General features: G+C 70.5%; 51 protein-coding genes and 3 riboswitches (1 of these 54 cut by a window edge). Of the genes, 31 read left to right on the plus strand and 20 right to left on the minus strand.

Features of this window, described 5'->3' with window-relative positions:
• Positions 1 to 113: 113 nt before the first annotated feature.
• From asnB to ACWGKJ_RS10385, 5 genes are all read right to left on the minus strand, one after another.
• Positions 114 to 1,955 (minus strand): asparagine synthase (glutamine-hydrolyzing), encoded by a 1,842-nt coding sequence (asnB, locus tag ACWGKJ_RS10365; protein WP_385018351.1) that lies wholly within the window; start codon positions 1,953 to 1,955, stop codon positions 114 to 116.
• Between the two features lie 594 nt (positions 1,956 to 2,549).
• The gene (locus ACWGKJ_RS10370) at positions 2,550 to 4,034 is read right to left on the minus strand and encodes a hypothetical protein (RefSeq protein WP_385018353.1); all 1,485 of its coding nucleotides are present in this window, start codon (positions 4,032 to 4,034) and stop codon (positions 2,550 to 2,552) included.
• 292 nt (positions 4,035 to 4,326) lie between these two features.
• Positions 4,327 to 5,067, minus strand: a complete 741-nt coding sequence (locus ACWGKJ_RS10375; RefSeq protein ID WP_385018355.1) for a Clp protease N-terminal domain-containing protein — start codon at positions 5,065 to 5,067, stop codon at positions 4,327 to 4,329.
• 51 nt (positions 5,068 to 5,118) lie between these two features.
• On the minus strand, positions 5,119 to 6,066 hold the full coding sequence (locus ACWGKJ_RS10380; RefSeq protein WP_385018357.1) for a DUF6397 family protein: 948 nt from the start codon (positions 6,064 to 6,066) through the stop codon (positions 5,119 to 5,121).
• Positions 6,067 to 6,198: 132 nt separating this feature from the next.
• Positions 6,199 to 6,612, minus strand: coding sequence for a roadblock/LC7 domain-containing protein (locus ACWGKJ_RS10385; protein WP_385018359.1), 414 nt, complete (start codon positions 6,610 to 6,612; stop codon positions 6,199 to 6,201).
• A gap of 140 nt (positions 6,613 to 6,752) precedes the next feature.
• On the opposite strand from ACWGKJ_RS10385, the gene ACWGKJ_RS10390 reads away from it, so the two are divergent.
• Positions 6,753 to 7,181, plus strand: a complete 429-nt coding sequence (locus tag ACWGKJ_RS10390) for a PPOX class F420-dependent oxidoreductase (RefSeq protein ID WP_385018361.1) — start codon at positions 6,753 to 6,755, stop codon at positions 7,179 to 7,181.
• 62 nt (positions 7,182 to 7,243) lie between these two features.
• Here ACWGKJ_RS10390 and ACWGKJ_RS10395 read toward each other — a convergent pair whose 3' ends face one another.
• Positions 7,244 to 7,618: a zf-HC2 domain-containing protein gene (locus ACWGKJ_RS10395; RefSeq protein ID WP_385018363.1), complete on the minus strand. Its 375-nt coding sequence runs from the start codon at positions 7,616 to 7,618 to the stop codon at positions 7,244 to 7,246.
• A gap of 165 nt (positions 7,619 to 7,783) precedes the next feature.
• Here ACWGKJ_RS10395 and ACWGKJ_RS10400 point away from each other — a divergent pair, with 165 nt between their 5' ends.
• Both ACWGKJ_RS10400 and ACWGKJ_RS10405 read left to right on the plus strand, forming a co-directional pair.
• Entirely contained in the window at positions 7,784 to 9,478 is a 1,695-nt protein-coding gene (locus ACWGKJ_RS10400) for a molybdopterin-dependent oxidoreductase (RefSeq protein ID WP_385018365.1), read from the plus strand.
• Positions 9,479 to 9,545: 67 nt separating this feature from the next.
• A complete protein-coding gene (locus ACWGKJ_RS10405; protein ID WP_385018367.1) occupies positions 9,546 to 10,037 on the plus strand; it encodes a peroxiredoxin in 492 nt (163 codons plus the stop codon).
• 74 nt (positions 10,038 to 10,111) lie between these two features.
• On the opposite strand, the gene ACWGKJ_RS10410 is transcribed toward ACWGKJ_RS10405, so the two are convergent.
• Positions 10,112 to 10,645 carry a DUF4383 domain-containing protein gene (locus ACWGKJ_RS10410; RefSeq protein WP_385018369.1) on the minus strand — a complete coding sequence of 178 codons (534 nt, stop codon included), beginning with the start codon at positions 10,643 to 10,645 and terminating at the stop codon, positions 10,112 to 10,114.
• Between the two features lie 196 nt (positions 10,646 to 10,841).
• Here ACWGKJ_RS10410 and ACWGKJ_RS10415 point away from each other — a divergent pair, with 196 nt between their 5' ends.
• Entirely contained in the window at positions 10,842 to 11,441 is a 600-nt protein-coding gene (locus ACWGKJ_RS10415) for a class I SAM-dependent methyltransferase (RefSeq protein ID WP_385018371.1), read from the plus strand.
• 64 nt (positions 11,442 to 11,505) lie between these two features.
• Here ACWGKJ_RS10415 and ACWGKJ_RS10420 read toward each other — a convergent pair whose 3' ends face one another.
• The gene (locus tag ACWGKJ_RS10420; RefSeq protein WP_453315706.1) at positions 11,506 to 12,141 is read right to left on the minus strand and encodes a LysE family translocator; all 636 of its coding nucleotides are present in this window, start codon (positions 12,139 to 12,141) and stop codon (positions 11,506 to 11,508) included.
• Between the two features lie 243 nt (positions 12,142 to 12,384).
• On the opposite strand from ACWGKJ_RS10420, the gene ACWGKJ_RS10425 reads away from it, so the two are divergent.
• Complete coding sequence (locus ACWGKJ_RS10425; protein WP_385018375.1) at positions 12,385 to 13,386, plus strand: hypothetical protein; 1,002 nt, start codon at positions 12,385 to 12,387, stop codon at positions 13,384 to 13,386.
• Positions 13,387 to 13,528: 142 nt separating this feature from the next.
• Here the strand turns inward: ACWGKJ_RS10425 and ACWGKJ_RS10430 are convergent, their stop codons facing one another.
• Positions 13,529 to 13,711: a hypothetical protein gene (locus ACWGKJ_RS10430; protein WP_266861614.1), complete on the minus strand. Its 183-nt coding sequence runs from the start codon at positions 13,709 to 13,711 to the stop codon at positions 13,529 to 13,531.
• A gap of 128 nt (positions 13,712 to 13,839) precedes the next feature.
• Entirely contained in the window at positions 13,840 to 14,901 is a 1,062-nt protein-coding gene (locus ACWGKJ_RS10435; RefSeq protein WP_385018377.1) for a fatty acid desaturase family protein, read from the minus strand.
• A 187-nt stretch (positions 14,902 to 15,088) separates the two neighbouring features.
• On the opposite strand from ACWGKJ_RS10435, the gene ACWGKJ_RS10440 reads away from it, so the two are divergent.
• From ACWGKJ_RS10440 to exaC, 12 genes are all read left to right on the plus strand, one after another.
• A complete protein-coding gene (locus ACWGKJ_RS10440) occupies positions 15,089 to 18,076 on the plus strand; it encodes a DEAD/DEAH box helicase (RefSeq protein WP_385018379.1) in 2,988 nt (995 codons plus the stop codon).
• On the plus strand, positions 18,073 to 19,350 hold the full coding sequence (locus ACWGKJ_RS10445; RefSeq protein ID WP_385018381.1) for an SWIM zinc finger family protein: 1,278 nt from the start codon (positions 18,073 to 18,075) through the stop codon (positions 19,348 to 19,350). The genes ACWGKJ_RS10440 and ACWGKJ_RS10445 overlap by 4 nt, the downstream gene beginning before the upstream one ends.
• Before the next feature lie 293 nt (positions 19,351 to 19,643).
• Positions 19,644 to 19,991: an SH3 domain-containing protein gene (locus ACWGKJ_RS10450; protein WP_385018383.1), complete on the plus strand. Its 348-nt coding sequence runs from the start codon at positions 19,644 to 19,646 to the stop codon at positions 19,989 to 19,991.
• Between the two features lie 255 nt (positions 19,992 to 20,246).
• A complete protein-coding gene (xylB, locus tag ACWGKJ_RS10455; RefSeq protein ID WP_385018385.1) occupies positions 20,247 to 21,692 on the plus strand; it encodes a xylulokinase in 1,446 nt (481 codons plus the stop codon).
• Between the two features lie 134 nt (positions 21,693 to 21,826).
• Entirely contained in the window at positions 21,827 to 23,374 is a 1,548-nt protein-coding gene (locus tag ACWGKJ_RS10460; protein ID WP_385018387.1) for an APC family permease, read from the plus strand.
• Positions 23,371 to 24,387, plus strand: a complete 1,017-nt coding sequence (locus ACWGKJ_RS10465; protein ID WP_385018389.1) for an acetamidase/formamidase family protein — start codon at positions 23,371 to 23,373, stop codon at positions 24,385 to 24,387. Before ACWGKJ_RS10460 ends, ACWGKJ_RS10465 begins: the two co-directional genes overlap by 4 nt.
• Positions 24,388 to 24,445: 58 nt before the next feature.
• Positions 24,446 to 25,048, plus strand: coding sequence for an N-acetylmuramoyl-L-alanine amidase (locus ACWGKJ_RS10470; RefSeq protein ID WP_385018391.1), 603 nt, complete (start codon positions 24,446 to 24,448; stop codon positions 25,046 to 25,048).
• A gap of 87 nt (positions 25,049 to 25,135) precedes the next feature.
• Positions 25,136 to 26,389, plus strand: a complete 1,254-nt coding sequence (locus ACWGKJ_RS10475; protein WP_385018393.1) for a GAF domain-containing protein — start codon at positions 25,136 to 25,138, stop codon at positions 26,387 to 26,389.
• A 199-nt stretch (positions 26,390 to 26,588) separates the two neighbouring features.
• Positions 26,589 to 28,058 (plus strand): aldehyde dehydrogenase family protein, encoded by a 1,470-nt coding sequence (locus ACWGKJ_RS10480; RefSeq protein ID WP_385018395.1) that lies wholly within the window; start codon positions 26,589 to 26,591, stop codon positions 28,056 to 28,058.
• Entirely contained in the window at positions 28,016 to 29,638 is a 1,623-nt protein-coding gene (locus ACWGKJ_RS10485; RefSeq protein ID WP_385018397.1) for an APC family permease, read from the plus strand. The genes ACWGKJ_RS10480 and ACWGKJ_RS10485 overlap by 43 nt, the downstream gene beginning before the upstream one ends.
• Positions 29,639 to 29,731: 93 nt before the next feature.
• Positions 29,732 to 31,309, plus strand: coding sequence for a GMC family oxidoreductase (locus tag ACWGKJ_RS10490; protein WP_385018399.1), 1,578 nt, complete (start codon positions 29,732 to 29,734; stop codon positions 31,307 to 31,309).
• Positions 31,310 to 31,440: 131 nt separating this feature from the next.
• A complete protein-coding gene (gene exaC / locus ACWGKJ_RS10495) occupies positions 31,441 to 32,964 on the plus strand; it encodes an acetaldehyde dehydrogenase ExaC (RefSeq protein ID WP_385018401.1) in 1,524 nt (507 codons plus the stop codon).
• Positions 32,965 to 33,130: 166 nt separating this feature from the next.
• Here exaC and ACWGKJ_RS10500 read toward each other — a convergent pair whose 3' ends face one another.
• Positions 33,131 to 33,958: an alpha/beta fold hydrolase gene (locus tag ACWGKJ_RS10500; protein WP_385018403.1), complete on the minus strand. Its 828-nt coding sequence runs from the start codon at positions 33,956 to 33,958 to the stop codon at positions 33,131 to 33,133.
• A gap of 112 nt (positions 33,959 to 34,070) precedes the next feature.
• Here ACWGKJ_RS10500 and ACWGKJ_RS10505 point away from each other — a divergent pair, with 112 nt between their 5' ends.
• The 3 genes from ACWGKJ_RS10505 to ACWGKJ_RS10515 all read left to right on the plus strand — a co-directional run bounded on the left by ACWGKJ_RS10505 (position 34,071) and on the right by ACWGKJ_RS10515 (position 38,549).
• Positions 34,071 to 34,922 carry a helix-turn-helix domain-containing protein gene (locus ACWGKJ_RS10505; protein ID WP_385018405.1) on the plus strand — a complete coding sequence of 284 codons (852 nt, stop codon included), beginning with the start codon at positions 34,071 to 34,073 and terminating at the stop codon, positions 34,920 to 34,922.
• A 144-nt stretch (positions 34,923 to 35,066) separates the two neighbouring features.
• Positions 35,067 to 35,573, plus strand: coding sequence for a cupin domain-containing protein (locus ACWGKJ_RS10510; RefSeq protein ID WP_385018407.1), 507 nt, complete (start codon positions 35,067 to 35,069; stop codon positions 35,571 to 35,573).
• A 168-nt stretch (positions 35,574 to 35,741) separates the two neighbouring features.
• Positions 35,742 to 38,549, plus strand: coding sequence for a glycoside hydrolase family 2 protein (locus tag ACWGKJ_RS10515; protein ID WP_385018409.1), 2,808 nt, complete (start codon positions 35,742 to 35,744; stop codon positions 38,547 to 38,549).
• Between the two features lie 121 nt (positions 38,550 to 38,670).
• Here the strand turns inward: ACWGKJ_RS10515 and ACWGKJ_RS10520 are convergent, their stop codons facing one another.
• Complete coding sequence (locus ACWGKJ_RS10520; protein ID WP_385018411.1) at positions 38,671 to 39,054, minus strand: VOC family protein; 384 nt, start codon at positions 39,052 to 39,054, stop codon at positions 38,671 to 38,673.
• Positions 39,055 to 39,197: 143 nt separating this feature from the next.
• Here ACWGKJ_RS10520 and ACWGKJ_RS10525 point away from each other — a divergent pair, with 143 nt between their 5' ends.
• The 3 genes from ACWGKJ_RS10525 (at position 39,198) to ACWGKJ_RS10535 (ending at position 41,874) form a co-directional block, all read left to right on the plus strand.
• Positions 39,198 to 39,845, plus strand: a complete 648-nt coding sequence (locus tag ACWGKJ_RS10525; protein ID WP_385018413.1) for a GntR family transcriptional regulator — start codon at positions 39,198 to 39,200, stop codon at positions 39,843 to 39,845.
• 54 nt (positions 39,846 to 39,899) lie between these two features.
• Positions 39,900 to 41,216 (plus strand): MFS transporter, encoded by a 1,317-nt coding sequence (locus ACWGKJ_RS10530; protein ID WP_385018415.1) that lies wholly within the window; start codon positions 39,900 to 39,902, stop codon positions 41,214 to 41,216.
• Between the two features lie 166 nt (positions 41,217 to 41,382).
• Complete coding sequence (locus ACWGKJ_RS10535; protein ID WP_385018417.1) at positions 41,383 to 41,874, plus strand: hypothetical protein; 492 nt, start codon at positions 41,383 to 41,385, stop codon at positions 41,872 to 41,874.
• 162 nt (positions 41,875 to 42,036) lie between these two features.
• Here ACWGKJ_RS10535 and ACWGKJ_RS10540 read toward each other — a convergent pair whose 3' ends face one another.
• Positions 42,037 to 42,540 (minus strand): RICIN domain-containing protein, encoded by a 504-nt coding sequence (locus ACWGKJ_RS10540; RefSeq protein ID WP_385018419.1) that lies wholly within the window; start codon positions 42,538 to 42,540, stop codon positions 42,037 to 42,039.
• A 305-nt stretch (positions 42,541 to 42,845) separates the two neighbouring features.
• Positions 42,846 to 43,442, minus strand: coding sequence for a TetR/AcrR family transcriptional regulator (locus ACWGKJ_RS10545; RefSeq protein WP_453315707.1), 597 nt, complete (start codon positions 43,440 to 43,442; stop codon positions 42,846 to 42,848).
• Positions 43,443 to 43,647: 205 nt separating this feature from the next.
• Between ACWGKJ_RS10545 and ACWGKJ_RS10550 the strand changes: the two genes are divergently transcribed.
• Genes ACWGKJ_RS10550 through ACWGKJ_RS10565 form a run of 4 tightly spaced genes read left to right on the plus strand, consistent with a single transcriptional unit; the run spans position 43,648 to position 48,461 of the window.
• Positions 43,648 to 44,214: a (2Fe-2S)-binding protein gene (locus ACWGKJ_RS10550; RefSeq protein ID WP_385018423.1), complete on the plus strand. Its 567-nt coding sequence runs from the start codon at positions 43,648 to 43,650 to the stop codon at positions 44,212 to 44,214.
• A complete protein-coding gene (locus ACWGKJ_RS10555; protein ID WP_385018425.1) occupies positions 44,211 to 45,203 on the plus strand; it encodes an FAD binding domain-containing protein in 993 nt (330 codons plus the stop codon). Before ACWGKJ_RS10550 ends, ACWGKJ_RS10555 begins: the two co-directional genes overlap by 4 nt.
• Positions 45,200 to 47,338, plus strand: a complete 2,139-nt coding sequence (locus tag ACWGKJ_RS10560) for a xanthine dehydrogenase family protein molybdopterin-binding subunit (protein WP_385018427.1) — start codon at positions 45,200 to 45,202, stop codon at positions 47,336 to 47,338. Before ACWGKJ_RS10555 ends, ACWGKJ_RS10560 begins: the two co-directional genes overlap by 4 nt.
• On the plus strand, positions 47,331 to 48,461 hold the full coding sequence (locus ACWGKJ_RS10565; RefSeq protein WP_385018429.1) for an XdhC family protein: 1,131 nt from the start codon (positions 47,331 to 47,333) through the stop codon (positions 48,459 to 48,461). Before ACWGKJ_RS10560 ends, ACWGKJ_RS10565 begins: the two co-directional genes overlap by 8 nt.
• 214 nt (positions 48,462 to 48,675) lie before the next feature.
• Here ACWGKJ_RS10565 and ACWGKJ_RS10570 read toward each other — a convergent pair whose 3' ends face one another.
• The 6 genes from ACWGKJ_RS10570 to ACWGKJ_RS10595 form a co-directional block, all read right to left on the minus strand.
• Positions 48,676 to 49,098, minus strand: coding sequence for a hypothetical protein (locus ACWGKJ_RS10570; RefSeq protein WP_385018431.1), 423 nt, complete (start codon positions 49,096 to 49,098; stop codon positions 48,676 to 48,678).
• A 167-nt stretch (positions 49,099 to 49,265) separates the two neighbouring features.
• Positions 49,266 to 49,559 (minus strand): DUF3040 domain-containing protein, encoded by a 294-nt coding sequence (locus ACWGKJ_RS10575; RefSeq protein WP_385018433.1) that lies wholly within the window; start codon positions 49,557 to 49,559, stop codon positions 49,266 to 49,268.
• A gap of 284 nt (positions 49,560 to 49,843) precedes the next feature.
• The gene (locus ACWGKJ_RS10580) at positions 49,844 to 50,218 is read right to left on the minus strand and encodes a hypothetical protein (protein WP_385018435.1); all 375 of its coding nucleotides are present in this window, start codon (positions 50,216 to 50,218) and stop codon (positions 49,844 to 49,846) included.
• Between the two features lie 29 nt (positions 50,219 to 50,247).
• Positions 50,248 to 51,915, minus strand: coding sequence for an energy-dependent translational throttle protein EttA (gene ettA, locus ACWGKJ_RS10585; protein WP_385018438.1), 1,668 nt, complete (start codon positions 51,913 to 51,915; stop codon positions 50,248 to 50,250).
• A gap of 69 nt (positions 51,916 to 51,984) precedes the next feature.
• Complete coding sequence (locus ACWGKJ_RS10590; RefSeq protein WP_385018440.1) at positions 51,985 to 52,458, minus strand: NUDIX domain-containing protein; 474 nt, start codon at positions 52,456 to 52,458, stop codon at positions 51,985 to 51,987.
• A gap of 44 nt (positions 52,459 to 52,502) precedes the next feature.
• Positions 52,503 to 52,566: riboswitch (Fluoride riboswitch) on the minus strand.
• Between the two features lie 68 nt (positions 52,567 to 52,634).
• The gene (locus tag ACWGKJ_RS10595; protein ID WP_385018442.1) at positions 52,635 to 53,090 is read right to left on the minus strand and encodes a Crp/Fnr family transcriptional regulator; all 456 of its coding nucleotides are present in this window, start codon (positions 53,088 to 53,090) and stop codon (positions 52,635 to 52,637) included.
• 222 nt (positions 53,091 to 53,312) lie between these two features.
• Positions 53,313 to 53,374: riboswitch (Fluoride riboswitch) on the plus strand.
• Positions 53,375 to 53,407: 33 nt separating this feature from the next.
• Between ACWGKJ_RS10595 and ACWGKJ_RS10600 the strand changes: the two genes are divergently transcribed.
• The 4 genes from ACWGKJ_RS10600 to ACWGKJ_RS10615 form a co-directional block, all read left to right on the plus strand.
• Positions 53,408 to 53,899 (plus strand): inorganic diphosphatase, encoded by a 492-nt coding sequence (locus tag ACWGKJ_RS10600; protein WP_385018444.1) that lies wholly within the window; start codon positions 53,408 to 53,410, stop codon positions 53,897 to 53,899.
• A 113-nt stretch (positions 53,900 to 54,012) separates the two neighbouring features.
• Positions 54,013 to 54,077, plus strand: a riboswitch (Fluoride riboswitch).
• A gap of 39 nt (positions 54,078 to 54,116) precedes the next feature.
• Positions 54,117 to 54,320 (plus strand): hypothetical protein, encoded by a 204-nt coding sequence (locus tag ACWGKJ_RS10605; protein WP_385018446.1) that lies wholly within the window; start codon positions 54,117 to 54,119, stop codon positions 54,318 to 54,320.
• A 456-nt stretch (positions 54,321 to 54,776) separates the two neighbouring features.
• Positions 54,777 to 55,874 carry a phosphotransferase family protein gene (locus ACWGKJ_RS10610; RefSeq protein ID WP_385018448.1) on the plus strand — a complete coding sequence of 366 codons (1,098 nt, stop codon included), beginning with the start codon at positions 54,777 to 54,779 and terminating at the stop codon, positions 55,872 to 55,874.
• Positions 55,871 to 56,512, plus strand: partial view of a hypothetical protein gene (locus ACWGKJ_RS10615; protein WP_385018450.1) — the 5' portion only. It continues 54 nt past the right edge of the window; only the first 642 of its 696 coding nucleotides appear in the window; its start codon is at positions 55,871 to 55,873; its stop codon lies off the right edge, out of view. Before ACWGKJ_RS10610 ends, ACWGKJ_RS10615 begins: the two co-directional genes overlap by 4 nt.

Raw genomic sequence — 56,512 nt, forward strand, 5'->3', positions numbered from 1 at the left:
GCGCTGCGGCCGCCCGCCCGGACAGCTCAGAAACCGGTCAGAAACCGGCCAGAACCCGCACAGAGACCGCTCAGGGATCGTTCGGAAGCGACTCAGGGAAGGTCCGGGAACGGTCAGGAGAATGTCAGCTCCGGCTTGTAGAGGTCGATCCAGAGCGCGAGGTCGAGGGTGCGCTCCAGGCCACGGCGGGAGGCCTGGGTGATCTGCGGGACGTCCCGCTGTGCCGCACGGCGCACCCGGTCCGTGTCGACCAGGTCGAAGACCGGGTGGGACGGCCTGGTCAGGAGATCCTTCGCGTGTTCCTGGAGAGCGAGGGCGTACTTGGGGTCCTGGGTGGAGGGGTACGGGCTCTTCACCCGGTCGTAGACCGACTTCGGCAGCACATCCGCCGTGGCTTCCCGCAGCAGGCTCTTCTCCCTGCCGTCGAAGGACTTCAGGGACCAGGGGGTGTTGTACACGTACTCGACCAGTCGGTGATCGCAGAACGGCACCCGCACTTCCAGACCGACCGCCATGCTGGCCCGGTCCTTCCGGTCGAGCAGTACGCGCACGAACCGGGTGAGGTGCAGATAGCAGATCTTGCGCATCCGGTACTCGAAGTCGCTCTCAACGGAGAGCCGTTGGATGCCGGAGACGGCTCCCGCATAGCTGTCCCGGATGTAGCCGGGCAGGTCCAGCTTGGCGCTCAGGTCCGGGCGCAGTACGTCGGAATCGTCCCCGAAGTGCTCGGAGAAGCGCACCAGCCAGGGGAACATGTCGGCGTTCCTGGCGCCCTCGTCGAAGAACTGCAGGTATCCGCCGAAGACCTCGTCGGCCGACTCCCCCGAGAGCGCCACCGTCGACTGCTCGCGGATGGCCTTGAAGAGGAGGTACAGCGAGGCGTCCATGTCGCCGAAGCCCATGGGCATGTCGCGTGCGGTGATCATACGGGCGCGCACATCGGGGTCGGCCAGCGCGTGCGAGTCGAGCACGATGTCCCGGTGGTCCGTGCCGGATGCCTTGGCGACGTCGTGGACGAACGGGGTGTCGGGCGTGCCTCGCAGTTCGTCGGCGACGAAGTTCTCGGCCTGGCCTACGAAGTCGACGGCGAAGCTTCGGACCGTCTCGTCGGTCTCGGCGAGCTGGCGGGCGGCTATCGCGGTCATCGCGGAGGAGTCGAGTCCCCCGGAGAGGAGCGTGCAGCGGGGCACGTCGGAGACGAGCTGCCTGCGGACGATGTCGTCGAGGAGCGTCCGCACATGGGCGATGGAGGTGTCCTGGTCGTCGGTGTGCGGCCGGGTCTCCAGGGACCAGTAGACATGCCGGCGCAGCCCGCCGTGGTCGACGGTCACGACCGTACCGGGCTCGACCTCGTGCATCCCGTCCCAGAAACCGTGGCCGGGGGTCTTGACCATGGCGAAGAGTTCGCGCATCCCGCTGAGAGAGACCTTGGGCCGGGCCAGCGGATTGGCGAGGATCGCCTTGGGCTCGGACCCGAACAGCACGCCGTCCGGGGTGGGGTAGTAGTAGAAGGGCTTGATGCCCATCCGGTCACGGATCATCACGAGCTTCTGGTGGCGACTGTCCCAGACAGCGAAGGCGTACATGCCGTTGAGGCGTTCGGCCACCCCTTCGCCCCACTCCAGATAACCGTGCAGCACGACCTCGGTGTCGGACTCGGTGACGAACCGGTGCCCGCGGCCGGTCAGTTCACGGCGCAACTCGGTGAAGTTGTACGCCTCGCCCGAGTAGACGATGGCCACGTCGCCCTGGTCGGTTTCCACGGTCATCGGCTGGCGGCCGCCGGGCAGGTCGATGATGGCGAGGCGGCGGTGCCCGAGACCCGCAGAACCGTTGATCCAGGTGCCGCGGTCGTCCGGGCCACGGCAGGCCATCGTCTCGGTCATTGCATCCAATGTTTCGGACTCGGCTCGCAGATCACGGTCGAAGGAGACCCAGCCGGTGATTCCACACATGTGATTCCTCCTGCTTCCGATCACGTCCGGAGCCTCCCGCCCCCGCGTTGATCAGCGGAAATACGGGGCGAACGGGCTGCGGAACCGGATCAGTTGTAATCAGCACCTATGTGACGAGCGTGAGTCACACGACTGCATGCAGTCAACGCACGGTTAACATTGCGGCCCTCCCCGACCCAGCCATTTCAGCCGTCCAGGGCTTCCGGTCGCTGCGAGCCCTGCCGGAGGAACCCCTGTCCTGCGCACCTCGTGGCCGCACTCCCGACCAGCGGAACGATGAGATCAAGCCACAGGCAAAGACTTCCTCAATCCCGGCGACCGTCTCGTTTCAGCACCGGTCCGTGCGCCCCGACGATCCGGTCGGCGCGCCCTCTCGCAGCGGGAGACGGGTATGCCCGCAGTGCCGGGCTTGTTCTTGGAACGACGGCAACAGTGCGCAGCGCATGGCGCATTGCCGCTGATTCTCGGCACTGCTGCTGACTCCTGGGCTGCTGCTCACTTCCGGGCCACTGCTCACTTCAGGGCAACTGCCGGCTCCAGGGGCTGCTACCGGCGCTCCCCTGATCTGATCGCGTGCCGCCCGATGACAGTTCTCTACGCCTGACGCGCCGCGCCGGGGACGCGGATCTCCAGCTGTTCCAGGCGCTGTTGCAGCAACTGGAGCGCACCGCGCTGGCGTCCGGGCACCCGGCGGCGCAGCCCGGCCAGGTCCGGGGCGAGCGTGCGGATCCGGGCGGAATCCGATATCAGCCCCCACTCGTGGTGCGCCCGGTCCACGGCGGCCTCGACCTCTGCGTCGTCCTCGGCCTGGCCGCTCTGCAGACGCGCGCCGGCGGCCATCAGCCATAGTTCGCAGCTGCGTCCGGCATCCCCGGCCAGGTGGGCGAGGTCGGCCCGGACCTCCAGCCAGTGCAGTGCCTGAGCCGAACCCGGCCCGTACGCACGCAACGCCTCACTCTCCCAGGCGGCAGCCGCGGCAGCCGCTTCGGTATGACGCCCGGCCCGCGCCGCCGAGAGTATCGCGGGATGCGGATCGGGGGCGGGGTCCGGCGGCGTGGAGACCTGGACCGCGACCGCGGAGGGGACACGGACGGGCGCCGAAGCGGCCGCCCCGGCGGGGGCGGCCGTGCGGTGAGGCCGGTCCGGGGCTGAGGCCGGGCCGGCCGGGTCCGGGTTTGCATTCGGGCCGACCGGGTTCGGGGCCGAAGCAGTCTCCCGGCTGAAATGTCGCGGGGCCGGGGCGGTGTTCTGGCCCGCCGGGCCCGGGGCCGAAGCGATCTCGCGGCCGAACTGCCGCGGAGCGGAGGCAGCGTCCAGACTGGACTGCTGTGGAGACGGGGCGGTGCCCGGGCCGGACCGCTCCGGAGCCGATGCAGTGTCCCTGCTGAACTGTGTTGGCACAGCGGCCCGTTCGTGCTGCGGTACGAGGCCGGGGTCTGCGGCTGCCGGGTGGCCTTCGCCAGCACTGAACAGCAGCGCGCCATCGGATCCGCCCCGGCTCACCGCCAGTTCGTGGAGCTGGTGCATCGGCGGCCTCGCTCCGGTACGCCAGATCTCGGCTATGGCCTTCAGATAGGTGGGTCCGGGCACCGTGCGGCGTCCGGGGGGCGGCGCGACTCGCCCGTACAACCGTACGCCGGGCCCGAGGCCGAAGCCCTCGCGCGTGAGCTGTCCCCAGGCTTCCGTGTCCGCCACCAGGTCGACGACCACGGTCGCCGTACCGGGCGGCCGGACGGCGAGTTCCGTCGCGAGCCAGTGCCAGGGCAGCCCGCTGTAACGCACGGTGGCCGCCGTGGTGCGGGCCAGCGCGAGGTGCACCAGCCGCTGTTTACGGTCGAGTTGCAGCTGGCCCGCGATGTACAGATGGAGCGGACCGGGGGCGGCAGCGACGGAACGCAGCCGGGTCAGGACCGTCTGCGGATCCATGGGGTCCGCGAGTTCGACGACGGTCGCGAGGGGGGTCCCGGTCAGCGCGCTCGGGGGCACCGCCGCGAGCGACGCCAGCACGGAGGTCGCGTCGGTCAGACGGCCCCTGCCCTCCGGTGCGGCCGCGAGCAGCAGGGCGGTCCCCGGTGTCATGTCGTCCCCTTTGAACACCAGAACCGTATCCGGTAGAAGGTGTGATCAGTACCGCAGCCGGTGGCTTCGGTACACCAGTCAGGGCCACGGCCCCCTCGGCCGACCGGACTTCAGCGCGCCCGCTCCCGCACGACGGGAGCGGACCCACCGAACCTACAGCGGGTGACACCGTCATCCGCCCCGGCGGCCTCCGCCGTGCGCCACCGCCTCAGCCGGCCACGGCCGAGGACCCGGTCAGGAACCGGTCAGGAACCGCACCGAAAGCCAGGCAGCACGCCCGAGCCCGCCCGGGTCACTTCTTTTCCATACCGGCGATGATCTCGGCCAGTGCGCGCGTGACATACGTTTCACTGACCTCCTTGCTGACGCCGAGCCCGGAGAGCACTCCCGCGCCGTCCTCGAACTCAAGCAGGGCGAGCAGGATGTGCTCGGTTCCGATGTAGTTATGGCCGAGCCGCAGAGCCTCCCGGAAGGTCAGTTCCAGTACCTTGCGCACAGCGGCGTCGTACGGGATCAGCTCGGGCACCGTCTCCGCTGCGGGCGGCAGCGCGGCGGAGACGGCTTCGCGCACGGTATTCAGTGGCACCCCCTGCGAATTGAGCGCTTGCGCGGCAAGCGCTTCGGGCTCGGTCAGGAGCCCGAGCGTCAGATGACCGACTCCGATTTCGGCGTTCCCCGCCGCGCGGGCTTCGTCCTGAGCCCCCGTCACGACGCTCTTCGCGCGCGGCGTGAAGCGGTCGAATCCCTGGCTGGGGTCGAGGGTCAGGGCTTCACCTGCCCCCTTGGGGACGAAGCGCTTCTGTGCGGCCTGCCGGGTCACCCCCATGCTCTTGCCGATGTCGGTCCAGGAGGCACCCGATCGCCGCGCCTGGTCGACGAAGTGACCGATCAGATGGTCGGCCACCTCCCCCAGGTGGTCGGCGGCGATGACCGCGTCGCTGAGCTGTTCCAGAGTGTCGGAGTGGACTGCCTTGATGGCCTCGATCAGGTCGTCGAGCCGGACCGGATTCGTCATGGGCTGCGGATTCACCATGCGACAACCCTAGGTTGACAGCGTCGAGGGTGTCAACCTTTGGTTGTCAGCTCAGGGCGGGTCCATGGAGGTGACCGACCGGCTCACCGGACCCCTCAGGGACTCCGGACGGCGCCACTTCGCCGGCAACGGCCCCGCCCGGCCGCCCCCTTGCCGCCGCGACACCGTGACGGAAGCGCCGGACCGGTCGGCCTCCTCACCCGGCCGGGGGGCGCCCAGGGCCGCGCGGGCCTCCTCCAGTGCCAGGATCAGACTCGTCCTGCACCAGAGGATCTCGTCCGGATCGTCCGGCGCCAGCAGCCGCTCGACCACCTCCCGAGCCGCCGGGGAGTCCGGGCGCACCACCACCGGATCCGGCCGGAGCCTGCTCAGATACGCGCGCTCGTACGGATCGTCCACCACCTCCGCGAGCTGCACCGGATCGAGCGCACCGGCCAGCACGGCCGCGCGGGCCCAGGCACCCTCCGCGCGCCGTAGCAACAGCGCCTGCCTTCGGCCCCGCCAGTTCCGCGCACGCCAGCCCTCCCCGGCCTCCACCCTGCCGCGCAGCGCTTCCGGAGCCCGGCCGGTGAGCAGCGCGGGCTGGTTCACCGCGAACTCCTCGACCTCGGCGGCGAGATACATCCAGACCACGGCCCGGTAGCGGTTCAGCCGGAACGAAATTGGCGTGAAGCAGCCCGCACGGGCCAGCCGGGTGAACCTGGCCCGGCTGACACCGATGAGCCCGGCCGCCTCGGCGGTCCCGACCGTTCGCACCCGCTCCCGCAGTGCGTCCGGGAACCCGTCCATGGCCCTGAGCCGGTCGATCTCCTCCATGGCGACCCGGCGCCGCGCGCCACCCGTGTCCGTCGTGACCCTGATATGGCCGAGCTGGACCGCAAGCTCGAACCGGTCCCGCTCCAGGCCCAGTTCTTCAGCGGCCCTACCGAAGGCCAGCCCCTTCCCCGCGCCCCCTGCCGCCGCGTTCACCTTGCCGCGGCCCGCTTCGGTTACAGCCATGACGCACTCCCCCGTAAACGAACGAATACTCTCTGTGATCAGAGTAGCCGGGGGAGCCCCACGCCCGGCCGGCCTGTGGAAAACTCCCGAGGCCAGAGCGGAAAGCGCAGGTCAGCGCGGCATTACCAGGAATTACCAGGTCGCGGACGAAGCGTCGTCGGGCTGTCTGGCGGCGACGGCGAGATGCTCGCCGACCCGGTTGACGAGCAGGGTCATCTCGTACGCGATCTGCCCGATGTCGGCCTCGGCCGTACTCAGGACCGCGAGGCAGCTGCCCTCCCCCGCCGCGGTGACGAAGAGGATCCCCTCGTCGAACTCGACCATCGTCTGGCGGACGCCGCCCGCGCGGAAGTGCCGCCCCGAGCCCTTGGCGAGACTGTGCAGACCGGATGCGACGGCGGCCAGATGCTCCGCGTCCTCCCGCGCCAGTTCTTTGCTCACCCCGGTGACCAGGCCGTCGTTGGACAGCACCAGCGCATATCTGACGTGCTCGACCCGGCTCGTCAGGTCGTCCAGCAGCCAGTCGAGTCCCTTGCTCAGTGCCATGTCCCGGCCCTCCCCGTTGATTCCGTTCCCCGGTCCCCCGAACTCCCGCCAGCCTTCACCACAGCCGCGCTTCGGGCAAGGAGACGCGTTCGGGGCGATTTCGGTTCGCGACCCGGCCGTACACGACCGATGATGTGGTCATGGCACAGCAGATGACCGAAGACCAGTGGCGGGCCTTTGTCTCGCACTCCACCCGCACCGGCAAGCTCTCGACCGTTCGCGCCGACGGGAGCCCGCACATCGCCCCGATCTGGTTCGTCCTGGACGGCCAGGACCTGGTGTTCAACACGGGCAAGGACACCGTCAAAGGGCGAAATCTGGCCCGCGACGGACGCGTTGCCCTGTGCGTGGACGACGACCGCCCGCCGTTCTCCTTCGTCGTTCTCCAGGGCCGCGCGACACTGAGCGAGGATCTGGCCGATGTGGGGCACTGGGCGGGCAGGATCGGAGCCCGGTACATGGGCGAGGACCGCGCGGCGGAGTTCGCCGAACGCAACGGCGTGGCAGGCGAACTCCTCGTCCGGGTGCGGATCGAGAAGGTTGTCGCCCTGGCCGACATGGCGGAATAGGCCCCCTCGCGCACCAGGGCATCCGGCGCCCTCGGCCCCGGCGTACCGAAAACGGCCGTGGTTCAGTACACGCCTGCCCTGCGGACCAGCGCGCGCCACCACGCGGAACGTGCCGGGCAGTGTCCGGGCGCGCGGCGCCGCGAGGGGCCGCCCATGAACCGTCCGAGCCCGCGACACCACCCGGGACCGGCCCTGAACCGTCCGGGCGGATCCTGCCGTACGCCCTGGATATCGTTGAGAAGCCGTTCCTTCAGCCCGGCGGGAACCCCCGTCCGCAGCGCGATCCCGAGCCTCGCCGCCGTGGCGGACAGCTCGTCCGCCTCCTGTGAGCACGGCGGGCACTCGGCGCAGTGCGCCCGGAACCTCGCCCGCTCGTCATCGGCGAGCGCGTGCAGCGCATATGCACCGATCGCCGTATGCGCGTCATCGACCGCCACCACACCTCCCGGACGTCCGACCGGCCGAAGTACCGGTATCCGTTTCACCTCGTGTTCGGTGGTGGGAGAGCCGGGGATTGGTCGCGGACGCCACAGGGTGGCCCCGGGCCGGTTGGCAGAGGGGCACAACCAATCCGCCGGACGGTCGGTGCCGAAGAAGACACCGTGACGAAATCTCCCAGCACATGGATCCGCGTCCCACTGGCAGCGCTGTGCGGTCTGCTCTCGGGCTATGCGGCGCTCGCCGTGGCCGAACTGGTATCGGCCGCCGTCCGTCCCGAGTCGGGGCCGGTCGTGGCAGTGGGCTCCGCCGCCATCGACCGCACTCCTCCGGCGCTCAAGGACTGGGCGATCCGGCACTTCGGCACCAACGACAAACTGGTTCTGCAGCTCGGCATCCTCGCGGTCCTCATCCTTCTGGCCGCCGCGCTCGGGATACTGGCGCTACGCCACCGCCCGGTCGGCGCCGCAGGTGTGCTGGTCTTCGGTGTCATCGGCAGCGTGGCGGCGACGAGCCGGCCCGACTCGACCGGTTTCTCGGACGCGCTGCCATCGGTGGTCGGCGCGGTCGTGGCGGCGGGCCTGCTGTACTGGCTGGCCGGCCGGCTCACCCAGGGCGCAGCGGATCCGGGCCCGGCCGCCACAGCCGATCCGGCTCCGGCCGCCTCCGGCCAGGGCGACCGCGACGCTCCGGAAGGGGACCGGGACACCCCGGACGAGGACCGCGACGCTCCGGAGAAGGCGGGGCACGAGGAGGAGCGGGGCTGGGACCGCCGTGGTTTCGTCATCGCCGCCACCGCGGCCGCCGCGGTGTCCACCGGGGCCGGAGTGCTGGGCAGGTCGCTCAACAACGCCAGCGGCGGCGACGCGGTGGCATCCCGGAACGCGGTCACGCTCCCCCGCCCCGCCTCCCCCGCCGCTCCCGTGCCCAAGGGCGCCCAGCTGCGGGTCCCGGGAATCAGCCCCTTCATCACGCCCAACGACGACTTCTACCGGGTGGACACCGCCCTGGTCGTCCCCAAGGTCGATGCCGGCAGCTGGAAGCTGCGCATCCACGGCAAGGGCGTCACCCGGCCCCTCACGGTCGACTTCATGAACCTGCTGCACCGGGACCTGATCGAGCGCACCATCACTCTGACCTGCGTGTCCAACGAGGTGGGCGGGGCGTACGTCGGCACCGCCCGCTGGATCGGGGTACGCCTCACAGATCTGCTCAAGGAAGCGGGGGTGAGGCCGCCGTCCAAGGGCGGCCCGGCCGATCAGCTGGTGGCGCGCTCGGTGGACGGGATGACGATCGGGAGTCCCGTCGAGGACGTCATGGACGGCCGCGACGCGATGCTCGTGGTGGGCATGAACGGCCAACCACTGCCGTTCGAGCACGGATTCCCGGTACGGATGCTCGTCCCGGGCCTGTACGGATACGTCTCGGCCTGCAAGTGGATCAAGGACATCGAACTCACGACGTTCGACGACTACGATCCGTACTGGGTGAAGCGGGACTGGTCGAAACGCGCGCCCATCAAGACCGAGTCGCGCATCGACACGCCCAAGCCGTTCGCCCGCCCCAAGACCGGCGAGACCGTGATGATCGCCGGGGTCGCCTGGGCCCAGCACCGCGGGATCGAGCGCGTCGACGTCCGTGTCGACGACGGTCCGTGGAGCCAGGCCCACCTCGCGTCGCAGGACACGACCGACACCTGGCGCCAGTGGTCCTTCCCCTGGAAGCCCACGTCGTCGGGCAGCCACACCCTGACCGTGCGGGCGACCGACCGCACCGGAGAAACGCAGACGTCCAAACGCACCAACACGATTCCGAACGGCGCGAGCGGCTGGCACTCGGTCGTGGTCACCGCGGAGTGACCCCCGTGGCCCCGGCACCGGCCGGATCGGCATACTCGGCGGTACCCGAACCTCTCTGGAGCGACTGATGGCATCAACACCCGCGCCCGGCCAGGCCATTGCGGATTTCACCCTCCCCGGCGGTGTCCTCAGGGACGACGTCTTCGAGCGGCGGGACTTCGTACTGAGCGAGCAGCGCGGGCATCCGCTGGTCCTGGCGTTCTACCCCGGCGACGACACCAGCGTCTGCACCAAGCAGCTGTGCGCGTACTCCAGCGGCCTCGAAACCTTCACGGACTGCGGCGCCGAGGTCTGGGCCATCAGCCCGCAGAGCGTGGACAGCCATGAGGAGTTCGCCCGGAAGTACGGTCTCCGGATGCCGCTGCTCGCCGACACCGACCGGTCCGTGGCGCGGGCCCTCGGCATCGCGGCTCCGGGCATCGGCCTGCGCCGTGCCGTGTTCCTCGTCGCCCCGGACGGCACGCTCCACTGGAAGCATGTGGCGCTGCTGGGTGCCACGTTCCAGTCGACGGAGACGCTGGCCCGGCAGCTCGCCGGTCTCGGTGCGGCCGGGAGCTGACCCGGAACAGCGACGGGCAGACCGGGGCCCCGACGTAACCGGTGGCTGACCCGGTACGGCCACGGGCAGGCGCGTCAGCGAGTGGCAGCCTGCCGTTCGCGCCGCTCGTGCCTCTCGTGCCGGGCGCGCCAGTACGGATTGTCGTGCGGGAGGCCGCCGGACACCCGGCCGTACATCCCGAAGGTCATCAGCAGGAGTCCGACCACAAAGCTGAACAGGACGTTCTGCATGTGGAACGCCAGGAAGTTGGCGCTGGTGCCGATCAGTGCCAGGTTGACGAACCCGCTGATGATGAAGAGGACGCCGATGACCATGTTGAGCATCGACGAGATGTTTCCGCCGATGACAGAGCCCGCGAGCAGGATCAGGCCGATCACGATCGACAGGACGCTCAGCGCTCCGTTGGTGTTCAGTCCGGCGACCATGTCCCCGCCGGTGCTGAAGAACCCGATCTTGTCGATCATCCCGAGTATGCCGAAGACCAGCAGGGCGAGCCCCATGAGACCGGCCCCGAAGCGGTAGACCCGGCTCAGCTTGTGGTCGACCGGCAGATGCTCGTCCAGGACGAAACGGTTTCGGGGAGCGTGCGCGGTATGGCTCGTAGCCATCTCTGATCCTCCTCCGTTGCCGGCGGCACCCCACCCCGGTCGGCCGCTCAGGAGGGACCGACGGGCCGGTATGCCCCTTTTGCTGCTTTTCATGGTATTCGATGCGGTGCGACATGGAGATGGGAGCGGCCGGACGGGAGCGGCCGCATACCCGGCGCTCAGCCGTCCCGGGTCCTGGCCGGGGGATCATCTCCCCATGACCGATGACCACACACACGTCCAGGAGTTCTTCGGCGCCCGCGCCGCCGACTGGGACAGCCGGTTCCCGGACGACGGGCCCGCCTACGCGGCCGCCGTCGCGGACATGGGGCTGCGCCCCGGTGACGCCGTTCTCGACGCGGGCTGCGGTACCGGGCGGGCGCTGCCCGCGCTGCGCGAGGCGGTCGGGGCGGCGGGGGTCGTCATCGGGGCCGACCTGACGCCCGGGATGCTGGAGGCGGCGGTAAAAGCGGGGCGGCATCGCGACGCCCAGCTGCTGCTCACGGATGCCGCCCGGCTGCCCGTGCTCACGGAATCGCTGGACGCCGTGTTCGCCTCGGGGCTGATCGCGCATCTGCCCCACCCCGAGGACGGGGCACGGGAGCTGGCCCGCACCGTCAAACCGGGCGGCCGGCTTGCGCTGTTCCATCCGATCGGCCGGGCGGCACTGGCGGCCCGGCAGAAGCGCCGGCTCTCCGAGGACGACCTGCGCGGTGAGAGGCGACTGCGGGCGCTGCTCGCCGCCTCGGGGTGGCGGATGACCTCGTACACCGACGAGCCGGACCGCTTTCTCGCACTGGCGGTGCGCCAGGGCTAGCAGTCTCTGTTCGGACCGGGCAGGGCGCCCGGAGCCGGGTCCTGCGGGGCGTTCGCGGACAGCCCTATACCGCCTCGACCGCGGTACCGATGCCCAGTGCCACCAGGACCACGGCAGCCGCCCGTTCCAGGACGGTATTGACGCGCGGGCGGCGCAGCCAGGACAGCATGCGAGTCGCGAACGCCGCGACGAGGCTCAGCCAGAGGGCCGCGATCACGGCGTCGATGACACCGAAGACCAGGGTCATCGAGAGGGGTGCGTGGCCGTCGGGGAGGAATTGCGGGACCACGGCCACGAAGAAGATGCCCACCTTGGGATTGAGCACACAGCTCAACAGCCCCTGCCGGAAGGCCCGTCCATGGGTGGGGGCGAAACCGGCCGGCTCCCGTACGCCCTCCAGTTGGTCCACGGCGCCGCGGCGCGAGGCCCACAGGCTCTGCGCACCCAGGAAGACGAGATACGCCGCACCGGCCAGCCGCACACCAACGAGCGCCGCGTCCCACCGCTGCAGTGCCGCCGCCAGTCCGACGGCGGCGGCCACCGCCCAGGCGAGCGAGCCCGACGCCGCTCCCAGCGCGGTGGCGATCCCCGAGAAGCGGCCGACCCGCATGCAGTTGCGCAGGACGAGGAGAGTGTCGGGGCCGGGTGCCACCGTGACCAGCAGGGCGAAGAGAGCGAAGCTGACGAAGGCGGTCGTCACGGCAGGCCCCTGTCCTGGCGGGGAGAAACGGAAACGGAGCCGCACACCCCGCTCCGGTCATCCTAATCGGCACAGGACCGCCGGACAGGCCCCGGGGCGGCGCTGCGGACGCGGCGGCCGGCGGCCCGGCACCGATGCATCACCGAGGCTTCACAAGCGGAGAACTTTCCTCCGATTCACCACTCGACGGTGGCGTTACTGACTGGTTAGGGTGCGCCGACGACTGATCAACAGGAGGCTCCAGTGACGGGGACGGCCGATACCGGCGACGACGCACTCTATGTCCTGACTGCGGTTCTGCTGACCCCAGCACAGTTCCCGAGCGTGCTCGGCGACGACTTCCCCTCGGCCTGCCGCTCGCTCGGGCTGGAGACCCGTACCGACGGTTACGGGATGGTCCTGGGGCAGGACGGCACGGGCGCGCGGTGGACCGTGGTCATCGACGATGTGTCGCTGGTCGCCGTGGCCATCGCGTCCTGGGACTGCGGCATGGAATACGACCTGTCGCCGGACGACCGCTCGATCGTCGCCTCGCTCCCGGGATGGCCGCTCGATGTCGCTGTCGCCGCCCCGGGAGTACCCGCGCCGCACGACCCCTTCGATCTGCCCGAGGGCGTCCCCGCTCCGCTCTCGCCGCCCTCGTCGGACGTCTGGGGCCCGGCGCAGCGCCGACTCGGCGCCGACGAGATCGCGCTGCAGTGGACACAGTGGCGGGACCAGATCGGCGAGGACGAGATCTTCGTCCCCGTCGCTCCCGCAGAATCGCCCGCCCCGGAGGCGGCAGGGGCCCAGGAGCAGCGGCTGGGGCAGCGGGAGGAGCAGGGCGAACGCCAGGAGCCCGCGAGGGGCCAGGAGCCCGCGAGGGGCCAGGAAACCGGCTCTTCCGGGGCTTCGGCGGAACCGGGAGAGCGCACGCATTCCACGGGCCCCGCAGCCGACTCCGGTGCCGAAGCCGACTCCGGTGCCGGAGAGCGGAAGCCGGGCCCTGTCCGCCACGTCATCGACGAGCTGCGGGCCTATCTGGACACACCGCCACCCCTCGGGCGCATCAGGTCGGCCTTCGCGCCGGGCGGTGCCCGCACGCTGCGCGCGGACGGCCCCGGCTGGTCACTGGTGGCCAGGACCGACGACATGGCCTTCGTGCTCCTCGACGACCAGCCGGGCGATGTGGTGCCGATCGGCAGGGGCCCTGCTCTGCCGTCGCTCCTTGAGGCCCTGGAGAAGCTGGCGGTGCGCCCCGCCTGACCGGGACAACGGCGGGCTCCCCCCGCTGGATCCGGGCAGCACTCCGTACAGCTCCGGCGGATATGCGGTGCACGGCCCCAATGGCCCTGCGCACCCCGGCCGGGGCCGCATCCGCCGGGGCCGCATCCGACGGGGCCGTGGATCAGCGGCCTATCTCCTTGCGGGTGATCCTGCGCAGCCTCCTGCGCTGGCTGGGGTCGAGCAGCAGATAGGCGACCACAGGCACTCCGACCAGGACCAGCAGCCCCGGAAGGAATCCGATGAGCATCATCAGGATGATGCCGGCGACCACGCCGCCGACGGCGATCATTGCGGGCTTGGACATCAACGCCTCCTCAGCGGCTGATGCCGCTCTCTCTATTCAGTAAAACGCACGGGTGTGCCCAGCGGTTCCGGCCCGGGTTTGGGCCGGGGTCTGGGCCCGGTTACGGCCCGGGTTCCTGCCCGGCGCCGCTAGGACGCGCGCAGCGGCTCTCCGACCTCGTGCATATGGGCCAGCGCCTGCCGGTAGGAGTCGATCAGGGAGGTCTGCGCGTACGGCATCCCCAGCGACCGGCAGTGCGCGCTCACCAGCGACTGGGCGAGCCGCAGATGGGGCCTGGGCATGCTCGGGAAGAGATGGTGCTCGATCTGGTAGTTGAGCCCACCGAGGAACCAGTCGGTGAGCGGCCCGCCCCGTACGTTGCGAGAGGTCAGCACCTGGCGCTGCAGATGCCCCCAGCGCTCGCCGTCCGGGTCAGGCATCTCCATACCCTTGTGGTTCGGGGCGAAGGTCATCCCGAGGTGCAGCCCGAACAGGGCGTGGTGGACCAGCGCGAAGACCACGGCCTTGCCGGGGGACATGGCTGTCAGCAGGAGTGCGGCGTATCCGGCGATGTGCGCCAGGAGCAGCAGGCCCTCGACGGCCTGTTCGCCGTCCGGCCTGCGGCGCCCGTCCCGCTTCTGCCAGGTCAGCACCGTCCGGAATCCGGAGACCTTCAGGGCGATGCCTTCGAGCAGCAGCAGGGGGAAGAAGAGCCGCGCCTGGTTACGGGTGAGCCAGCGGGAGAGGCCCTCGCGCTCAGCCGCCTGCCGCTGTGTCCAGACCATGACACCGACACCTACATCGGGGTCCTTGTCGACATGGTTGGGATTGGCGTGGTGACGGTTGTGCTTGTCGTTCCACCAGCCGTAGCTCATACCGAGCAGCAGATCGCTGTGGAGGAATCCGACAGCCCGGCTCACCCTGCGGTCGCCGGATATCTGCGCGTGTCCCGCGTCGTGGCCGATGAAGGCGGTGCGCGACCAGAGGACGGCCAGCGGGAGCGCCAGCAGGAGGGTCCACCAGGAGTCACCGGCCAGGATCACGGCGGCGGCCGTCGCGGCGAGGGCCAGCAGGTTGGTGCTCATGCTGAGGAGATACCAGCCGGTGCGCCGCTCCAGGAGCCCCTGCGCCTTCACCGCTCTCAGGAGGGGGGCGAAGTCGCTGCCCGTCCTCTGCTCGGGTTCCGCGAGCAGTGCGGCGGTCTGTGACATGTCGGTCTCCGGTCTGTTGGCCCCTGCGCTGACCTCATAAAACGTAGAGTTCAGGGGTGTCGCGGACCATGGCGCCACCACCCGGCCGTGTGAGGGGGCCAGCCCCCGGCGGAAGAGGGGGTGCTACCCCCACCCTGTGCGGAACCGGTTCTGCCGCATCCGCGGAACGTCCCCGCCGGCCTCTGCGATGAGGTACTCTCAGCGATCCCGAACCGCAGTAGTCAAATTTGAGGAATGCGCTATCGCTGTGCAAGGACTCTCCACGGCAACGCTCTCCACAACGCTCTCCGAGATCTCCCCGCTCTCCCGCTGCTCCGCGGCCTTCCTGCCTGCCGACCCGGCGCGTACCGGTCGAATCGCCTTCTGGTGCCCCGACGGGAGCGAGCCGCCGACGGGGCCTGGCCCCACCGAGGAACTGCTGGTCACCGATGGCGGAGCGCATCCGTACCCGGTGCGTGCGACGGTGCTGACCGTACGGGAGGCCCTGCCCGTGCTCACCCGTGGCCGGGCCGGGCCGCAGGCGTCCGCGGCCGTTGCGTTCTGGGGGTCTTCCGCGCTGCTCGCGCTGCAGCTCGCCGCCCGCGGGCGGCTGCTGCCGGGGCTCAGCGCCGGTGGCTACGAGACCTGGCGGGCAGGACCGCTCGACGCGGCGGATCTGGTCCGTGTAAGGGAACTCGCCGCGGCCATGCCGCCCACCGCACGCGCGGTAGTGCCCGACCCGGCGTCCGGCCCCGTACTCCTGCCCGCGTCGGAGCCGTTGGTGCGCGCTTTCCTGGACGCCGTGGCGGACGGTCTGCCGCGGACGCCCGCCGCGTCCCTGGCGGCGGGAAGCCCCGCCTTCACAGCCGACGGACCGATGAAGCTGCCGGAGCAGCAGGCCTGGGCCGCCGATGTCGCAGCCGGGCAGGACGCCGGTGTCCGGATCTCCCTGCGGGTGGAGGTGACCGGGCTGTCCACCGCGGACGCGGAGAGCGGCGAAGGGCCGGCCTTCCGGGCGGTGCTGCAGATGCACGGCGTCGGCGATCCCTCCCGCACGGCGGACGCCTCGGCCGTCTGGGCGGGATCGGCACCCGGCTTCGGCCCGCGGGCCCGGATGGACGCCCTGCTCGCCCTGCGCCGGGCGGCCCGCGCCTGGGCGCCGCTCACACCTCTGCTCTCGGCCGCCGTGCCCGACGCGGTCGAGCTGGCCGACGAGGAGGTCGCCGAGCTGCTCGGCGAGGCCGCGCGGGCGCTCTCCGCCGGAGGGGTACGGGTCCACTGGCCGAAGGAGTTCTCCCGGACGCTCACCGCGCGGGCCGTTATCGGCGCCGCGGACGACAGCCCCGGTCCGGCCACCGATGCCGGTACCGGTAGCGCACGCGTGACCGCTACCGATACCGCACGCGCGGCCGGGAACCACGCAACGGACCTGCCGTCCATGCTCTCCGCCGGCTCCCTGTTCGCCTTCGACTGGCGCTTCACCCTGGGTGATCAGCAGCTGAGCCGCGCCGAACTCGACCAGCTCGCCGAGGCGAGCAGGCCGGCCGTGCGGCTGCGCGACCGCTGGGTGCTGATCGACCCGGAGGAGATGCGCCGCGCCCGCGACAGCAAGAGCCGCGCCGTCGCCCCCATCGAGGCGCTGGGGGCCGCATTGGCCGGCTCGGCCGATATGGACGGGCAGCAGGTGGAAGTCACGGCGACCGGCCCGCTGGCACGGTTGCGCGACCGCCTCACCGACCCGGAGGGCACCGGACAGCAGACCGTCGGACAGCCGGCGGCGCTCCAGGCCGCCCTGCGTGACTACCAGTTGCGCGGACTGAACTGGCTGCACCGGATGACCTCGCTCGGTCTCGGCGGCTGCCTCGCCGACGACATGGGGCTCGGCAAGACCATCACCCTGATCGCCCTGCATCTGCACCGGCAGGGCGACCCGGAATCGGCGGGCCCCACCCTGGTGGTCTGTCCAGCCTCCCTGATGGGCAACTGGCAGCGGGAGATCGAGAAGTTCGCGCCGGGCACTCCCGTACGCCGCTTCCACGGCGCGGCACGGAGCCTGGAGCACCTGGCCGACGGGGAGTTCGTCCTCACCACCTACGGCACCATGCGGCTGGACGCCGAACGGCTCGCCGGTGCCCCGTGGGGTCTGGTCGTCGCCGACGAGGCACAGCATGTGAAGAATCCGTACTCCGCAACGGCCCGGCAGCTGCGGACCATCGCCACCCGGGCCCGGGTGGCTCTCACCGGCACCCCGGTGGAGAACAACCTCTCCGAGCTGTGGGCGATCCTCGACTGGACCACACCCGGTCTGCTGGGGAGGCTGGGCGCGTTCCGTACGCGCTACGCCCAGGCCGTCGAGGGCGGGAACGACCCGGCGGCCACGGAACGGCTCGCCCGGCTGGTCGCGCCGTTCCTGCTGCGCCGGCGCAAGTCCGATCCGGGAATCGCGCCCGAGCTGCCGCCGAAGACGGAGACCGACCGCGCGGTGGCACTCACCAGGGAGCAGACCGGTCTGTACGAGGCGGTGGTACGGGAGACCCTCGCGGAGATCTCCGCGGCCGACGGTTTCGCCCGCCGCGGTCTCGTGGTGAAACTGCTGACGGCGCTGAAGCAGATCTGCAACCACCCCGCCCAGTACCTCAAGGAGGAGCAGCCTCTCGTCCAGGGCCGCTCGGGCAAGATCGAGCTGCTGGACGAACTGCTCGACACGATCCTCGCCGAGGGCGCGGGGGTGCTCGTCTTCACCCAGTACGTGCGGATGGCGCGGCTCATCGAGCAGCATCTGACGGCCCGTGGGGTGCCCACCCTGCTGTTGCACGGCGGGACGCCGATCGCCCGGCGCCAGAACCTGGTGGACCGCTTCCAGGCCGGCGAAGTGCCGGTGTTCCTGCTGTCGTTGAAGGCCGCGGGCACCGGGCTCAACCTGACCCGGGCCGAGCATGTGGTGCACTTCGACCGCTGGTGGAACCCGGCCGTCGAGGCCCAGGCCACCGACCGTGCCTACCGCATCGGACAGAACCGGCCCGTGCAGGTCCACCGGCTGATCGCCGAGGGGACCATCGAGGACCGGATCGCCGGCATGCTCGACCGCAAGCGCGAACTGGCCGATGCGGTGCTCGGCGGCGGTGAGGCCGCGCTGACCGGGCTGACCGACGCCGAACTGGCCGATCTGGTGGAGCTGCGAGGGAGTGGACGATGAGTGGTACGGACGCACCGGAGCGCACTTTCGCCGCCCTGGCACCGCGTGAGGGCCGTGCTTTCGCCGGAACCTGGTGGGGCCGGGCCTGGCTGAAAGCCCTGGAGGACACGGCTCTCGACGGCGGGCAGCTGAAGAAGGGCCGCGGATACGCCCGCCGGGGCGCCGTCGGAGCGATGACCGTGCGGCCGGGGCGGATCACCGCTGTCGTACGGGACCCGGACTCGGCGCGCTACCGCAGTGATGTGCTGCTGCAGCAGCTGAGCGACCAGGAGTGGGACCGGTTCCTCGGGATGGCGGTGGAGAGCGCGGGGCACATCGCGGCGCTCCTCGACCGTGAGATGCCGCCGCACCTGGTGGAGGACGCAGCAGCGGCCGGGGTGGAACTGCTGCCGGGGCCCGGTGATCTGGAGCCGGAGTGTTCCTGCGACGCGTGGGACCACTGCCCGCACACGGCCGCGCTCGGCTATCAGGTGGCGCGTCTCCTCGACGAGGATCCCTTCGTACTGCTCCTGATACGCGGACGGGGTGAGCGGGAGCTCCTTGACGAGTTGCAGAGGCGCAGCGCGGGCCAGGCGGCCGGCCAGGCGAGCGCCGGGGCGTGCGGGGAGGACGACGAGCCGGGGGGCGTGCGGGCCGACGAGGTGTTCGCGGCCCTGGCCACATTGCCGCCGCTGCCCGCGCCGCCGCCGGTCCCGGACGCACCGGGCCGGCCTCCTTCGCTGGAAACGGAGAGCGGCCCCGGGCCGGGTCTGGACCCCGGAGCGCTGGAGTTCCTCGCAGCCGACGCGGCCCGTAGAGCAGCGGTCCTGCTGACCGAAGCGCTCTCCCCGGGCCATGAACACCACCCGCTGACAACGGAGTTGACGCCGCAGCAGGATGCCGTACGGCTGGCCGTCGCGGCCCCGGACGCGCGGCTGGTGGAACGTCTCGCCGCAGGCTCGGGCCGGAGCCGCGCCGGGCTGGACATGGCCGTCCGGGCGTGGCGCTGCGGCGGCCCGGCCGCGCTCTCCGTACTGGAGGAACGGTGGACCCCGGACCCCGAGGGACTGGCGCGGGCACGCGCCCAGCTCGACGGGGCGTGGGAACAGGGGGCCTGTCCGCGGTTCGAACGGGAGGACAACCGCTGGACCGTGGTGGGCGCCGGTGCACAGCTGCGCTACGCACCGGACGGGCGCTGGTGGCCCTATCGCGAGGAGCGGGGCGGCTGGGTCCCTGCCGGGCCCGCCGATCCGGACCCGGCGACGGCGCTGGCCCTCACGGCCGAGGACGGGTGACACCGGCGGCGGGTACCGGAGCGGTCGTCACCCCCGAACAGCGGGTAGTGGGGCGCCCCTTGCCGCCGAAGGACGGGAGGGAGCGGCCCCCGGTCACCGGCGCACACGGCCATGATCCCTGCGCGCCGGGAACACCGGTCCGCGCACCCGCCCTCCCGGGCGATTGAACGGCCTGTCTGACCTGCGGCAACGTAGTCCGGGCCGGTTCAGGGGAGCGGAGAGCGGCTGCGCTCCCCTGAACCGGGTCCAGCGATTCCGTCATCCGGACCGCAGTTCATGAACGGGAGAGAGACATGATCCGCAACGGTACGAAGCGCGCACTGGCCATCGGCGGTGTGAGCGCCGCCCTGCTCGGTGCCACGGTGCTGGGCGCGGCGCCCGCACTGGCCGACACCTCGGTCACCGCGTGGACGCACGGCAGCGTCCACGCCGGGCCGGCCTCAGGTGAGCGCGTGGTGAGCTACGTGAACGCCAACTACAGCTACAACGCGGCCTGCTGGCTCGAAGGCGATCTGGTCCGCGACAAGGGGATCAGCAACCGCAACTGGGTGCGGCTCAAGCTCAACAGCGGCGGCGTCGGGTACGTCAGCGCGATCTACCTCAAGGGCAACGACAAGGGCAATGTGCCCAACCACTGCTGATGCGGGGTGATCCGGGCTGACCGGGCCGATCCGGGCCCGTCGCCCTCGCCCGGCGATGACGACGGCGCCCTCCGACACGGCGGAGGGCGCCGTCCCGCTCCGGCCCCGCCGCCGACGCCGCGCCGCAGCCGTCAACCGCTCCGCCGTCAGCACCGCTCCGCCGCCCGCCTGTTTCGTCATGGCGCTGAACAATTTAGTATCCAGGGCGCCGCCGGAAAGCGACCCGGCGCCCGGCACTCAGAGCGGAGCAGACCGATGACAGCACCTGAAGGCCCCCTGGTCATCGGAGTGGACTCCTCCACCCAGTCGACCAAGGTGCTGGTCGTCGACGCCGCGACCGGCGAGGTCGTCGCGCGCGGGCAGGCCGCGCACACCGTCACGGGCAGCGGCGGCGCCCGCGAGAGCGATCCGGAGCAGTGGTGGGGGGCGCTCACCGACGCGCTCCAGCAGTGCGGACCCGCCGCGGGCCGGGCCGCCGCGATCTCGGTCGGCGGTCAGCAGCACGGGCTCGTGACGCTGGACTCGGCGGGACGGCCGGTACGTCCGGCGATGCTCTGGAACGACGTCCGCTCCGCGCCGCAGAGCGAGCGCCTCATCGGGCAGTTGGGCGCGGACACCTGGGCCGGGCGCACCGGAAGCCTGCCGGGCCCCGCCATGACCGTCACCAAATGGGCCTGGCTGCTGGAGAACGAGCCGGACGCCGCCCGCGCCACCGCCGCGGTCCGGCTCCCGCACGACTACCTCACCGAACGGCTCACCGGCCGGGGCACCACCGACCGCGGCGACGCGTCGGGCACGTCCTGGTGGGCCACCAGCACACAGGCGTACGACGAGGAGATCCTGCAGCTCGCCGGGGTCTCCCCCGAACTGCTGCCCGATGTGGTGGGGCCGTCGGAAGCGGCGGGCACGGTACGCGGACTGCCCGGCCTGCCGCTCGCCGCCGGAACCCTGGTGGCGCCGGGCACCGGTGACAACGCCGCAGCCGCTCTCGGCCTCGGGCTGCGTCCCGGCCGGCCCGTCCTCAGCCTCGGCACATCGGGCACGGTGTACGCGGTGTCGAGGCGGCGGCCCGTCGATCCCTCGGGCACGGTCTCCGGTTTCGCCGACGCGCGGGGCGACTGGCTGCCGCTCGCCTGCACCCTCAACTGCACCCTGGCCGTGGACCGGATCGCCGCACTGCTCCAGCTGGACCGGGAGGCCGTCGAGCCCGGCGACGGCCCGGTGGTCCTGCCCTTTCTCGGCGGTGAGCGCACACCTCATCTGCCGCAGGCGGCGGGGCTGATGTACGGGCTGCGCCACGACACGACGGGCGGCCAGCTCCTCCAGGCCGCCTACGACGGCGCGGTCCACGCGCTGCTCGCCGCCCTGGACCGGGTCCTGGACGAGGAGGCCGACCCCGGCGCTCCGCTGCTGCTGATCGGCGGCGGGGCCCAGGGCACCGCCTGGCGGGAGACCGTACGGCGGCTGTCGGGGCGGCCGGTCCAGGTGCCCGAGGCGAAGGAGCTGGTGGCACTCGGCGCGGCGGCGCAGGCCGCTGGGCTGCTGCTCGGCGAGGACGCGGCCGAGGTCGCACGCCGCTGGGACACCACGCGGGGCCCCCGGTACGAGCCGCTCGCCGTGGACGAACCGGCTCTGCACCGGATCGGTGCCGTCCTCGCGGACGCGGATCCGCTGCTGCGCGGGGGCGAGCACCGGGGCTGACCGAACCGGCACCGGCCGCACCGGGCAACTCCCCCCGCTCCGCGAGCACATCGGCCTCTTCCGTCCCTCCCGTCCCTGCCCGTACGGTTGGCGGGCGGGACTCGTGCCGGTCGACGGACACAGGGAGTCGGAGAATGCCGGGGGAATCGGACCCAGGACTGCGGCGCGACGCCATCGGGCTGCGCGAGGTCCTCTTCCAGAGCATCACGGCCATGGCGCCCGCGGCGGCCGTCGCCGCGTCGATCCCGTCGGGCGCCGCCTTCGCGGGCGGCAGTCTGCCGCTCTCGGTGCTGGTGGCACTGGTGGCCTGTCTGTTCACCGCGTCGTGCGTGGCCGAGCTGGCACGGCAACTGCCCGCCGCCGGCTCGGTGGCGACGTACTCCGCACGCGGACTGCACCCGGCGGTCGGGTTCCTGGTCGGCTGGGGCTATGTCTTCGTCGAGGCGCTGGTGCCCGCGCTGCTCCTGCTCCAGCTGGGCTTCACCACGGGGGGCACCCTGCACCAGGAGTGGGCCTCGTACCCGGCGGATCTGTGGTGGCCGTGGTCCCTGGCGGGCGCGGTGGTCATCGCCCTGGCCGGTTTCTACGGCGTCCGGGCCTCGGCCCGCTTCGGCACCCTACTCGGCGTCTTCGAAGTGCTCGTCCTGCTGGTCTTCGCCGTCCTGCTGATCGTGAAGGCCGGGGACGCCAACACCCTCTCGGTGTTCGGCACTTCGCACACCGCCCATGGATACACGGGGGCCGGCGGGGTCTTCGCCGGATCCGTCTACACAGTGCTTGCCTTCGCCGGGTTCGAGGCGGCCGCACCGCTCGCCGAGGAGGCACGCGACCCGCGGCGCACCATGCGGCGGGCGGTGCTCGGGGCGGCCCTGGCGATCGGCCTGTTCTACGTCCTGACCACCTACGCCATGTCGGTGTACTTCGGCCCGGACCGGTTCGCCGGGTTCGGGGTCGCGGGGGCCGCGTCCTGGGAGGGGGTGGCGCGCGCCTCGTTCGGGTTCTTCTGGGTGCTGCTCTTCCTCGCCGTCGTCAACTCGACCATTGCCAACGCCAACGCGTGCGCGAACGTGTCGACGCGTACCGCTTTCGCGCTCGGGCGGATCGGGGTGTTCCCGCGCCCGTTCGCCCGGGTCCATCCCCGCCACCGCTCCCCCGTCACGGGGGTCGCGGCCCAGTTCGCCGTGGCAGTGGCCGCCGTGCTGGGGCTCGGTCTCGCGTACGGCCCGGAGACCGCCTTCGCGCTGCTCGCCACGGTGATCGTGACGGTGGTCATCGGCGTGTACATCGTCGTCAACCTGGCGTGTGCCGGGTACTTCCTGCGGCGCAGGCGCGATCTGTTCCGCCCGGTGCCGCATCTGCTCTTCCCGGTGCTGGGCATCGCCGCCTTCGTCCCGGCGCTCCTGACGGCGGCCGGGATCCCGGCCTTCGACTTCGTCTCCCCGCTGAAGCCGCCCGTCTCGTACGCGGGACCGGTGGTCGGCGGCTGGATGCTGGCCGGTGTGGTGGTGCTGGCCGTGCTGGTGCGCAGACACCCCGCGCGGCTCGCCGAGACGGGCCGGGTGCATCTGGACGGGCCGCCGGTCCCGGCCGGGGTCCGGAACCAGGAGGGTCGCAGCGGCGTTACCGGGGAAGACGACCCGACGCACCACACGACCGACGAGACAGGAGAGTTGCCCGCATGAGTGATCCGCGCATCCTGACAGTGCGGCCCAACGAGGGTGAGTACGCCTGGACGTTCGGCGGGGCGGCCCCGGTGGCCCGCATCGCCCCCGGCACCGTCCTCGATCTGTTCACCGAGGACTGCTTCGCGGGACGGGTGCGCTCCGAGAAGGACCTGGTCTCCGAGGTCTGCGAGTTCCCCTTCCTCAACCCGCAGACCGGCCCCTTCCACATCGAGGGCGCCGAGCCCGGCGACACGGTGGCCGTGCACTTTGTGTCGGTCGAACCGGCCCGGGACTGGGCCGCGTCGACGACCGTCCCGCTCTTCGGCGCGCTGACCTCCACCCACACGACGGCCACCCTGCAGCCCCCGCTGCCCGAGGTCGTATGGATGTGGGAGCTGGACCGCGAGCGGCGCACCTGTCTCTTCCGGGCGCGGGACAGCGACATCGAGGTCGCCCTGCCGATGGACCCGATGCACGGGACGGTGGGGGTGGCCCCGGCCAATCTGGAGGTGCGCTCCGCGCTGGTGCCCGACGCGCACGGCGGGAACATGGACACACCCGAGATGCGGGCGGGTGTCACCTGCTATCTGGGGGTGAACGTCGAAGGCGCCCTGCTCAGCCTCGGCGACGGGCACGCCCGGCAGGGCGAGGGCGAGACCTGCGGGGTGGCCGTGGAGTGCGCCATGAACACCGTCGTCGTGGTCGAGCTGCTGAAGGGCGTGGCGACACCCTGGCCCCGTCTGGAGTCGGACACCCATCTGATGTCGACCGGATCGGCCCGCCCGCTGGAGGACGCCTTCCGGATCTCCCAGCTCGACCTGGTCCAGTGGATGGCGCGCGACTACGGTCTGTCCGAACTGGACGCGTACCAGCTGCTCTCCCAGGCGGGCGAGGCCCCGCTCGGCAATGTCTGCGACACCAACTACACCTGTGTCGCGAAGATCCGCAAGGAATGGCTGCCCGCGGGAGAACCGCACCGCGGTCTGCACCGTCATCTCAGGGAGACCGCGGCGACACTCCCCCGGCTCTGAGGCCGCACCGGGCCGCTTCGCCGGCAGACAGACGTTCCCCCCACCCCAGGAGAGACAGATGGCCCCCAACGCACCGGGTCCCAGCCGCAGACGGCTGCTGCAGAGCGCGGCGTTCGTGGCCGCCGCGAGCGCCCTGCTGCCCGCGACCGACGCGGACGCGGACAGCGCGACGGACACCGACTACCCGACCGCCCACTGGCACCCCGCGTCGACCGCCAACTACACCGCCTCCACCCGCCCTTCGGCCTATCTGGTGGACCGGGTGGTCATCCACGTCACCCAGGAGACCTTCGCCGACACCCTGGCCATCTTCCAGGACCCGGCGAAAGCGGTCACCGCCCACTACGTGGTGCGCTCCGACGACGGGTACATCGCGCAGTGCGTCCGGGAGCACGACATCGCCTGGCACGCGGGGAACTGGGGCTACAACACCCGCAGCATCGGTATCGAGCACGAGGGCTGGGTCGACAAGCCCGAGTACTTCACCGACGCCCTGTACGAGAAGTCCGCGGCGCTCACGGCGTCCGTCTGCGACCGGTACGCGATTCCCAAGGACCGCACGCACATCATCGGGCACGTCGAAGTCCCGGGCACCGACCACACCGACCCCGGCCCCCACTGGGACTGGGTGCGCTATCTGCGGCTGGTCAACTCCGCCTGACGGGACGCTTGCCCGCTCCCGCCGCCGGGGCGACGATGGCGGGGCGACGATGGCCCTGGCCGGTGCACCGGGGCCGGGGAGGCCGAGTTGACCGACACATGGGTGGCTCTGGAGGCGGGAGCCGATCCCGCGCGGCGCCGCAGGGCGCTGCGCGGGGCGTACGAGTCGTTCGCCGCAGCGGGGCGCGTCGAGCGGCCGGTGCGCGCCGGGGTCGCGGAGTCCTGGCGGCGCTCGGCCCGCGCACGGGTCAGCCGCGAGGGGACGGCGCATGTCGAGATGGACGACGACGGGCTCGCGGCATACCGGGACGGCCATCCGCTGGCCCGGGTGATGCCGCTGTTCCGCGAGCTGATGGGCGCCTACGCGATGGACGGCGAACATCTGCTGGCGGTGTGCGACGCCCATGGGCGGCTGCTCTGGGTGGAGGGGCACGCGACGCCCCGCAGACAGGCCGGCCTGATGAACTTCGTCCCGGGGGCGCGCTGGGCGGAGGCGGCGACCGGGACCAACGCGCCCGGCACCGCCATCGCCGTCGACCGCCCCGTCCAGGTCTTCGCGGCCGAACACTTCCAGCGGCCCGCCCACCCGTGGACGTGCGCCGCGGCGCCGGTCCACGATCCGGGCACCGGACGGGTGCTGGGCGCCGTGGACATCACCGGCGGCGACCGGCTGGCCCACCCGCACAGCCTGGCCTTCGTCGGCGCGGTCGCACGGGCCGCCGAGTCACAGCTCGCGCTGCTCGCGCCGCCGCCCGCACCCGGCTCCGTACAGCTGTCGGTGCTGGGGCGGGACGCCGCGCTCCTGGTGGCGGACGGCCGCACGTACGGGCTCAGCCGGCGGCACAGCGAGATCCTCACGGTGCTCGCCCAGCGCCCGGAGGGTGTCACCGGGGACGAGTTGCTGGTCGAGCTGTACGAGGACGAGTCGGTCACCCCGGTCACCCTGCGCGCGGAACTGTTCCGGCTGCGCGGGCTGCTCGGCCCGGACCTGCTGCGGTCGCGTCCCTACCGGCTGGCCGGGCCGGTCGGCACCGACTTCGCCCGGGTGGCACGCCTGCTGGCGTCCGGGGCGGTGACCTCGGCGATGAACGCGTACGCCGGGCCGCCGCTGCCCGGATCGCGGGCGCCCGCCGTGGTCCGGCTGCGCAGGCGCCTCGCCGACCAGCTGCGGGAGGCGCTGATCGCACGCGGGGATCCGGGGCTGCTCGCGGACTGGGCGTACAGCCCGTGGGGCGAGGACGACCTCCCCGTCTGGCAGGCGCTGGCCACGGCGCTGCCCGCCCGGCAGCGGTCGTCCGCCGTGTCACGGGTGCGTGAGCTCGACGCCTGGCAGCGTTCCTGAGCACGGCCGTCTTCCCCCGACTGCCTCTCCCGTACTGCGCGGTCGCCCGGTGCTCCTTACTGTCGGCTGATAGAGCACGTGCCCGGCGGTGCGGCACGGCCGGCCGGCAGCCACCGCGGACCGGTGCGGCGCCGCCGCCGGGGCGCGACCGCATGGAGTGTCCACGCGTCAGCCGGACGCCCGAACCGGAGGAGTCCCCATGCCTGAGCTGTTCATCGGCGGCATCTGGCAGGCCGCCGCTGACGGGGGGCTCCGCGAAATCCGCTGCCCCGCCGACGGCACCCTGGTCGCGACGGTCGACGAGGGCGGGACGCGGGACGCGTCGGCCGCGGTCGCCGCGGCGCGTGAGGCGTTCGACCGCGGCCCGTGGCCTGCCACCCCCGCCGCCGAGCGGGGCGCGCTGCTGCTGCGGGTCGCCGCCCTGATCGAACGCGACCAGGACGCGCTCGCCCGCGCCGAGTCCCTGGACACCGGGAAGCGGCTCGTGGAGAGCGAGTACGACATGGCGGACATCGCCAACTGCTTCCGCTACTTCGGCAATCTGGTGGCGTCCGGTGGCACCGACCGCATCGTCGACACCGGGGACCCCGGCATCGACAGCCGGGTCGTGCATGAACCGGTCGGGGTGTGCGCGCTCATCACGCCCTGGAACTATCCGCTGCTGCAGACCGCCTGGAAGGTCGCCCCCGCGCTCGGGGCGGGCAACACGTTCGTACTGAAGCCGAGCGAACTGACCCCGCACACCGCCGTCTTCCTGATGCGGCTGCTGGCCGAGGCCGGGCTGCCCGACGGAGCGGCGAACCTGGTGCTCGGCACCGGGCCGGACGTCGGCGCCCCCCTCAGTGAGGATCCGCGGGTCGACATGGTGTCGTTCACCGGCGGACTGGTCACCGGGCGCCGCATCATGGCCGCCGCGGCCCCCACGGTGAAGAAGGTCGCCCTGGAACTCGGCGGCAAGAACCCCAACATCGTCTTCGCGGACGCGGAGTACGAGAGCGCGGTCGACTACGCCCTGACCGCCGTGTTCCTCCACTCCGGCCAGGTCTGCTCGGCCGGGGCGCGGCTCCTCGTCCAGGACGAGCTGCACGACCGGTTCGTCGAGGACGTGGTGGCCGGGGCGCGGGCCATCCGGCTGGGCGGCCCCTTCGACGAGAACGCCCGTACCGGTCCGCTGATCTCGGCGGCACACCGCGAGAAGGTGGAGGCCTATGTGGCGGCGGGGGTGGCCGAGGGCGCGGTGCTCCGGTGCGGGGGCGCGCGGCCGGACGACCCGGCGCTCGACGACGGCTTCTACTACCTGCCGACGGTGCTGGACGAGTGCACCCGGGAGATGTCCGTGGTGCGCGACGAGTCGTTCGGGCCGGTCCTGACCGTCGAGCGGTTCCGCGACGAGGACGAGGCGGTCGCCCTCGCCAACGACACGGTCTACGGGCTGTCCGGCGGGGTCTGGTCCCAGGACGTGGGCCGGGCCCACCGGGTGGCGTCCCGGATGCGGGCGGGCACCGTATGGATCAACGACTTCCAGCCGTATGTGCCGCAGGCGGAGTGGGGCGGGATGAAACAGTCGGGCTTCGGGCGCGAGCTGGGCCCCGCGGGTCTCGCGGAGTACCAGGAGGCCAAACATGTGTGGCGCAATCTGTCGCCGCGTCCGCTGCGGTGGTTCGAGTGAACCGGGACGGCGCCGGGACGGACGGCGCCGCACCGGAGCCCGCGGACGCCGCCCGTACCCAGAACCAGCACGACGACGACTCGCTCTCGGCCTTCGGCTACAAACCCGAACTCAAGCGCACCCTCGGCAACTTCCACACCTTCGCCGCCGGGATCAGCTACATCTCGATCCTGACCGGCACCTTCCAGCTCTTCTACTTCGGGGTCAGCTTCGGCGGGCCCGCCTACTGGTGGTCCTGGCCGATGGTCTTCGTCGGCCAGCTGATGGTGGCCCTCTGCTTCTGCGAGCTGGCCGCCCGGTATCCGGTGGCCGGCTCGGTCTACAACTGGGCGAAGAAGCTCGGCGGCCCGCACATCGGCTGGCTGGGCGGCTGGATGATGATGACCGCCACGATGGTCTCGCTGGCCGCCGTGGCGCTCGCGTACCAGATCACGCTGCCGCAGATCTCATCGACGTTCCAGTTCATCGGCAACGGCAGCGGCAAGACGGACGCCGCGGAGAACGCCGTCCTGCTGGGCAGCGTACTGATCCTCTTCACCACCCTGGTCAACGCCTTCGGGGTCAAGCTGATGGCCAGGATCAACTCCGCGGGAGTCATGGTCGAGCTGATCGCGGCCGTCGTACTGATCATCCTGCTGGCCGCGCACATCACCAGGGGCCCCGCCGCGATCACCCAGACCCATGGCATCGGCGCCGGGCAGACCCTGGGCTACCTCCGCGCGTTCCTGACCGCGTCGCTCGCCTCCGCGTATGTGATGTACGGCTTCGACACGGCGTCCTCGCTCGGGGAGGAGAGCGTCGATCCCAGCCGGAACGCCCCGCGGGCGATCCTTCGGGCCCTGTTCTTCTCGTTCCTGCTCGGCGGGCTCATCCTGCTCTTCGCGCTGCTGGCCGTCCCCGATCTGACGTCGAAGAAGCTGTCCGCGGACGGTCTGCAGTACGTGGTGCTCTCCACGCTCGGTTCGACGGTCGGCCAGATCGTGCTGTGGTGCGTGGTCATCGCCATCACGGTCTGCGAACTCGCGGTACACGCGGCGGGCATCCGGCTGGCGTTCGCGATGGCCCGCGACAACTGTCTGCCGGCTTCGTCGCTGCTCGCCCGGGTCAGCCCGCGGTTCAAGACACCGGTCCTGCCCGCGATCATCATCGGGGTCGTCGGCATCGTCATCCTGGTGATCAACATCAATCAGCCGCAGATCTTCTCGGTGATCACGAGCATCGCGATCATCATGATCTACGTGGCGTATCTGATGGTCACCACGCCGATGCTGATCCGGCGGCTGCGCGGCACCTGGGAGCCGGTCGAGGGCCGCTTCTCGCTCGGCCGCTTCGGACTTCCCGTCAACATCCTCGCGGTGCTGTGGGGCTTCGCCATGTCGCTCAATCTGGCCTGGCCTCGCAGCCAGGTCTACAACGCGACGGGCCCGCACCACTGGTACCTGCAGTGGGGCGCGTTCGTCTTCATCGGGATCGTGGGCGGCGGGGGGTTCGCGTACTACTGGTTCGTCCAGCGCAAGAAGGCCGGCGTACTGGACGCGCACCGCGCCGTCCTGAAGGAACCGCCGCCGCCCACCGCGTGAACCGGTCCGCCCCGGGGCCACCGGCCGTCCGCCCCGCCCCTCCACTCCCTCCCGCCTCTCCCTCCCCGTCGAATCCCCTGATCTGGAGCAGCGATGTCCGAGGAAACACCCGAACGCGCCGACGAGCGCGGTGCGTACGACTACGTGGTGGTGGGCGGCGGGACCGCGGGCGCGGTCATCGCGGCCCGGCTGAGCGAGGACCCCTCGGTCACCGTCTGTGTGCTGGAGGCGGGGCCTTCGGACGCCGGCGACGACAATGTGCTGCAACTCGACCGATGGATGGAGCTCCTTGAGTCCGGCTACGACTGGGACTACCCGGTGGAGCCGCAGGAGAACGGCAACAGCTTCATGCGGCACGCCCGCGCCAAGGTGCTGGGCGGCTGCTCGTCGCACAACTCCTGCATCGCCTTCTGGGCCCCGGCCGAGGACCTCGACGAGTGGGGCGCGCTGGGCTGTACGGGATGGAGCGCGGCGGACTGCTTCCCGCTCTACCGGCGGCTGGAGAGCAACGACGCTCCCGGTGACCACCACGGCCGCTCCGGCCCTGTCACCATTCGTACCGTCCCGCCGGCCGACCCGTGCGGTGTGGCGCTGCTCGACGCCTGCTCGGAAGCGGGGATCCCCCGTACACCGTTCAACACGGGGCGGACCGTGGTGCGCGGGGCCGACTGGTTCCAGATCAACGCCCGTACGGACGGCACGCGTTCGTCGGCATCGGTCTCGTATCTGCACCCGGTGCTCGCGGAGCGGCCGAACCTGGAGATCCGGACCGGCCTCCAGGCCAGGCGGCTGCTCTTCGACGCGCACGAACGCTGCACGGGTGTCGAGTATCTGGAGCCCGACACCATCCACAGCGGCTCGGTGACCGCACGGCGTGAGGTGATCGTCAGCTGCGGGGCCATCGATTCACCGAAGCTGCTGATGCTCTCCGGCATCGGACCTGCTGGGCATCTGCGGGAGAACGGGATCGGCGTACGGGTGGACTCCCCCGGGGTGGGGTCGCATCTCCAGGACCACCCGGAGGGCGTGATCATGTGGGAGGCGAAGCAGCCCATGGTCACCTCGTCCACCCAGTGGTGGGAGATCGGGATCTTCTCCGACACCGAACCGGACCTGGACCGGCCCGACCTGATGTTCCACTACGGCTCGGTGCCCTTCGACATGAACACCTACCGGCGCGGCTATCCGACGACGGACAACGCGTTCTGCCTCACGCCGAACGTCACCCGGGCCCGCTCGATGGGCACGGTACGGCTGCGCACCCGCGACTTCCGCGACAAGCCCCGGGTCGATCCGCGTTACTTCACCGACGACCACGACATCCGGGTGATGACCTACGGGCTGCGGCTCGCGCGGAAGATCGTCTCCCAGGCGCCGATGGCCGACTGGGCGGGCCCCGAGCTGGCGCCGGGGCCGGCCGTGCGCTCCGACGACGAGCTGTTCTCGTACATCCGGGAGACCCACAACACCGTGTACCACCCGGCCGGGACGGTCCGGATGGGCGCGCCGGGGGACCCGGAATCGCCGCTCGATCCGCAGCTGCGCGTGAAGGGCGTCACCGGGCTGCGGGTCGCCGACGCCTCGGTCATGCCGTTCCTGCCGACCGTGAATCCCTGCATCACCACCATGATGATCGGCGAGAAGTGCGCCGACATGATCAAGGAGGGCTGACCGGAGAACTGAGGGCTGAGGGCTGAAACAGGAAGTCCGCCGTCGCAACGTGGTCGCAACGTCGCGCTCCCTACCCTCGGCTCCGAGCGCCGTCCGACGGCGGGCGGCGCGGATTCCGGGAGGCCACTGACATGACCCGTTACGCAGCGCCGGGTACCGAGGGCGCGATCGTCTCGTACGAGTCGCGCTACGACCACTGGATCGGCGGGGAGTTCGTCCCGCCCGCACGCGGGCAGTACTTCGAGAACCCGAGCCCGGTCAACGGCAGGCCGTTCACGGAGATCGCCCGCGGCACCGCCGAGGACGTCGAACGCGCCCTGGACGCGGCGCATGCGGCGGCCCCCGGCTGGGGGCGCACCCCGGCGGGTGACAGGGCCACCGTCCTCAACCGGATCGCCGACCGGATGGAGGCGCATCTGGAGGAGCTGGCGGTCGCCGAGAGCTGGGAGAACGGCAAGCCCGTCCGCGAGACGCTGGCTGCCGACATCCCGCTCGCCATCGACCACTTCCGCTATTTCGCGGGCGCGCTGCGGGCCCAGGAGGGGACGCTCAGCGAGATCGACGACGACACCGTCGCGTACCACTTCCACGAGCCGCTCGGTGTGGTCGGCCAGATCATCCCGTGGAACTTCCCGATCCTGATGGCGACCTGGAAGCTCGCACCGGCGCTGGCCGCGGGGAACGCGGTGGTGCTCAAGCCCGCCGAACAGACCCCGGCCTCCATCCACTTCCTGATGGGCCTGATCGCCGATCTGCTGCCGGCCGGTGTGGTCAACATCGTCAACGGCTTCGGCGCCGAGGCGGGCAAGCCGCTGGCGTCGAGCCCGCGGGTGGCGAAGATCGCGTTCACCGGCGAGACCACCACCGGGCGGCTGATCATGCAGTACGCCTCCGAGAACATCAAACCGGTCACACTCGAACTCGGCGGCAAGTCACCGAACATCTTCTTCGACGACGTGTGGTCGGCGGACGACGACTTCCGCGACAAGGCACTTGAGGGCTTCACGATGTTCGCGCTCAACCAGGGCGAGGTGTGCACCTGCCCTTCGCGCGCGCTGATCCAGAGCGGTCACTACAGCGAGTTCCTGGAAGCGGGCATCGCACGCACCGAGCAGATCCAGCCGGGCCACCCCCTGGACACCGACACCATGATCGGCGCGCAGGCCTCCAACGACCAGCTGCAGAAGATCCTTTCGTATCTGGACATCGGCCGGCAGGAGGGCGCGAAGGTCCTCACCGGAGGCCGGCGCGTCGAGTACGACGGCGAACTGGCCGGCGGATACTACGTCCAGCCGACGGTCTTCGAGGGCGACAACCGGATGCGGGTCTTCCAGGAGGAGATCTTCGGCCCGGTGGTCGCCGTCACGTCCTTCTCCGACTTCGACGACGCGATCAGCACGGCCAACGACACGCTGTACGGGCTCGGCGCCGGCGTATGGACCAGGGACATGAACACGGCCTACCGTGCCGGCCGCGCCATCCAGGCGGGCCGCGTCTGGACGAACTGCTACCACGCCTACCCCGCGCACGCGGCCTTCGGCGGCTACAAGCAGTCGGGGATCGGGCGGGAGAACCACCGGATGATGCTCGACCACTACCAGCAGACGAAGAACCTGCTGGTGTCCTACTCGCCGAAGAAGCTGGGGTTCTTCTGACACGGCTGTCCCGTAATCCCTGGCGGGCGCACGGAAAGCAGGCCAGGGCGGCCCCGGGCCACCGGGCCCTCGCGGGTGTTCGCAGGGGCCGGGACCGGGACTTCCCCACGATCGCCGGTTCGGCCGACCGGCGATCGTGGCCTGTGCCCGCGGGCCCGCGCGGCGTCTACTCCCGGGACGCGTCCACCTCCCAAGGATCATCCTGGCCGACCCGCGGCACGGCCCTCAGTACGAAGGAGGTGATCGCCTCGGCGAGGTCGGCCGGAGCTTCCAGCGGGATCAGGTGACCCGTGTGAGGGATCACCACGAAGTCGGCTCCGGAAAGATAAGGCAGCAGGTGCTCGATGAGCACGCCGACCGGCTCGACACGGTCGTTCTCTCCGGCGACGACCAGCGCGGGCACCCTGATCAGGCGGGTGTGCCCGGTGATGTCCTCTGCGATGCCGTGCAGCGGCCACTCCGTACGGGCGGCGCCGGCGCCGGCACGTGAATCGGCCGCGATCCGTTGCTTGACCGATTCGGGCAGCTCGGTCGCGGTGAGAATGTTGTCCCGCACTCCGGCGACGGACTCGTCGGAGTCGTAGGCATGGGAGAGGTCTTCCTGGTACTGGGGGGTGATCTCCGCGGCGGGCTTCGCCGGGCCGGAGCCGACGAGGACGATCCCCCGGAGGCCGGTGGGCCGGGCCGCCGCGACCAGTTGGGCGACCTTGCCGCCCATGGAATGTCCGACGAGGAGGTAATCGGTGACACCCGCGTCGGCGATCACGGCGAGCGTGTCGTCCGCGAGCCGGCGCAGCGTGCAGGGGCCGGGCAGACCGCTTGAGCGGCTCCACCCACGGAAGTCCGGGGTGAGTACGTCATGTCCCGGAAGGCGATCGACGACGAGGTCCCAGGTGCGGGCGGATCCACCCCAGTAGTGCAGGAACACCAGAGTCGGTCCGGTCCCCGGCCGGTGGTCGTAAGCGGGCAGCAGGGACTGTGGTGCCGTGTTCATCGCGATTCCCTCGATCGGTGTGCCGTGGCGGATCTTCCGCGTATCCATTGAATGTCCGCGGGACGTCCCGGGCATCGGCGTGACTGGTCGCCCCATGGTGGAAACTGGACACATGACCGCGATCCGGCAGATGACCTACCAGCCCGTCGGGCGTGACGCCGCCGCTGTCGAGACGATGACGTTCGACCGGCTTCGCGAGCTCAACGACGGCGGCACACAACGTGCCGACTTCCATGTACTCGCCGTCGTCGACGCCGGACAGGGATCCGTCATGGTCGACTTCCTCCGGCACCCGCTCGGGAAGCGGTCCGCGGTATGGCTCCCTCCTGGCACGGTGCACCGGTGGGACGAAATCGCGGGCGTGGCAGGGCACATCGTGCTGTTCGTCCCCACCGCACCGGTCACCCACACCACCCGCGAACTCGTCGCAACCCCGGACACGGACGCGCGGTGGACCGTCCCCGACGCCGAATGGCCGTACGTCGACGCCGCGCGGAACCATCTCCTCCTCGAAGCATCCGCCCCGCCCGGAGACGTATCGGCGGAGCTGCCACGGATCCTGCTCTCCGCGCTCATCGCCCGGCTCCGGCCGCCGCACTCCGAAGCACGGCCGGCGAATCCGGTGTTCAGTCTGTTCCGGTCCAGTGTCGAAGCGCACTTCCGGGAGCACCACGACGCCGGGTACTACGCCCGGTCCCTGGGGTACGCGCCCCGCACCCTCTCCAGAGCGGCGCAGCAGGCCACCGGCCGCACGGCGAAGGCGTACATCGCCGATCGGATCGTCCTGGAAGCCAAACGGCTCCTCGCTCACGACCGCCTCACCGCGGCCGGCTGCGCCGGCGCGCTCGGCTTCCCCGACGCGTCCAACTTCTCGGTGTTCTTCCGGAGGGCGACAGGTGTCCGCCCGGGCGCCTGGCGGACCACGGAGATCACACAGCCGCGCACGGGCCTCACCTCGGTCTGATTCCGCCGCCGCGGGACCCCGAGAGCCTGCGCTGCCGCAGGTGAAATGCCGGGTGAAACACCAACGGAAGTAGCAGGTGCGCGACCGGACGCCGTACGGAGGGCGCCGCTTGACGTCCTTCTGGGCGGGCCCTAGCGTGCGGCCATGAGCGAGCCGTTGACCAGCCCCGGCGAGGGTTTCCACCCACACCTGCACGATTCACCTGACCACGCGGCGGCACCGCTGCGCACCCGGTTGCACCACATCCGGGCGGGCTCCCTGGACGGCGGCACGGCACAGACCGACGGGATGCGCCGGTTCGCGGCCATCAGCGGGACGACGACCGGTTCCGAGAAACTCTGGATGGGCGAGACCCGCGTCGCGGCCGCGACCTCATCGTCCGACCACCACCACGGCGAGTCCGAGACCGCCATCTATGTGGTGAGCGGTCACCCCGAGTTCGTCTTCCTGGATGATTCGGGCCAGGGGCCGGAGGAGGTACGGCTGCGTACCGGGCCCGGTGACTATGTCTTCGTCCCGCCGTTCGTACCGCACCGGGAGGAGAACCCCGACCCCGACGACGAGGCCGTTGTCGTCATCGCCCGCAGCACTCAGGAGGCGATCGTGGTGAACCTCGCCGGGTTGTACGCGCTGCCGACCGCGCAGACCTGACCCACCCGCCCGGTCCCCGGCGGCCCTTCTCGCGGGCAGCGTCCTGACCGGGCCGGCGGGTGACCGACGACCGGGTCCTCCCCCTGGGCAGACCTCTTGACAAAGAGAGTGCGGCCTATCGATCATAGAACTCACGTCTGACAACGTTGTCATCACCTCGGGAGCGACGTGACCCAGTTGAATCGCAGGCACTTCCTGTCCAGTGGGATCGCCGTCGCAGGCGGTGGAGTCCTCGGTGCGTTCGGGCTCTCCGACGTCGCGGCCGCCGCCCAGGGCGGCCCGGCAGGCACCGGCCCCCTCCGCAGCCACGGCCACGAGATCACCAGCGGCTGGACCTTCGCGGCCGCCGACGGCGCCGGCCTGCACGGTGAGGGGCTGGCCGGCGCCGGGCACATCGCCGGGATGAAGCCGGCCGTCGTGCCGGGGACACCGCTCACCAGCATGATCGCCAACGGCGAGTACCCCGATCCCCTCTACGGCCACATCGTGACCGATACGGTCCCGGACACCCTCAAGGACACCGGCTACTGGTACCGGGTCGCCTTCCCCGTACCGCGGCTGATCCCGGGCCAGCGGTTCTGGCTGCAGTTCGAGGGCATCAACTACCTGGGAACCATCTGGCTCAACGGCACCGAAGTGGGCACCATCGAGGGGGCGTACAGGCGCGGTGTCTTCGATGTCACGGACATCGTCGCGAAGGCGCACGGTACGGCCCATCTCGCGGTGCTGGTCGGCAAGCTGGAGTACACCGACCCCCCGTCGCTGCCGAGCTACGCCAGCGGCGTCACCCGCGGCGGCCACAACGGCGGCAAGACCGGGATCACCCTGAAGAACGGGCCGACAGCCTTCTGTACGGCGGGCTGGGACTGGCTGCCCACCATCCCCGACCGGGACCTCGGTATCTGGCAGCCGGTCACCTGGTCCACCACCGGGCCGGTCCGGCTGACCGACGTCCGCGTCGACCCCACGCTCTCCGCCGATCTCCGTACGGCCGACATCGCGATCGACCTCGCCCTCGACAGCGCCTTCGACAAGGCCAGGGCCGTGGTGGTGAAGGGGTCCATCGACGGTCACGCATTCGAACGGACCGTCACCGTGCCGGCCGGCTCGTCCTCGGTCACCCTGACGTCGAAGGACATCACCTGCCTGCGGCTGGATCGCCCGAAGCTGTGGTGGCCCAACGGCTACGGTGACCCCTACCGCTACCGGCTGGCGATCGGCGTCGAGTCCGGTGGCCAGGTCCACGACGAACGTACGGTGGACTTCGGCGTCCGGCGGATCGAGTACACCAAGCCGATCCAGTCACCGTCGGGCTCCCCGGCCGACTGCCTGGCGATCACCGTCAACAACCAGCCGATCCTGGTGATGGGCGGCAACTGGGGCCTGGACGAGGCACTCAGGCGTATTCCGCGGGAACGGCTGCGGGAGCAGGTGAGGCTGCACCGCGACGCCAACCTCAACCTGATCCGGAACTGGAACGGCCAGAGCAGCACCGAGGACTTCTTCGATGCCTGCGACGCGTACGGCATCCTCGTCTGGCAGGACTTCTTCTGCTCGACCGAGGGCCCCCCGCCGGGGAACGTCGCCCGTGACCTGGACAACATCCGCGACTGCATCGTGCGGTTCCGCAACCACCCCTCGGTCCTGCTCTGGTGCGGCGGCAACGAGGGCCCGCCGCCGCAGCAGCTCATCGACGGCCTGGACTCGCTGGTCGCCGAACTCGACCCCAAGCGCGCCGTGCTGACGAGTTCGGCCGGGGACACCGGCAAGGACCCGATCGGCGGGTACAGCTCGGGCGGGCCGTACCACTGGGTCACTCCGAGCACCCACTTCTCCCTCAACGACGGCACGCACTGGCCCCCGTTCCACAACGAGGTCGGCTCGTACTCGATACCCACGCTGGAGTTCATCAGGAAGATGCTCCCGGAGGCGTCGTGGGAGCACCCGGACGACTTCTGGGCCGACCGGGACGTCAACGGCAACGGGGGCAACGGCGGCGGCGCCGGCTATCTGCGGCTCACCGCGGAGCGCTACGGCGAAGTGCTCAACCTGCCGGACTTCGCCCGCAAGTCCCAGCTGATGAACTACGAGTGCACCAAGGCGATCTACGAGGCGCACGCCGCGAACATGGAGAGCGCCGCCGAGAACAAGCCGTATCCGCGCACCGGTGTCATCATGTGGATGACCAACCCCGCGCAGCCCAGCTTCGTCTGGCAGATGTACAGCCACGACCTGGAGGCGCATGCGACGTTCTACGCGGTCCAGCACGCGTGCCGGCGGGTGAACGTGATCCTCAACAGCCAGACCCTTGATGTGGTGGTGGCCAACCACACCCGCTCGGTGGTGCGGGGCACCGTCGCCGTCACGCTCCACGACCTGAACGGGGCCGCTTTCGCCCACACTTCCCTGCGCGTCGGTGGAGCGGATGCGTCCGACCACACCGTGATCGGCTCCATCGCCTCACAGCTCAAGGACGCACCGTCCGAAGTCGCTTTCGTCCGGCTCGTGTTCAGCGACGCGCACGGCAAGGAACTGGTCCGTAACTTCTACTGGGCCGAGAATCCGGCCCGCGCCGCGGGATTCGAGAGCCTGGACGAGGCACCTGCGGCCGCCGTCTCCGTCGTGGCCGGCACGGAGCACGGACGGGACGGACTCGGCCTGTCGGTGGAGGTCGAGAACACCGGCCGGGCCGTGGCGCTGATGCTGCATCTTCAGGTGTACGACACCAGGACCGGTGAACGCGTCCTGCCCGCCACGTTCAGCGACAACTACCTCAACCTGGTGGGCGGCGAATCCCGCACGGTCCGGGTACAGCTCGACGACGACCAGATCCGGCACCACCGGGACGTCGGTGTACGGATCGACGGCTGGAAGATCGACCAGCGGGCCTCCCGGCTGCGGGGGCACGGGGTCGCCGTGACCTTCAACCAGGCGGCACTCGCGACCCACCCGTCCAAGAAGACCTTCGGCGGGTAACCGGGACGCGTGGGTGGGCCGGTCCCGTCCGGCCCGCCCACGGTTCTGGCTCTGCCTGTGCTCTCGCAGCGGCTGCGCCGGTCTGTCGTACGGAACCGTCCAGGGGCGCGGCACGCGAGCGTCAGGAAAGCATGGCCGCCCGGTCGGCCTCACTGCGCAGAACGCAGAACTCATTGCCTTCGGGATCGGCGAGGACCGCCCAGCCCGAACCGTCGGGATTCCGGCGATCCGCGACAAAGGTGGCTCCGAGGCCCAGCAGCCGGTCCACCTCCTGATCGCGTGAGGTCTCGGGGCGCAGACACAGATGGAGCCGGTTCTTGACCGTCTTGGCGTCCGGCACCTGGTTGAAGTACAGCACCGGGCCCTCCGCAAGCAGCACCTGGGTCTCCAGGTCACCCGGCCTGTCCTCGGGGTGCTGCGGGCGGCCGGTCACCCGGCTCCAGAACCGGGCCAGCCCGTAGGCGTCCGCACAGTCGATCGCGACGTTCTGCAGTACCGAGACCATGCACGCGAGCCTTCCTGATCGCCGCGTCCGACGCCACCGGATTGCAGCCATCACCGGCCTGTACGGACCGGAGAGGCACCCGGCGGAGCAAACATGCTATCTGCATGTATCCATGCATGCATCTATTGAGTTAGAGTGACGCCATGGCCACCCGAGACACCACAGCGCGACCTTCCGCGTCCCACGCCGCTTACGCGCTCACGAAGGAACTCATCCTGAGCGGCCGGCTGCCCGGCGGCAGTCTGATCAGCGAGGGAGAGATCGCGGAGCGGGCGAGCCTGAGCCGTACACCGGTGCGTGAGGCTTTCCTCCGGCTGGCCGGTGAGGATCTGCTTGAGCTCCACCCCAAGCGCGGCGCTGTGGTGGTGCCGGTCTCGCCGGGTGAGGCACAGGACGTCCTGGAGCTGCGGCAGGCGCTCGAACAGGCGGCCGCGGAACGGATCGCCGAGCAGGGCCTGGAGGACGAGGACACGGCACGGCTGCGCGCCGTGATCGATCTCCAGCACGAGCGGGCGGAGGCCGGGGACGTCGAGGGGTTCGCCGAGGCCGACGAGATGTTCCACCGCGGCGTCGTGGACGCGGCGGGCAACACGCTGTCGAGCAAGTTCTACCGGACACTGACGGACCGGCAGCGGCGGATGAGCGTCTACGCACTGCACCTGCGTCCGGAGCGCCTGGCCCAACTTGCCGGGGAGCACACCGCTCTGCTGGAGCTGCTGCTGTCGGGGGACAGCGCACGGTTCGCCACGACGCTGAGATCACATCTGCGCGACACACACCGGCAGACCTGAGCCGTACGGCACCAGGCACACGCACACAGCCAGCTCCAGGAGACCGCGAGTCGTATGTCCGCCGCTCAACCGACCCTCACCACCACTCCCAGCGCTCCCACCACTCCCCCGGCGTGGCCCAGGATCGCGGCCTCCGCGATGTTCGCCTGTGGCTGGGGCGGAAACCAGTTCACCCCCCTGCTCATCATGTATCGCCGGGTCGGCGGCTATTCGGTGCTGAGTGTCGACATGTTTCTCGGCGCCTACGTGGTGGGGCTGATTCCCGGCCTGTTGTGCGCGGGCCCGCTGTCCGACCGGCACGGCCGACGTCGCGTCATGTTCGCGGGGACGGTCCTGTCGGTGATCGCGAGCGCGGTTCTCGCTTTCGGCGCGGAGGGCCCGTGGCCGATCTACGCAGGCCGGCTGCTCACCGGTATCGCGGTCGGGGTCGCCATGTCCGTCGGCAGCAGCTGGGTGAAGGAGCTGTCCACGGCGTCCGCAGACGCGACCCTCGGCGCCCGGCGGGCGTCGCTGTGGCTCACGTCCGGTTTCGGCCTCGGGGCGGGACTCGCAGGTCTGCTGGCCCAGTGGGGGCCGTGGCCGATGGTGCTGCCGTACGTGGTGCACATCGCGCTCACTCTCCCGGTCCTGGCGCTTCTGCCCGGTGTGCCGGAGACGCGCGCCGCCTCCCCGGGCACGGTCCGCGGACTGCTGAGCGATCTGCGTGTCCCTCCGCGCGGGCGCCGCCGGTTCCGGTTGCTGGTGCTGCCGATGGCGCCCTGGGTGTTCGGGGCGGCCGGGCTGGCCTACGCGGTGATGCCGCAACTGGTCGACGACCGTCTCGGGGACTGGGGCCTGGTCTACGCGACTGCCCTCACCGTCCTCTATCTGGGTGCCGGCGTCGCTGTCCAACCGCTGGCCAAGCGGCTCGACCGGGCGCGGAGCGCACCGAATCCCGGTGTCATCGCGATGACGGTGATGGTGGCCGGCACGGCGGTGTGCGCCGTCGACGCGGTGCTCCGCTCCCCCTGGCTGGCGCTGGCCGCGGCGCTGGTGCTGGGCGCGGGGTACGGAATCGCGGTGGTGACCGGGCTCCTTGAGGTGCAGCGCATCGCCGGTGCGGATGATCTGGCGGGGCTGACCGGTGTGTACTACGCACTCGCCTATGCGGGGTTTCTGCTGCCCACCCTCCTCGCGCTGATGTCCGTCCGGGTGCCGTATCCGGTGCTCCTGACCGGTGTGGCGACAGTGGCGGCCGGGTGCCTGGCCGTCGTGGTCCACGGAGTGCGGCGGCCGGAGGGGCGAGAGGTCCAAGAACCTTTGCGGGGGCCGGAGATGAGAGCGGACGTGGTGGAGCGGGAGAGCCGGTTCCGGGCGGCTCGGGAAGAGTAGCGCCCCACGGCGGCCGGGGCTGGGCAGCGGTGCCCGGAAGAGCGGTCGGGCGGGCCTGCCGCTCGGCAACGGGACGCGGGACCCATGTTGTTGATCATGGATTGCGGTGGTCGGGGCAGACGTCGTTCGAAGGGGTTCATGACGATGTGAAGGAGGCCCGGTGCCGATGCGGGAGACCAGGACTGACACCAAACGTCCCGGAGCAACGGAGGCGCTGTCCCCCACCGTCGTTCTCCTCGCGCTGGTGGGAGCCGTGCTCTGCGCCGCCGTGCTGCTCTTCGTACGTTTCGCGCACTGGGCCGGGGCGCATCCGGTCGCCGCCACCGTTCTCGCACTGCTCGCGGTTCCCGTGCTCTCCACCTTGTTCCGGGCGATGCCCGGGGCCCGCGAGCTGCGCCGCGCCGCCCGTGCGGGGATGGCCCGGGCCGACCGCGGACTCACCGGGACAGCCCCGGCCGTCGAGGCCGCCACCCCCTGCCCCGCTCCCCGGGCTTCCGGGACGACCGGGTTCTCTCCCCTCGGGGCACGGGACGGACTCACCGCCGTCATGCCCGAGCCCGCCCCCGAACTCACCGGGGCGGCTCCCGCGGCCTCCGACGATGTGGCGGTACCTGCCGGTCGGCGTAGCAAGTGCGGCTCGCAGTGGGACGGATCCTGACGGTGCTCGGGTACGGAACCGCCCCGGCAGGTCGCGGAAGACCTACCGGGGCAGCGGACAGGGGTGGTTGGGCCAACGACGGCACGCCGGAACCCGCCCTCACCGCCGAGGAGGGCGCAAGCGCCGCAGCCAGGGCGGGGCCCCGGCCTGCCCGAGGGGCACCTACCAGCTCTGCCCGGGGTCCTCGTGGTGCCAGAGGCGGTCGGCGCTGTTCGTGGCCCGGTACAGGCTGACCGTCGAGTACGCGCCGCCGACGGTGTCCACCGCCGCGGCCAGCCTGGTGTTCCCGGCCGGCCGCAGGCTCCACCACCCGGTCGCCCCCTCCGCACCGGTGTTGGTCGACTCGGGGACGATTTTCCAGCTCTGCGCCGCGCTTCCGTCGCAGTTCTCCATGGACACCGCCACTCCGACCGCCGCAGTGGATGTCGGCTGGAGACAGAGCCCGGCCTCCTCACTGCGGATCACCCAGGTGCTGTCGCTCCGCCTCTCCAACTCCCAGCCGACCACCACCCGCTTGTCGAAGACCGCGGCACGGATCGTGGCCAGCGCGGTGCCCGCGGCCTTGGAGTCGTTGAAGGACTCCATCCGGGAGCCATCGGCCCGGTTGACGATCTCCTGATGCCGGACACTGCTTACACCGGGCGCCGCTGATGCCTGCCCAGGCATGACGGCACCACAGAGGCTGACCGCGGCGACAGCGGCAGCGCAGAGACCAGGCCCCGGTGGGAACGAAGCGGCTTTCGGACGAGCATGGATGGAACCCCTTCCACGAGGAGGCGGCCTCGAACCGGCCGCGCACCTGCCACGGATGTACGGGGGCGAGCCTCCCCATCGGCCGTACGGAGGTATGCCGGAGAAGGAGTGATTAACCCGTCTTGATGACATAAAGCAGCTCATACCGTTAACGGACAACTCACTTGAACGCGGGCGGCCGGCGCGGTCAGCGGTTCGGCACCGAGATCCCTGAGTGCTCAGAACGCTCGCGGCGACGTCTCCGGCGCCCCCGACCTCAGCCCGTCCATCACCAGATCCAGCAGCCGGCCGGCGCGCGTCTGCCAGTCGCTCTGCGGATCTATCATCCACAGACCCGCGATCGCCAGCATGAAGTCGTCCGAGGTCACTCCGGGACGGATCGTGCCCGCCTTCTCATTCGCCGCGAGCAGCAGCGCGACAGCCTCCGTCAGCGGACCGTGCGCGAGACTCTTCATGGTGCCGCGGGCGGCCGTCGCTTCGCGCAGCGCCTCGGCGAGGCCCGCCTTGGCCATCGCGTACTGCGCGAGCCGGTCCATCCACTCGCGCAGTGCCACGCGGGGCGGCCGCGTGCACAGCAACTGCTCGGCGGCCTGCGCGACATGCTCCACCTCGTACCGGTACACCTCCAGGACCAGCGCCTCCCGGCTGGGGAAGTTCCGGTAGAACGTGCCCTGCCCGACGCCCGCCTTACGCGCGATGGCACTCAGAGGCGTGTCCGCCGAGCGCGTCAGTTCGGCGAGGGCCACCTCAAGGATGCTGTCACGGTTGCGCTGCGCGTCCGAGCGCAGCGCAGGCTGCCTCTTGGGGTGTCGCACACGTCCTCCTCCGGTGTGGCGCGGAATCATCCTTGCTGGGCGGACAGTTGTCCACTACGGTCGGGAACTCTGAACGGACAGCTGTCCGTTTAGCCTTCATCACCGTAGCGGCGGACCAGGCCCGGCACCGTGCCGACCCCCGTCGCCCCTCCCGACTCACAGCGCTGATTCTCCTCGCAACAGGAACGCGAAAGAAGGCCCCCTCATGGCCCCAGCGGGCACCCCGACCTCCAGCGCCGTCACGCTGCACATCAACGGAGACAAGTACACCCTGCCCGTCGACCACCGCACCACACTGCTCGACGCCCTGCGCGAGCGGCTCGATCTGACCGGTACGAAGAAGGGCTGCGACCAGGGGCAGTGCGGCGCCTGCACCGTGCTGGTCGACGGGCGCAGGACCGTTTCCTGTCTGCAGTTCGCGGTCGCCGCCGAGGGCCGCGAGATCACCACCATCGAGGGCGTCGCAGACGATGACGGGCTGCACCCCGTCCAGCAGGCCTTCGTCGAACTGGACGGGTACCAGTGCGGCTACTGCACCCCAGGGCAGATCTGCTCGGCCCTCGCGGTCCTGGAGGAGCACGCGGCCGGCTGGCCGAGCGCCGCGACCGAGGACGTGCGGCCCGAGGCCGGCCCTCAGCCACTGACACCGGAGGAGATCAGGGAGCGGATGAGCGGAAATCTGTGCCGGTGCGGCGCCTATGTGTCGATCGTGCGGGCCGTGGCCCAGGCGGCCGCACAGTCGGCCGAGAGCGTGAAGGAGCAGGCGGCGTGAGGGAGTTCGTATATGAGCGGGCGCATGATGTGCCGGGCGCCGTGGCGGTGCTCGGCGCCGATCCGGAGGCGCGGTTCCTCGGCGGCGGCACGAACCTCGTCGATCTGATGAAGGCCGGCGTCGAGCGCCCCGCACGCCTCGTCGACGTACGGGCACTGCCCCTCGACCGCGTCGAGCGCACCAGCGCCGGCGGCCTGCGGATCGGGGCGACCGTCACCAACAGCGATCTCGCCGCGGACCCCGAGGTGCGCCGCCGCTACCCGGCGCTGGCCCAGGCCGTGCTGGCCGGGGCTTCCGGCCAGCTGCGCAACATGGCGACCGTCGGCGGGAATCTGCTGCAGCGCACCCGCTGCGGCTACTTCACCGATGTGAGCAAGCCGTGCAACAGGCGGGTACCGGGCAGCGGCTGCCCCGCCGTCCGGGGCGAGCACCACAACGCGGCGATCCTCGGAGCGAGCGAGCACTGCGTAGCCGTGCACCCGTCCGACATGGGTGTCGCGCTCACCGCCTTCGACGCCGTGGTGGAGTACGAGACCGCGGACGGCACCGGGGAGATGGCGCTCGGCGACTTCTACCGCCCGGTCGGTGACACCCCGCACCTGGAGACCGCGCTGCCCGCGGGCGCGCTCATCACCGCAGTCACCCTGCCGCCCGCTCCGGTCGCTGCCCGCTCCCGCTACCGCAAGGTCCGCGAGCGGGCCTCGTACGCCTTCGCCATCGGATCGGTGGCCGCCGCGCTCGATGTACGCGACGGGGCTGTGCGGGACGTACGGATCGCCTTCGGGGCGGTCGCGTCGCGGCCCTGGCGGGCCCGGACCGCCGAACGGGAACTGCTGGGCAGGACCGCGGACGGCGCCTCGTTCGCCGCGGCGGCCGATGCCGAGCTGGCAGAGGCATCGCCACTGCCGCACAACGCGTACAAGGTGCCACTGATGCGCAATCTCGTCGTGGCACTGCTCACGGAACTGGAGCAGGAGGCGACCCGATGAGCACAGCTCCCACAGCGCCCACCATGGCGAAGCCCGAAGCGGTGGGCGTCGCCCACACCCGGATCGAGGGGTTCGAAAAGGTCACCGGCGCCGCCCGTTACGCCGGCGAGGTTCCCTTCGCCGAACTCACCCACGGCTGGCTGGTGTTGTCGACGGTCGCCCGCGGCCGTATCCGCGCGATCGACGAAGACGCGGCGCGCGCCCTGCCCGGGGTGCTCGCCGTCCTGCACCACCGCAACGCGCCACGGGTGAACGACGACGTCGTCGGGGTGCTCGGCCGCCCCGACCCGATCGTCGAGGTCTTCCAGCACGACCGGATCCCGCATGCCGGGTGGCCCGTCGCGCTGGTCGTCGCCGAGACACCCGAGCAGGCGCGCGAGGCCGCCGAGGCGCTCTCCGTCGAGTACGACGAGGAGCCGCATGACGTCTCCTTCCACCCGGACAAGGAGGGTGTCTACACGCCGGAGGACGCGGAGAGCACCAAGGGCGACCTGGAGGCCGAACTCGCCGCTTCCGCCGTGGTCCTGGACGCCAGGTACACGACGCCCGAGCAGCATCACAGCGCCATGGAGCCGCATGCTGTGACGGTGCGCTGGGACGGCGGGCGGCTGGAGGTCCACGACTCCAACCAGGGCAGCAAGTGGATCGCCGACGACCTCGCCCGTCTGTTCTCGCTCGATCTGTCCGCCGTGCACGTACGCTCCGAGCACGTCGGCGGCGCCTTCGGCTCCAAGGGACTCCGCTCGCACCATGTGGCCGCCGTGATGGCCGCGACCGAGCTGCACCGTCCGGTCCGTATCGCCCTGACACGACGCCAGGTGTTCGCGATCACCGGGTACCGCAGCCCCACCACCCAGCGGGTGCGGCTCGGAGCCGATGCGGACGGGCGGCTGCGCGCCTTCGCCCATGAGAACCATTCGCTCACCTCGAATCTGCGTGAGTTCGTCGAGAGCAGCGCTTCGTACGGACGCACCATGTACGACGCCGTCGCGCACCACACCGTCAACCGCGTCGTGCCGATCGACGTCCCCACCCCCACCTGGATGCGGGCTCCCGGCGAGGCACCTGGCTCCTTCGCTGTGGAGTCGGCGCTCGACGAGCTCGCCGAGCGGCTCGGCATGGATCCGATCGCGCTGCGCGTCCGCAACGAACCCTCGGTCGGCCCGGTCTCCGGGCTGCCGTTCAGCAGCCGCAACCTGCTCTCCTGCTACGACGAGGGGGCGCGGCGGTTCGGCTGGGCCGGGCGCGACCCCCGTCCGCGCGTGCGCCGCGAGGGCCGCTGGCTGCTGGGGACCGGCGTCGCCGCCTCCACGTTCCAGGCGGGCGCGGCCCCGTCGACGGCCTCGGTCACAGCGGAGCCCGGTGGCACCTTCACCGTCCGGATCACCGCGTCCGACGTCGGGACGGGCGCACGGACCGCCCTCACCCTCATCGCCGCCGACGCCCTCGACGTGGCTCCCGGGCAGGTCCATGTCCGCATCGCCGACAGCGACTTCGGGTCCGCCTGGGTCGCCGGCGGCTCGATGGGCACCCGGTCCTGGGGCTGGGCCGTCATGTCCGCGGCGCGTGAGCTGCGTGAGCGCCTCGTCCTGTCCGGCGGGGAGATCCCGGACGAAGGTCTCACGGCCCGCACCGACACCGCAGCGCTCATCGCGGCGCTCGCCGAGAAGGAGCGGTACGCGTACGGGGCGCAGTTCGCGGAGGCCGCCGTCGACGTGACCACCGGGGAGGTGCGGGTACGGCGGCTGCTCGGTGTCTTCGCGGCCGGCCGGATCATCAACCCCCTCACCGCACGCAGCCAGTTGGTGGGTGGCATGACGTGGGGGCTGTCCATGGCGCTGCACGAGGAGGCGGTACGTGACGAGGCGTCCGGCGGGCACGTCGGTGCGGACTTCGCGGGCTACCACTTCGCCGCGAACGCCGATGTACCGGTCATCGAGGCCGACTGGGTCGACGACCCGGACCCGGACGACCCCGTCGGCATCAAGGGCGTAGGCGAGATCGGAATCGTCGGCACGGCCGCGGCGATCGCCAACGCCGTGTGGCACGCCACCGGTGTGCGCCACCGCGATCTCCCCATCCGGCCCGACCGGGTGATCCTCGCCGAGGCGCACCGGGATGAGCGGCATGCTTGATCTCGCAGCCGGTCTGCACCAGTGGGCTCTGCAGGGGCGGGAGTTCGCCGTGGCCACCGTCGTCTCGGTGACCGGCAGCGCGCCCCGCCCACCCGGCTCGGCGCTCGCCGTCGACGCCGGCGGGCAGGTCATCGGTTCGGTCTCGGGCGGCTGTGTCGAGGGCGCCGTGTACGAGCTGTGCGTCGAGGCGCTGCGCGACGGCAGGGTGCGCCGCGAGCGGTTCGGGTACAGCGACGACGACGCGTTCGCCGTCGGGCTCACCTGCGGCGGCGCAGTGGAAGTGCATGTCGTTCCGGTGGGTACGGACGCCCCGTCCCGTCCGACGGTGGAGGCGGCGCTTGCGGCCGCGGCGAGCGGCGAGGCGGTGGCCCTGGCCCGGATCCTTGATGGGCCCGGCCATCTCGCCCACAGCGGCGGGGTGTTGCTGGTACGTCCCGATGGGTCGGCCGAGGGTGCGCTCGGCTCGTCGGACGACTCGGGGCTCGCCGCACAGGCGCGGGCGCTGCTCGGCATCGGGAGGACCGGGGAGTGTGCGGTGCCGGAGAGTTCGGCCCGGTGCGGCAGTGATGTCACCCTGTTCGTGGAGTCGAGCGTGCCGCCCGCCCGGATGATCGTGTTCGGGGCGGTGGACTTCGCGGGGGCGCTGGTGCGGGTGGGGAAGCTGCTCGGCTTCCATGTGACCCTCTGCGACGCACGCGGTGTCTTCGCGACGCGGGACCGGTTTCCCGAGGCGGACGAGGTGGTGGTGGAGTGGCCGGACCGCTATCTGCGCGGCACCGTCACCGACGAGCGGACGGTGCTGTGTGTGCTCACGCACGACTCCAAGTTCGATGTGCCGCTGCTGGAGGTCGCCCTGCGGCTGCCGGTCGCGTACGTCGGCGCGATGGGCTCGCGCCGCACCCATGAGGACCGGCTCCGCAAGCTGCGGGAGGCCGGGGTGGACGAGAAGGGCCTTGCGGGGCTGCGCTCCCCCATCGGCTTGGACACCGGCGGCCGTACGCCGGAGGAGACAGCCGTCTCCATCGGCGCGGAGATCATCACCGTCCTCCGGGGCGGCAGCGGGGCTCCGCTGAGTGGTGGCGGGGGGCCGATCCACCGTCCGGACCGTGTACGTGCCCGTTAGGCGCTGGGCCTCGGGCGCTTGACGTCGAGCGCATGAGCGGACCGGTACACGGCCGGAAGGGCAGCGGACCTGCTGCGGCTGCTGCAGCTGTCCGGTGGAGAGAGCGACGATCGGAGTCCGTTGGAGCCCGGAGGGCGGCATCACCGGACAGATGCCGCAGTACCACGCGGCCGTGGACAGTGGTCATGTCGACTGTCCACGGCCGCGCCGCTGCTCAGCGGACGTTCACCGTCACCACGTCAGAGGCGTGCAGGCGTACCGGCTTCTTGGCGTGCTTGCTGGTCAGGCCGTACAGCACCGCACGGAATTTCAGGTTGCCCCGGCGGGCGGATGTGCCATGAGCGGTGACCCGCGCATCGCCCTTGACCGCAGCACTGCAGTTCTCCTGGTGCCATCCCTCGCCGAAGCCGTTCTCCTCCAGGCACAGCTGATGCAGATAGCCGGCGCTGTCGTCGTCGCCGTGCGCCTTGACCGTGATGGTCTTGCCGACCTTGGCCGTGTGCGGCGCCGTGATCTCCACAGAGCCCTTGGCGAACGCCGGAGCTGCGGCCAGAGTCACTGCGGCCAGACCCAGCGCACCGAGCACGGCCACCCGGCCACCACGCGCCTTCATCCCGGTCTTCTTCGTCCTGGTCATGGACTTCCCTTCCATGGGCCTCCCCCGCAGGGTGAGACTCAACCCCTTCGCGAAGGCGCCCGGTGCGCCTTGCTGACTACCCAGATGAGGCGACCGCCCAGCCCGTTGCGCCGCGTTCGCTCCGTTACAGATCCACGACATATCGCTTCAAGGGGACGTGCTGCTGCTCACCGACCGCCTCTGAAGAAGTGGTTGCTGAAAACCAGAAACGTCCCGCAGAAGACGGCAGCCGCGCCCGTGGAGATCAACATGGCATTGGAGACGATGGCCCCCATGATCACGAAAACGACACCGATAATGCCGGCGATGATCGGCCCGACCGACAGAAACACGGGGACGGTCACGCGCGCGTGCAGCTGGGACTGGAGTGCGAACATCCTCTTGACGAGCTCTGGATCCTGCGCTGTCAGCCGGGCTTCCAACGCGTCGAGCTCCCGGCGCTCCTGCTCGGAGAGACCCATGTCAGAACCGCCGCCGCGACTGGCACGCCGTGCCGGTCGGCACAGGCATGGAACTCGGCACAGGCGATGAAGCGGACTGATGTGGCGGCGCGACGAGCATGGCAAACCCCTACCTGTGGTGAAGGTAGGGACCGTTGGCGGCTGCTGGCCGCGGATGTTGGCGAGCCCCTCCGCCATCCTGCGCACACTGATTATCGCAGAATACCCCTCCTGCCTCCCACAAGTCCCAGCCCGAGCCAACGAGTCAGTGCGTCAGCGCGTCAAGGCGTCAACGCGTCAACGCGTCAGCGGGGAGAACCAGCCCCCGGCAGACACGTCACCCGCAGCCGGCTGTGTCGGCCGCAGGTCCGGTTGAGCGCACGGGCGGCGCCCCGCAGGGTGTGGCACACGCCGACCTGTTGTCCGGTGTCCGCGGCCGTGGCGATCCACCGGGTCGCCTTCCCCGTACGACTGAGACGGGCCCGGCCCAGCAACCGCCCTTCGACGGCGATGACTTGAATGACCGGGTGTTCCGGAAACAGAGGCGCACAGGCCAGGCCCGGACAGGTGGCAAGGCGTCGGAGCGCCTCTTCCTCACAGAGGCGCCACTTGGCGTTGATCGTCACTGACTGCGCCACGCGCACCGCTGCCTTCACTGCGTCGGACTCGGCCGTCGTCATGGCGTACTCCTCGGGTCGGGGGGCGGCTGTCAGCCTCTGGTCAGCTGTCGGTGGGTGACGCGGTGCGGACGGGCCGCCTCCTGACCGAGGCGTACGGCCTTGTTGGCTTCGTAGTCGGCGAAGTTGCCCTCGAACCAGAACCAGGTGGCTCCGCCCTCCCACGCGAGGATGTGTGTGGCGGTGCGGTCGAGGAACCACCGGTCGTGCGCCGTGATCACCGCACAGCCAGGGAACTGGAGCAGGGCGCTCTCCAGCGAGGCGAGGGTCTCCACGTCGAGATCGTTGGTGGGTTCGTCCAGCAGCAGCAGATTGCCGCCCTGCTTGAGGGTGAGTGCGAGGTTGAGCCGGTTGCGTTCGCCGCCGGACAGTACGCCGACCGGCTTCTGCTGGTCGTGGCCCTTGAAGCCGAATGTGGCCACATAGGCGCGCGACGGCATCTCCACTGGACCGAGGCGGACATGGTCCTGCCCGTCGGACACCACCTGCCACACGGTGCGTTCCGCGTCCAGGCCCGCACGGGTCTGGTCCACATAGGAGACTCTGACGGTCTCCCCCAGCCTGAGGCGCCCGGAGTCGGGCTGCTCACCACCGGTGATCATCTGGAAGAGGGTGGTCTTCCCGACGCCGTTCGGACCAAGGACACCGACGATGCCTCCCCGGGGAAGCGAGAACGACACATCGCTCCACAGCAGGCGCCCGCCGTATCCCTTGGTCAGGTGGTCCGCCTCCAGGACCAGGCTGCCGAGACGGGGGCCCGGCGGGATCTGAATCTCCTCGAAATCCAGCTTCCGTGCCCTGGACGCCTCGTCCGCCAGTTCCTCATAGCGTTGCAGCCGCGATCGGGAGGTCGCCTGACGCCCCTTGGTGCCGGAGCGGACCCACTGGAGCTCTTCGTTCAGCCGCTTCTCCCGTTTGGCGCCCTTACGGCCCTCTACCCTGAGCCGGGCGGCCTTGGCCTCCAGGTACGTCGTGTAGTTCCCCTCGTACGGGTACACATGGCCCCGATCGAGTTCCAGGATCCACCGGGCAACGTGATCCAGAAAGTACCGGTCGTGGGTGACGGCGACCACGGTGCCCGGATAGCCCGCCAGGTGTTCTTCGAGCCAGGCCACCGATTCCGCGTCCAGGTGGTTGGTCGGCTCGTCCAGCAGCAGTAGATCGGGCTGGGACATCAGCAGCCGGCACAGGGCGACTCTGCGCCGCTCACCACCGGAGAGTGTCCGTACGGGCGCATCGGACGGAGGGCAGCGCAGAGCGTCCATGGCCTGTTCCAGCCGGGAGTCGAGGTCCCAGGCCCCGGCGTGGTCGAGGGATTCCTGCAGGATGCCCAGCTCGTCGAGGAGCTGCCGCGTCTCCTCTCCGCCGGCCCCGGCCAGCTGCGCCGTCACCTCCTCGTAGCGGCTCAGTCCAGCTCTGGTATCCGCTACCGCGTGCTCGGCATTGCCGCGCACTGTGGCGTCCTCGTCGAGAGCCGGTTCCTGTTCCAGGATCCCAACGCTGGTACCGGGGGCCGCGAACGCCTCACCGTCCGTGGGCCTGTCCAGCCCCGCCATGATGCGCAGCACGCTCGACTTGCCCGCGCCGTTCGGCCCCACCACCCCGACCTTCGCCCCCGGCAGAAAGGACAGGGTCACGTCGTCGAGAATGACCTTTTCGCCGTGCGCCATCCGGGCATCCCGCATGGTGTAGACATACATTTCGCCACACCCCTCGTCCTTCGGGTCAGCACATCATGACCACGGCTCATCACGCTTCCGAGCGCTTGCTCAGCGCACCACTCCTTGGACTGTCGGTCCAGCCGGAGGCGGTTCTTCGGTCTCCCCCCTGTGCAGGTCGTGGAGGGCGTAGAGGTAATCGTTCTCCGTCGGCCGGAGCACCAGTTGCGGCAGCTCGTTCATCGGTACGAAACGCGGCGTTCGCCCTGCCTCACACTCTCGGGGCTCGCCGGTGACCGGCTCCGAGGGAACCAGAATGATCTCAATCATGTAGCGCCCGGTGTCCTTGTCGTGCACATCCAGAACGAAGGCGCAATGCAGCGTTCCCGCGGTGAGACCGGACTCCTCACGCAGCTCCCGCCGCGCGCAAGCGATCAAGCCCTCGTCGGCGTGAAGGTGCCCACCCGGCAGTTTCCACACCTCCAGGCCGTCCTCTTCGCTCCCCACCAACAGGAGCGAATCGCCTCGGAACACGGCTACGGAGCAGCGTGTCTCAGTGAGGTCCGAAGGGCCGAACGGCGGCATAGGAACACCTCTGCAGTCCAGCGCGCCCCCGAGGGCAGCGCTACGAATCCACAGAGGCCATCAGCGGAGGGGTCCGCGGTTGTGGCGAGCCTCATCGCCGTCTGCCCTCCATCGTTGCGCCGCACCCGTCGAAGCGCAAGACGGTGCCGCATCCCTGCGGTACGGGGCTGGGGGCCTCAGAAGTCCGGGGCGCCGTGCTCCTCGTACTGCTCCAGCAGCTTGGTGCGCGCCACCTCAAGGCGATGGGCGAGGATCTGCGCGATGGAGTGGGTCAGCGCGAGCCCGAAACCAGGATCCTCCTGGCACAGGGCCAGCACCGCGGCGGCCTCGAACTCATGAGCCCGCACCGGGCTGAACGCCTCGGCCCCGAAATGCCAGACCTTGGGCGAGAAGAGCCAGGACCAGCCGAGCAGATCACCTGTTCCGAGTGTCTCGACCCTGGTCCTGCGGGATCCGGGCACCGCCAGATCGAGCGCGACAGTGCCGGAGTGGATGACCCAGAACTTGTCCGCGGGCTGCCCTTCTTCGAAGATCCGGAAGTCTTCCGGGAAAGAGATGTCCCTGGCCAGCCCGTTGAGGCGTTCTCCGTGCTCGTGCGAGAGGGTCGCGAACAGACGTGTCACAGGGGTCATGACCGGCAAGCTCCTTGCCTTGAGCACCTCGCAGGGCGCGCGGGGATGTCGTACCAATTTCCCCACGCGACGCTCTCTTTGGCATCCTGAATGCCGTACGGCTCTTGGCACGAACACCTTGCGGTGCCACGGACAGGAATTATCACCTGCCGTATGAAAAAAGCAACTGCCTTACACGGAAAGGCTGCTGGACTTGCCAGGCAGGACCACCGGCGGAACAATGGCGATAACGGTGATGAGGCTCACCTCAACCGCACTCCTGTGCTGATGGCCTCTATGCGGCGACGCGACGAGAGACCGCACACAGGAGGATCACCATGGATACCGTCACGGTCACAGTCGAGGCGACCTCGGGTTCCCTCTTCACCACGGAGACTCCGCCCGCCCCGGCGCGGGCCGACGTCTACTCGCCCTTGCTGTACGGCTGCGCTGTCGGGGAGGGGTGGCTCGAAGGCAGCCTGGACGAGGACGGCGAACCGGCGGATGCCCTGGTACTGCTCGACGAGCCTGCCCTGCCAGGACTGACCGTCCCGGCCCGCCCAATTGCGCTCGCCCATTTGACCGTTGACGGTACTCCGAACGACACACTGCTCTGCGTGGCCGCGGACCAAGCGAGATTCGACGAGATCACCGACATACGGACTCTTGAATCCTGGCACGCCAACGAGACAACGCTCGCGGACGTACTTCAACGATTCGGCCCGACCCACGACTGGCAGGTGCGCGGTATCGACGGCCCCCTGGCAGCCGAAGAATTCGTCAGCACCGCACGGCATAATTTCGAGCGCCTGACCGGGTCTCTGGGATGACGTGACGGTGGAGCAGAACGACGGCGGATCAACACCTCTGAGCGATTCCCCTTGGATTCCGCCCAGGCTGATCATCGCCCGGTTGATTGACACGAATTGAAATCCTGGTCATTCTGACCACAGGCGATGAGGCTCGCCTCATAACCGCGGATGCGCCGCTGATGGCCTCTACCGAAATCCGCGCCCGACGGCGCCGTGCCCGGTGAAGGAAAAAGGTATGACCATTGGCCTCGCGACCCACCTGTTCCTCATGCTGATCGTCTGTGTACTGGGCGGAGCAGCCCTGGCCGGCATCGCGAGCCTGCTCTGGCCGATGCCGTTCGGCGCATTCGCCATGATCGCAGTTTTCGTCGGCATCACCTCATGGATCCCGGCGCTCGCACATATCGCCCGGAAGCGTACGGGTGCCGACGAGCTCTAGTCACAATGGCCCCGGCCCCATCGCAACACCGCGATGAGGATGCGGCCGGGTGCTCCTTCGGTGGAGAGCCGAGACACCGGGGACGGCGCCGGTCGCCATGACCGCACTCCGATGACTCGCAAACGGTCTCCGTACCGCTGTCCAGGGCGGCACAAGGAGCAGCGACTCGGCGTGTACGCCACGAGGTTCCGGACCAGGGAGCCGCCTGGGGCTACTGTCCGTGCCAGACGCCCGCGAAGCGTCGACGGCGGTGGGGCTCGCCGGTTACGAACCGTGGCACCGATCGCCACCAACGGTCCCTGCATGTGCTGACGCGTGCCCGTCTCCAGGGCGCTCTCACCAAGCAGGAGCAAGCATGTGGGCCCTCACAACCGGTCGGGTATCTGCCCGGCCTCGCACCGATCAGCGCGACCCCGTCGGCAGGCGGCGGAGCGTGGCGATCCCCGTGGCACGCCGATGACGGACAAGCTGCCCCGTCCGCGGGCAACCGGCCCGTCCATCGACGGAGAGCCGTTGGTACGGGCACCGGAGACATCGGCGGACCGTCGCTGCGCCGATGTCATCGCCAGGACCATCCCGGAGATTGTGCTGGGGCTGTGGACCCTGGTCGGGGTCGAAGTGATCAGTGACCGGAACCACGGCAGGACACGGATCACCGAGGTTCGCGCCGAGATCACCAACCATATGACCGACTCCACCAGGACACTGGCGCTGGTCCTCAAACACCACCCGCCCGAAGGAGGCTGGGCCGCTGACCACGCTGCCCGGCGCTTGCGCGCCGCCGGTCTGGCCGGTCCGCCCTTCACAGTGGTCCGCACGCTGGGCACTGCCCCGGACGGCACCCTTGTCGCCGAGACCGCCGCCGGACAGCCATGGGCCGAGTCCCTCGTCGGGGAATCTGCTGCCGCCCGCGGGGCCGAGGCGGTGGCCCACTTCCTGTGTGCCCTCCAGGAAACCCGCGCAGTCCTGCCACCGGTTCCCGAGGTGCAACGGCACACGGACTCTGAACTGCGGGGGCTGCTCGATCTGGCCGCGCACCGCCTGCCCGGGGCCACCCGGCATCTTGAGGCACTGGCAGAACACCTGGACTCCGCTCTGACCACAGCAGCCGGCGCCGGTCCCGTGCCGAGCCATGGTGACCTGCATCCCCGCAATGTGTTCCTCGACCCGGCGCAGGAGCAATTCCGCTACCCCGCTGTCACCGTCATCGACCTCGACCACGCAGGACTGCGCGAACCGGCCGCCGACCTCGGCTACGCGCTCTGCCAGGTCCTGGTGACGGCAGGCCATCTCGGCCTCGTCCTTGAACAGTCCGCCCGGACCGCTCACGAACTGTGGTGCGCCTACCGAAGGGCCGGCGGGCCTGCCTCCGACGAACGGATCGCCGTCCAGACCGCCCGTGCCTTCGTCCAGGTCCTGCACTTCGAGCAAGTCGGCTTCGGCGGAGCGCCGATCGAGTCCCTCTCCTTCTGGGCTTCTGTCGCCGTACAGATCTGCCGGGAGGGGCCGGGGGCCCTGCACCGCCTCGGCGTCCACGGAACGGGGTGGCGATGAACCGCAGGCCGAAGGTGGCGCTGGCGTTCGTCCACCATGCCAACCAACTGATCATCGGGGACGGCTATGCGGAGCGTGACGGGCTCAGCCGGATCTGCCTGGGGTACGAGGAAGTTCTCTCCCTGCACCGCGCTCACGGCATCCCGGCCGCCCTGCACCTGTCCGGAACGTTGATCGAGGCACTGGCCTGGCACCGTCCCCGCTTTCTCGACCGGACCCGCCAGAGCGTCGTCGAGGGGTGGCTTTCCCTGCTCGGCGGCCCGTACGCCGAGCCGATCCTCCCCTTGCTGACACCCGCGGCCGGCCGCCGGCAACTCATCGCCATGGCAGACCTGCTGGAGCGCCATCTTCATGTGCCCGGAGGCTCGCTCAGGACTGCGTGGCTGCCCGAGCGCGTCTGGAACCCTACGCTGGTACCGGTACTCACCGACTCCTCGCTGCCCGGGGGCGGCTACCGGCGCACGCTGGTGGACGACCGGCTGCTGACCGTCGCGCCCGGACACGGCCACCCCGCCGGTGAGCACCGCCACTTCCGTGCGGCCGTTGACAGACGCGGACCCTACGAGTGGAACGGTGTCCCGCCGTCGCAGAGCGACATCGCGGACCTGATCGCCCCTGAGCTCGCGATGCCCCGCCGA

The organism is Streptomyces sp. NPDC054757 (assembly GCF_053612185.1).

Coding starts and splice junctions, on each gene's coding strand:
- asnB (WP_385018351.1), bottom strand. CDS start 1,955: ATGTGTGGAATCACCGGCTGGGTCTCCTTCGACCGTGATCTGCGAGCC.
- ACWGKJ_RS10370 (WP_385018353.1), bottom strand. CDS start 4,034: ATGACACCGGGGACCGCCCTGCTGCTCGCGGCCGCACCGGAGGGCAGG.
- ACWGKJ_RS10375 (WP_385018355.1), bottom strand. CDS start 5,067: ATGGTGAATCCGCAGCCCATGACGAATCCGGTCCGGCTCGACGACCTG.
- ACWGKJ_RS10380 (WP_385018357.1), bottom strand. CDS start 6,066: ATGGCTGTAACCGAAGCGGGCCGCGGCAAGGTGAACGCGGCGGCAGGG.
- ACWGKJ_RS10385 (WP_385018359.1), bottom strand. CDS start 6,612: ATGGCACTGAGCAAGGGACTCGACTGGCTGCTGGACGACCTGACGAGC.
- ACWGKJ_RS10390 (WP_385018361.1), top strand. CDS start 6,753: ATGGCACAGCAGATGACCGAAGACCAGTGGCGGGCCTTTGTCTCGCAC.
- ACWGKJ_RS10405 (WP_385018367.1), top strand. CDS start 9,546: ATGGCATCAACACCCGCGCCCGGCCAGGCCATTGCGGATTTCACCCTC.
- ACWGKJ_RS10410 (WP_385018369.1), bottom strand. CDS start 10,645: ATGGCTACGAGCCATACCGCGCACGCTCCCCGAAACCGTTTCGTCCTG.
- ACWGKJ_RS10415 (WP_385018371.1), top strand. CDS start 10,842: ATGACCGATGACCACACACACGTCCAGGAGTTCTTCGGCGCCCGCGCC.
- ACWGKJ_RS10430 (WP_266861614.1), bottom strand. CDS start 13,711: ATGTCCAAGCCCGCAATGATCGCCGTCGGCGGCGTGGTCGCCGGCATC.
- ACWGKJ_RS10435 (WP_385018377.1), bottom strand. CDS start 14,901: ATGTCACAGACCGCCGCACTGCTCGCGGAACCCGAGCAGAGGACGGGC.
- ACWGKJ_RS10440 (WP_385018379.1), top strand. CDS start 15,089: ATGAGGTACTCTCAGCGATCCCGAACCGCAGTAGTCAAATTTGAGGAA.
- ACWGKJ_RS10445 (WP_385018381.1), top strand. CDS start 18,073: ATGAGTGGTACGGACGCACCGGAGCGCACTTTCGCCGCCCTGGCACCG.
- ACWGKJ_RS10450 (WP_385018383.1), top strand. CDS start 19,644: ATGATCCGCAACGGTACGAAGCGCGCACTGGCCATCGGCGGTGTGAGC.
- xylB (WP_385018385.1), top strand. CDS start 20,247: ATGACAGCACCTGAAGGCCCCCTGGTCATCGGAGTGGACTCCTCCACC.
- ACWGKJ_RS10460 (WP_385018387.1), top strand. CDS start 21,827: ATGCCGGGGGAATCGGACCCAGGACTGCGGCGCGACGCCATCGGGCTG.
- ACWGKJ_RS10465 (WP_385018389.1), top strand. CDS start 23,371: ATGAGTGATCCGCGCATCCTGACAGTGCGGCCCAACGAGGGTGAGTAC.
- ACWGKJ_RS10470 (WP_385018391.1), top strand. CDS start 24,446: ATGGCCCCCAACGCACCGGGTCCCAGCCGCAGACGGCTGCTGCAGAGC.
- ACWGKJ_RS10480 (WP_385018395.1), top strand. CDS start 26,589: ATGCCTGAGCTGTTCATCGGCGGCATCTGGCAGGCCGCCGCTGACGGG.
- ACWGKJ_RS10490 (WP_385018399.1), top strand. CDS start 29,732: ATGTCCGAGGAAACACCCGAACGCGCCGACGAGCGCGGTGCGTACGAC.
- exaC (WP_385018401.1), top strand. CDS start 31,441: ATGACCCGTTACGCAGCGCCGGGTACCGAGGGCGCGATCGTCTCGTAC.
- ACWGKJ_RS10500 (WP_385018403.1), bottom strand. CDS start 33,958: ATGAACACGGCACCACAGTCCCTGCTGCCCGCTTACGACCACCGGCCG.
- ACWGKJ_RS10505 (WP_385018405.1), top strand. CDS start 34,071: ATGACCGCGATCCGGCAGATGACCTACCAGCCCGTCGGGCGTGACGCC.
- ACWGKJ_RS10510 (WP_385018407.1), top strand. CDS start 35,067: ATGAGCGAGCCGTTGACCAGCCCCGGCGAGGGTTTCCACCCACACCTG.
- ACWGKJ_RS10520 (WP_385018411.1), bottom strand. CDS start 39,054: ATGGTCTCGGTACTGCAGAACGTCGCGATCGACTGTGCGGACGCCTAC.
- ACWGKJ_RS10525 (WP_385018413.1), top strand. CDS start 39,198: ATGGCCACCCGAGACACCACAGCGCGACCTTCCGCGTCCCACGCCGCT.
- ACWGKJ_RS10530 (WP_385018415.1), top strand. CDS start 39,900: ATGTCCGCCGCTCAACCGACCCTCACCACCACTCCCAGCGCTCCCACC.
- ACWGKJ_RS10535 (WP_385018417.1), top strand. CDS start 41,383: ATGCGGGAGACCAGGACTGACACCAAACGTCCCGGAGCAACGGAGGCG.
- ACWGKJ_RS10540 (WP_385018419.1), bottom strand. CDS start 42,540: ATGCCTGGGCAGGCATCAGCGGCGCCCGGTGTAAGCAGTGTCCGGCAT.
- ACWGKJ_RS10550 (WP_385018423.1), top strand. CDS start 43,648: ATGGCCCCAGCGGGCACCCCGACCTCCAGCGCCGTCACGCTGCACATC.
- ACWGKJ_RS10560 (WP_385018427.1), top strand. CDS start 45,200: ATGAGCACAGCTCCCACAGCGCCCACCATGGCGAAGCCCGAAGCGGTG.
- ACWGKJ_RS10565 (WP_385018429.1), top strand. CDS start 47,331: ATGCTTGATCTCGCAGCCGGTCTGCACCAGTGGGCTCTGCAGGGGCGG.
- ACWGKJ_RS10570 (WP_385018431.1), bottom strand. CDS start 49,098: ATGACCAGGACGAAGAAGACCGGGATGAAGGCGCGTGGTGGCCGGGTG.
- ACWGKJ_RS10575 (WP_385018433.1), bottom strand. CDS start 49,559: ATGGGTCTCTCCGAGCAGGAGCGCCGGGAGCTCGACGCGTTGGAAGCC.
- ACWGKJ_RS10580 (WP_385018435.1), bottom strand. CDS start 50,218: ATGACGACGGCCGAGTCCGACGCAGTGAAGGCAGCGGTGCGCGTGGCG.
- ettA (WP_385018438.1), bottom strand. CDS start 51,915: ATGTATGTCTACACCATGCGGGATGCCCGGATGGCGCACGGCGAAAAG.
- ACWGKJ_RS10590 (WP_385018440.1), bottom strand. CDS start 52,458: ATGCCGCCGTTCGGCCCTTCGGACCTCACTGAGACACGCTGCTCCGTA.
- ACWGKJ_RS10595 (WP_385018442.1), bottom strand. CDS start 53,090: ATGACCCCTGTGACACGTCTGTTCGCGACCCTCTCGCACGAGCACGGA.
- ACWGKJ_RS10600 (WP_385018444.1), top strand. CDS start 53,408: ATGGATACCGTCACGGTCACAGTCGAGGCGACCTCGGGTTCCCTCTTC.
- ACWGKJ_RS10605 (WP_385018446.1), top strand. CDS start 54,117: ATGACCATTGGCCTCGCGACCCACCTGTTCCTCATGCTGATCGTCTGT.
- ACWGKJ_RS10610 (WP_385018448.1), top strand. CDS start 54,777: ATGACGGACAAGCTGCCCCGTCCGCGGGCAACCGGCCCGTCCATCGAC.